This window comes from Streptomyces sp. NPDC059743 (assembly GCF_042732975.1).
Taxonomy (GTDB): Bacteria; Actinomycetota; Actinomycetes; order Streptomycetales; family Streptomycetaceae; genus Streptomyces.
On record NZ_JBHWGS010000012.1, the window covers coordinates 57,672 to 112,019 of the forward strand.

Consider the following 54,348-nt stretch of genomic DNA (forward strand, 5'->3'; position numbering starts at 1 on the left):
CTATGGAGTCCCTTCGTTCCAGATTGAGTAGGTTCACGCGCGTTGTAGGGCTGTTGGGCCGGCCGCTTGCTCCCCCACAGAGCGCGGCCGGGGCGCGGTCAGCGCCGCCTCCTCCACCGTGGCCTGAGACCTGGCGTGCACGGGCACGGCGGTTCTCACGACCGGAAGGAGGCCCCAGTCCTGGGGCGGGTCAGGCTGCGACCGCGTCCTTGTCCGCGTAGGCGGCGTACTCGTCGGCCAAGATCGAGTTGAACGTGCGGTCGGTCCGGTCGACCACTTCGTCCTCGCGGAAGCCGCCGAACTTCTTCCAGTACGTCCGCGTGACGTCGTGTTCCATGAGCCATCGCGCCTGGACCCGCAGCGACTGCTTGTCGAGCAGGCCCGCACGGAACTTCACGGACAGGAAGCTGATCAGCTGGTTTGCATGCAGGAGGTTCGTGTACTCCCCGTCCGGCAGATCGCCGCCGGCCGGCATCCAGATCGCCTGCAACTCGGGGCTGCGGGCCACCTCGGCGATCCACGCCTGGTGCATCACCTCGGCGTGCAGCGCGAGCCGCTGGCGGTTCTGCCGCTCGGACAGCCAGAGCCCTGCGGCCCCGACCACCGACGCGAGGAGTACGGAGTGGGAGGTCTTCATCGAGAACCTTTCGTCGTAGCGTGCTGCTGTTGCAGGCGCGTGGCACGCGCCTGTTCCTCGGTCACCCGCCCGGCTTCGCGGAACAGCCTCGGTACGAGGCGGGCGAGGTTATGGGCTCGGTGCCCGGTTGCGCGTGGCGTGACGGACGGGGGCGGGAGGTAGAGCCGCCGGGCGGCTTCGTTGAGGGTGGCCTGCACGCTGATCCCTGCGTCCGAATCCGCATGCTGAGGACCAGCGTGCGCAGGTCGTCGGCGACGACCCGGCCGTACTCGGTGAACTGCTCGACCACGCCCAGCACGATGTCGACGGGAGTTCGGGGCCCGCCAGATTCCAGGAGAGCGCCGTGTCGACGTTCGCCAGGACCTCGACCTTGTCGGGCACGGCAGGGGTCAGCGGAGCCATCCGGCCACCAGTTCAACGGTGAGGATCTGGAACTGCCACGTGCGTGTGATCAGGTGGTTCCGGTTGCGAGCACCGAGGATCGTGAGGAGTCCGCGGCCGTCCGCGCGTACGCCGGTGATTGGCCGGTTCAGCTCCGTGGCTATCTGGGCGGGCCCCAAGCCCCGCGCGATGAGCGGGACGAGGTCGCGCTGTTCGCGCGGCAGGAACAGCGTCTCGGGGTCGAGCAGCGGCGGGTGGGTAATGGCCCGGGTGGCGTAGCCCACGGCGATGGCGGCGGCGGTTTCGCTCACGCCGTGCAGCTTGGTCTTCGCAATCTTGAGGTAGCCCGCGGCGGTACCTTCGCGGATCTTGAGGTCCAGTGCGACTACGGCAAGCGTGCTGCCGGTGGCCAGGCCCTCAAAAACCTGTCGCTCTCGGGGCGCGAGGACAGCCTTCGCGATGATTGTGCTGGTCATTGCTCAACTCCTCGGCGTGTGTGGGTGATCCGCTGGCAGGTGTGGTGCGTCGGGCCGTCAGGGGAGCGGCCCGACGCCTGAGATGGGAGGCGTCATGTGTCGTCTCCCATCAGGTCGAGGAGCGAGAGGATCGCCAGGCCGTACCGGCGCAGGTACGGCAGCGTCTCGTCGGGGTCCGGTTGTTCGTCGCGCAGGGCAAGCAGGATGCAGTTCCTCGGCGGGGTACATCGCGACGCGGTGCGGGACCACCTGCACGAGTTGGCGGGTGGCCCGGCGGAATCGGTCGGTGATCCGCGCTGCGTCCTCTCCATTCAGCGCCGCGACCTCAGGGGGCCGCTGTCGGCGGGCTGGGAGGCCGAGGTGGATGAACAAGCCATCGAGCTTCCGACTGCGAGCGGCGCAGCCGGGTCGATCAGCGAACACTTCTTCGAGCGTGTCGATCAGGTCTTCGCTGATCCCCTCGTCCGCGAGAGAGCGGGACAGGAAGTAGGCGACCCGGCGCTTCGTTTCGTCATCGGAGGCCACCGGTCGCGTCGGCAGCTCGGCGAAAGCGACCATCACGGCCTCCCCGCAGGGACGCGCAAGATCGCCCAGATGGTGCACCGCCGGGGGACCGACTGGTGCACCGTCGTGCTCGGCCGGCGCTTCCCCGGCATCGCGTACGTGCCGGGCCCCGATGCGTGGATGCTCGTCGTCGCCGACGAGCGCGGCCTTGAGCCACCGCTGCCCCAGCGGATCACCGACTCCCGCCGAGAGTTCGACGAGCGCCGAGCCCAGGACCATCAGCGCCGCGACGGGGCCACGGAACAAGCGTGCCGTTAGTGGGACTTAGCCGTGGCCTCGTGCCCGGTGAAGGTGACCGTGCTCAAGCGCGCCGGTCGCAGTGAACCGCTGCACGCGGTGCCCGCCGAACCGGTGCGCTCCAAGCGCGGCGTGCACCCCGCCGGACGGGCCCTGTGCGAGCGCGAGCGCACCCCGTACACCCTCGGCGGGGCTATTGACGACGGGGTCCGCCTGCAAGAGCTGCGTTCGGTACGTCGCCGAGATCCGGCCCATGGACGCCCCGGCGCCGCTGACGAAGGACGGGCGGGAGCTGTTGCAGCTCGTCGCGGGCGACAAGATCGCCACCCTCCGGCACCTGGCCAGAGGGTCGGACGTGCGGGTGCCCACTGAGCCGTCCAACTCCCGTTGCGGGCACATGGGCCGGAAGGTCACCGCACTCGCCGCGCGGTTGCGGGCGAAGGGCTGGGCGCAGCCTGCGGGGACCGAGTCGTTCGTCGATGGTAGGCACGGTCTGTGATGGCAGCTCACCGACGCTGGCACGGCCGCGCTGGAGTGGTGACGTGACGTTCCGTGTGTCGAACGGGGAGTTCGCAGCACTTCAGGCCCGGCTCGCTGTCGGCCGGGCTGCCGCCCCCAAGCCCCCACGAGCAAGTCGGGCGCAGTCCGTACGAAGGCCCGGCTCGGGCCACCGCCCACCCCCGAGCCTCCCAACCTGAGCGCGTCCATCGCCGTCCTGTCGGGCGCGGGACGGTCGTGGACGCTGCTGATGCCGTACGGCGAGCTATGGACGAGCAACCAGGGGCTTCACCACATGCCGAGTACCGACTCAAGACGCCGATGAGACAGGAAGCGGCGGTCACCGCGCGCGCCCGGCGCCTGCCGCGCCTTGAGCGGGCTGCCGTCTATCACGTATTGCACCCCCGGCCCATCAAACGGAAGCGTGATCCGGGGCACTGGGCGCGGACCGCGAAGGCGTACATGGACGGCTTGGTCGACGCCGGACTTCTCCCGGACGACAACTCGGTCCATCTGGTTGGCCCGCACCCGTAGATGGGGCTGCCCGTGACGATCGGCGGCGCGCGCATGTCCCTCGTCGTCGTGGAACTCGCGCCCCACCCTTCCTGACTTGCGGTAGCACGCCCAACTATATCCAACTGTAACGGACTTCGCGATCCGACGTGGACGGTGACCACCTGTCCATACGCCTCGATGTGCGGTGTGCCGTGGTGCTTTGGCCGGGCGCCGGTGGAGGCGTGGACACGACGGCGGTCGCCAGCCCTCTCGGGCTATTTCCGCAACCGTTCACGGGCCCTCGCCGGAGATCGCAGCGCGTTCCAGGACCAGATACTGAGAGGGACTACCAGCGCGACGAGTGCGACAATTGTCATGATCGGCCCGGGACCGAAGACCCTCGTGATCAAGGCGGCCACGTCGCGTTCCGGAGCAGTTGACACGCACGTGTACTCCGGTATCGAGCAGGTCACCATCACTCTTCGCAGAACATTGACCCACGTCCAGAGGACGATGAACATCCATCCGCCGAATACGCAGGCAGATGGCACGGCCAGTCTGAGGAACTGCGGTATCCGTTCCGCATGCGGATCACCCCGGAACCACAGGGCACCCAGTAGCGTGAGCCATCCGCACAGTAGCAACATGCCGACGATGAGCGCGGCGAGGGCAGACGGTGCCAGAGGGAAACCGGAGATTCCGTACCCGGAGACCTGGGTGTACGGGGCGATCCAGGTGCCGGCGGGTATCCCGGCCGCCGCGAGCACGGCGGTGGACACTATGCGTACGACATTGGTCGTGCCGGCGTACCACTGGTGACGCCATAGCGTGAACGCCAGAAACACAGTCAGGCCCAGCCCGACGAGCAGCCCGCACAGAAACGGGCTGAACAGCTTGTCGCGTGGACCGTAGAACCTCGTCAGCATGTCCTGGAGTGTCGCCAGCAGGACACCGGCCGTGGTCGCGCCAAGAAATACGAGCCCTGGCGAGGAGGCCAGGATGCGTCCCGGCACCTCTAGTACGTCCAGCCGTTCTCTGCCCACCGGGTGGTGGCGCAGCCAAGTTTGCAGTTTCACTGCCGCCCCGCTGTCGTCGGTGTGCAGGGCGGTCATGAGTCCGTCCCGGTCTGCCAGCCCGGCGTGGAGATCCGCATGATGCTCGCGAAAACGCAGGTATGCGCGTGTGATCAGCTCGCCGAGAACGATCAGGAGGAGAATCTGCACCAAGGTGGCGGCCCTGCCCAGTTCTGGGGGATCAAGCGTCACGGCGAAGGCGATGAAGGCCCCGGCGTGGAGATTTGACCAGCGCAGTGCTGTCATGACGGTGTATAATTGCCGGTCGTTGCCCTGTAGGTGTGCGATCTCGTGGCGCACCACTGCCTCGAAGATCCGGCGCGAACTTTCGTCCTTCCCTCGCAGCGCCAACAGCTCCGGTCCGAGCATCAGGAACGGTGGCCCTCCCACCAGGCCGGTGACATAAGCTCCTGCTCTCAGCTTCGGATCCACCATCACCTTCGGCTCGCGCCGCAGTCCCGCTTCCAGAACCAGCCGCTGCACTGCTCTGGTCCCGCCCCGGATGGGTGTCTCAGCTACAGGTGTGGATCGCTGAATCCTTCGAAAGGCGACGATCTGATACGCCGTCGGGCCTGGTAGGAGAAGCACCGTCAAGTGCTTCACCGTGCCGCTGAACACCGCCCCGGCATCTTTGGGACAATTGATGACCTGTCCGACAGTGCAGTCCAAAGGGGCCTGCATTTCGGCCATCCACAGGGAGTAGAACAGATCTCCGGTCAACACGGTGGCCGCCAGCAGACACAGCACCAGTGAGAGATCAGAGGGGAACGCCCGAATGTCGGGAGCCAGGTGCTGACGGGTTGTCACTGCGCCTGCTCCCGAACGCTATCGGTTCTCAACAGCATCAGCTCGCCGACCACGGCATCGGACAGAACCCCCGCCGCGGCCTCCTCCATGCCGAGTTGCTCTGCCTTGGCCCGTACCGATGCGTGCACAGCACGCAACTGCCCATCATTCATTGCCTCAACGGGCACTTCCACACCGTCGCCGTTGCGGCGCCGACGCCACAGCCAGTCCAGTAGCGCCCCAGTCCAGCGCGTACTACGGCTCTTGATCTCCTCCGCCGCACCCCCCGCCAGTGCCGCGACCACCCAGCCAGTGACCACTATCACCACCGGCGTGACAGCCCCGGAGAGCTCGTCCAGCCCACTGCCCAGTGGTCTGTTCCGCACCGCCCGTCGGGCCCCCTGTCCAGATTCCCTGGAATAGAGGTCAGCGAGTAGGGAAAACACTGCCAACTCGTCAGGCGCAACCCGTGCCACCACGCGATGGGCGAGCTCGTCGTGTGAAACGAGGACGGTACGGCCGCCTACGTTCTCGGACTTCACGGCGTCATCCGTTTCCCCTCGTCCTCCATAGGACATCAATGCTCCCACTAGAAAGCCTCCGTCATCACTTTTCGCCATCATCTCATCACCAAAGGTGACCATGCGGTATGAGCGCGCAACTCGGGGTTCTCGCCGATCTCCCGGCTTTCGGACGGGCCCAGCGGGCGAGAATGCCCTCAGGGGCAGGCGGCACGACTGCCTGGATTGTCCGCAAGATGCGAGAAACGGGAGCTATGCCGGTTCCTTCGAAACTGAACAAAAACAGCCCTCTAGCCGTATAAAACCCCAGCTCACGAACTGCGATCCCCGCGCACGCGGGGTTGATCCCGCCATCTGACTCTTGATCCCGAGCGCGGAATAGTGATCCTCGCGTACGCGGGGCTGGCCCCCGGTCGCCACCGCGCCATCCCCGCGCAAAGCGTTGACGACATGGCATGGGCATGCAACTCTCCGGACTGGGAGCGCTCCCATTACGTTCCGCACCGCACCCGCATACGAAAGGTGACCATCCTCATGCCTGTGCTCATGCACCCGTCCCCGTCCGCCTTGCGGCGCGGGCTTGTTGGGGTGTTGTCCGGTGTTCTGGCCGTCGCGGGATTGACGGCCGGAACCGCCGACGCCGTCCCCAAAGCCGCCGCCCCCAAAGCCGCCGCCGCCATCGCCGTGCAGGTCAATCAAGTCGGGTACCTGCCCGACGGGCCCAAGCGTGCCACCGTCGTCACCGCCGCCACCGCGCCCACCGCCTGGGAGTTACGCAGTGCGGCAGGCGCCACCGTCGCCTCCGGGGTCACCACCGCGCGCGGCGGCGACACGGCGTCCGGGGACTCGACGCATCTCGCCGACTTCTCCTCGTACACCGGTACCGGCACCGGATACACCCTCGTCGTCGACGGGCAGCGCAGTCATCCCTTCGACATCCGCGCCGGGCTCTACAACACCCTCCGCTCCGACGCGATGTCGTTCTTCTACCAGCAGCGCAGCGGCATCGCGATCGATCCCGCCCTCGCAGGCGCCGCGTACGCCCGGCCCGCCGGGCATCTCGGGGTCGCGCCGAACAAGGGCGACACCAGCGTTCCCTGCCAGGCCGGGGTCTGTGACTACAGCCGCGACGTGCGCGGTGGGTGGTACGACGCCGGGGATCACGGGAAGTACGTCGTCAACGGCGGGCTCTCCACCTGGCTGCTCGTCAACTCCTTCGAGCGAGCCAAGCGCGCCGGAACGGACGCCGCCCTCGGTGACTCCACGCTCCGCGTCCCCGAGCGCGGCAACGGCGTGCCCGACGTACTGGACGAGGCCCGCTGGGAGCTGGACTTCCTGATGCGGATGCAGGTCCCGGAGGGCAAACCGCTCGCCGGTATGGCCTTCCACAAGATCCATGACGCCAACTGGACCGGTCTGCCCACCCGTCCCGAACTGGACGACCAGCAGCGCGAGTTGCACCGTCCCTCCACCGCCGCCACCCTCAACCTCGCGGCCACCGCCGCCCAGTGCGCCCGCGTCTACGCGCCGTACGACGCCGCCTTCGCCGCCCGCTGCCTCGACTCCGCCCGCCGCGCCTGGACCGCCGCACGGGCCAACCCGAATCTGATCGCGCCGGACTCCGACGGCAACGGCGGCGGAGCGTACGGCGACGCCACGGTCAGCGACGAGTTCTACTGGGCGGGCGCCGAGCTGTACGCGACGACCGGCGAGGCCGCCTATCGCGACGCCGTCACCGCCTCGCCCTGGCACACCTCGTCCGGCGCCTTCACGTCCTTCGGCTTCGGCTGGGCGGACACCGCCGCCCTCGGCCGTATCGTCCTGGCCACCGTCCCCACCGGTCTGCCCGCCGCCGAGACCACGCGCCTGCGCGCCTCGGTGACCGCCGCCGCCGACGCCCATCTGACCACCATGTCCGGCCAGGGATACGCCGTACCGCTCCCTTCGACGGCGTATGTCTGGGGCTCCAACGGCCAGGTGGCCAACAACGGCATCGTCATGGCCGTCGCGTACGGACTGACCGGACAGCAGCGGTACCGCGCCGGCAGCATCGAGGCGCTGGACTATCTGCTCGGCCGCAACACGCTCGGTCAGTCGTACGTCAGCGGCTACGGCGAACAGCCGTCCCGCAACCAGCACCACCGCTTCTGGGCCAACCAGTACGACGCCTCGCTGCCCAACCCGCCCGCCGGATCCATCGCGGGCGGTCCCAACGCCGCGCTCCAGGACCCGGTCGCGCAGGAGAAGCTGTCCGGCTGCAAGCCCGCGGCCTGCTACATCGACGACATCGGCTCGTACTCGACCAACGAGGTGGCGGTCAACTGGAACGCGCCGCTGGCCTGGCTCACCCAGTTCGCCGCCGAATCCGCGAACGGCGGCGGCGACGACGGCGGCGACCCGCCGGCCTCCGGCTGCGCGGTCACCTACGGGATCGACAGCGCCTGGAACAACGGTTTCACCGCCACCGTGACCGTGAAGAACACCTCCACGGCGCCGGTCGACGGCTGGACGCTGAACTGGACGTACGCGGGCGGCCAGCGCGTGACCAACGCCTGGAACGCCACGGTCTCCCAGAGCGGCTCCACCGTCACCGCCAAGGACGTCGGCTGGAACAAGGCGATCGCCGCCGGCGGCTCGGTGAGCTTCGGCTTCCAGGCCACGTTCACCGGAAGCAATCCGCAGCCGACCGCCTTCACCCTCAACTCGGCGGCGTGCGGCTGACGTCCACCGTCCACCGTCCATATGTACATACGCGTTACGCGGGCACGCAGCCGGGGTTTTCTCCCCGGCTGCGTGCCCGTGCAGCACCGCTGCCCCGTACAACCATCCCGCCGCACCGGGAGTCTCCACCCATACGCGCCCGTACGCCATGCCATGCCATGCCATGTAGGAGACAGAGACCCGCATGCCCCGCACCAGAACGCTCCGCACCACCCTGGCCACAGCCACCGCGACCGCACTGGCCGCCGGAGCCCTCACCGGAGCCCTGATCGCCGGAACGGGCAGCGCCTCCGCCGCGCCCTCCGGGCTCCAGGGCGACTTCAACGGCGACGGCTACCGCGACCTCGCGATCGCCGCGGCCATGGGCAAGGTCGGCACCAAGGCGGGCGCCGGGTATGTCGCCGTGGTGTACGGCACCGCGAAGGGACTCGATCCCACCCGCCGTACGATCATCAGCCAGGACAGCGCGGGCGTTCCCGACAGCGCCGAGAAGGACGACGGGTTCGGCCACGCCCTCGCCGCCGCCGACCTCAACCGTGACGGATACAGCGATCTGGCCGTCTCCGCCTCCGAGGAGGACACCTCCGGCGGGCAGGCGGCCGGTACGGTCGTCATCGTCTGGGGCGGCGCGAAGGGCCTCAGCGGTGCCACGACCGTACCGAATCCGCAGCCGCTGTACGGCAGTTACTTCGGCGCGAGCATCGCGGCCGGCGACTTCACCGGCGACGGCAAGCCCGATCTCGCGATCGTCGCGCAGGGAGACACCGATCCGTCCTGGAAGATCCGTCTCGTACGAGGACCGTTCGCCAAGTCCGGCGCCCACGGCAAGCTGACCACCTACAACTCGCCGGTCGACCGGCCCTCCCTCACGGCGGGCCGCGTCACCAAGGACTCCGCCGCCGATCTCGTCGTCCAGGGCCGGAAGTTCAACAAGGACATCCTGGGCCCGTCCGTCTTCTACAAGGGCGCGAGCACCGGACTGGTCAAGGGAGGCACCTTGCCGGCCGGCACCAATGCAGCGATCGGCGATCTGGACAAGGACGGTTACGGAGACATCGCCATCGGCAACCCGGACGAGCCCGCCGACGAGCCCAGCGGCTCCAAGGGCGGCGAGGTGTCGGTGGTCTACGGCACCGCCTCCGGCCCCAGCGCCACCCGCCGTACGGCCCTCACCGAGAACAGCGCGACCGTGCCGGGCGTGAGCGAGTACGGAGACAGCTTCGGCTCCTCGGTGGCCATCGGCGACTTCGACAAGGACGGCTACGGCGACCTCGTGGCGGGCGCTCCCGGCCAGTCCTTCGGCGCCGATCCCGACTGGATGATGTCCGCCGGCGAGGTGATCCTGCTGCGCGGCTCGGCGAAGGGCGTCACCGGCACGGGCGCCCGCGCCCTCACCCAGAACACCCCGGGCGTCCCCGGCACCACCGAGGACATCGACAACTTCGGTGCCGTGCTCCTCGCCTCGGACATCAACCGGGACGGTTACGCGGACCTCTCCGTCTCCGCACTCCAGGAGGACAACGACGCGGGCGCCGTCACCTACCTCCGAGGCGCGCCGGCCGCGTCCTTCCCGGCCACCGGCTCCACCGTCTTCGGTCCCGCCGCCCTCGCCCGCCCGACCGCCTACAGCGACTTCGGCGGGCACCTGGCCGGCTGAGCCTTCATGCCGACTGAGCTTTCATGCCGGCCGGCTGAGCCTCCAGCCTTCGTGTCTGCTGAGCCTTCATTCGCTCGGCGACTTGTTCGTCTTGTTCATCGCGCGGAGCATCTCCGGGCCGCCGGTGCGGAGGAAGCGGTGGATCAGGGCGGCGGCAAGGAGAAGGAAGGCGATGTTGAGGGCGGTGGTGTAGTTCCAGGAGACGCCCTCGTCCGGGAGCCGGGCGTGGGAGTGGTCCGGGACGAGGTTCAGGGCGCCGAAGAGGAACTCGACCGTGTAGCCCGCCGCCGCCATCGCCGTGAAGAAGACCGCGAGGATCAGGGCCGTCATGCGCGGGCCGTAGTACTTCCGGTAGATGTTCAGGATCGGCAGGATCAGCAGGTCGGCGTAGAGGAAGGCGATCACACCGCCGAAGCTGATGCCGCCCTTCCACAGCACCACGGCCAGCGGCACATTGCCGATGGAGCAGACGAACGAGGCGATCGCCACGAGCGGGCCGATCAGCGGGCCCGTCAGTTTGGCGGCCAGCGGATGGTCGTCAAGGAAGAAGGCGCTCCAGAAGGAGTCCGGGACCCAGGCGGCGATCGCGCCCGCGATGAGCAGGCCCAGCACCAGATCGCGCAGGATCGCGGCCCACTCCATGACGAAGACATGCGCCACCGCCGTATGGCCCTCGGCGGAGAAGAGCCGCCGGGCGAAGGATCCTTCGCGCTGTACGGAGGAGTCCATCTCCGCATGGCCCTCCATGGAGCCGCTGAGACCTCGGGCGGCCTGCGCCCGTGCCCGCGCGAGCAGCCGCTCCCGCAGGAAGATCCGGAACAGCACCGCCATGATCACGATCATCACCGGCCCGCCGACGAACTCCGCGAGAGTGAACTGCCAGCCCATCAACAGGGCCAGGATCACGCCCAGTTCGACCACCAGATTGGTGGAGGCGATCTCGAAGGCCATGGCCGCGGTGAAGTTCGCGCCTTTACGGAAGAGGGAACGCGCCAGCGCGACCGCCGCGTACGAGCACGACGACGAGGCCACGCCCAGGCCCGCGGCCACGGTGAGCGTACGAGGACGGTCGTCGCCCAGCAGCCGTACGACGGTCGAGCGGCGCACCACCGCCTGTACGACCGCCGAGAGCGCGAAGCCGAGGATCAGCGCCCAGGTGATCTCCCAGGCCATCGATCCCGCGATGGACAGCGCACGTCCGATCTCCGACATGGCCGCTCACCTCCCGAAGTGTCCCGCCATCCTGTCTCGCGGCGGGTGTCCGGCACGTCAGCGGCACCGGCGCGCCATGGGTGTCACGGGTGCCATGGGTTAGAAAGGCGTGGGCCGCGGACGCGAACGGGAGCAGACGGGTGGGGACGGTGGAACGGTGCGGACTGCGCAGACGGGAGTGGACGTGACGGGGCAGACGAGCCAGGCGGGGCAGACAGGCCAGGCGGGGCAGACAGGGCAGACAGGCCAGACGGGCCCGACGGCGATACCCGACGCGTATCTGACCGGGTACGCGAAGATCCTCGCGGCCGTCGCCTCGACCGGCCGCCGGCTCACCCGGGACGAACTGCTGGCCCGCCGCGAGCTGGGACGGCAGGCCGCCGAGGCCGGATTCGGACTGCGCGCCCTCGTCGTCGCCCATCTCGCCGAGGCCCGCGCCCACTGGCCCGCCACCGCCGCCACCGCCGCCACCTCGGGCGCCACCTCGGGCCCGGCCTCCGGCTACGGCTCCCTTCCGGCCTCCGGCTACGGCATCGCCTCCGGCCGCGGCACCGTCGACAGTGTCCTCGCCGCCGTCGAGCAGGCCGTCGACGCGTTCGCCGAAGGCTACGAACGCGCCCAGCGGCTCGCCGTACGCCAGGAGGCCGCCGCGCGCCGGGAGTTCATCGACGACCTGCTGTACGGGCGCAGCGATCTCGGGCGGCTGGCGGAGCGCGCCGAGCGGTTCGGGCTGCGGCTCTCGTACGCGCACGCCGTCGCGGTCGCCGAGGGCGCCGTCCCGTACGACGAGGAGGAGCCCGTACCGCGCGCCGTGGAACAGGCCCTGATCGGCCGGTTCGGCGACCGCAGCGTGCTGCTCACCACCAAGGCCGGCCGGCTGGTGTGCATCGCGCCCGGCGACCAGGGCGAGGTCCTGACCTACTTCGCCAAGCAGGCGTTCGCGGCCACGGACGGCGGCCGGGTCGCCATCGGCCGTTCGCAGCCCGGCGTGGGCGGAGTGGTCCAGTCCTACGAGGAGGCCCTGAACGTCCTCGATCTCGCCGCCCGGCTCGCCATGGACGCGCCCGTGCTGTACGCCGCCGATCTGCTCGTCTATCCGGTGCTCACCCGCGACCGGCACGCCATGACCGAACTCGTCCTCGGCACACTCGGTCCGCTGGAGTCCGCCCGGGGCGGCGCCCAGCCGCTCATGGAGACGCTCTCCACGTACTTCGACGCGGGCTGTGTGGCGGCGGAGGCGGCGCGCCGACTGTCGCTGAGCGTACGGGCCCTGACGTACCGGCTGGAGCGGATCCACAAGCTCACCGGCGCCGATCCCGCCGACCCCATGCATCGCTACACCTTGCAGACGGCCGTCATCGGGGCCAGGCTGCTGGACTGGCCGGCGAAACCATTCTGAGCCCGTAGGCGTGGGTGTAGGTGTAGCCGGTGGCCAGAAGTGGCAGCCGTCGGCAGTCGGCATCAAGAACGCGTTAAGACTGCCGGAAACCGGCAATGCGCACGGCCGTCCACGAATGGGAACATGGCGCCCTGCCCGAGGGAGACCGCGGGGGATCCGGGGCAGTGGGGAGGTGGGTCCGATGACCTTGTTTCTGGGTCTCGGCATCGCGGGGATCGTGCTGCTCGTCCTCTCGTTGATCTTCGACGGGATTCTGGAAGGGCTCTTCGGCGGCGTCGGGATGCTCAACGGCCTCTTCGACGGGCTGCTGTCGCTGCCGGTGATCGCCGGATTCGTCTCGATGCTCGGTTTCGGCGGCGCGATCGTCCAGGGCACCACGGATCTCGGTACGGGACCGGCCGCCGTCGCGGGGGCGGCGGCCGGTGTGGTGGCCGGATGGCTGACCTGGAAGTTCAGCAGGGCGCTGATGCGCGACCAGACCGCGGCGACTCCGCGAGGTGACGATCTCGTGGGCACCGCGGGCACGGTCGTCACCGCGATTCCGGCCACCGGCTACGGCGAGGTGCTGCTGCGGCTCGGCGGCCAGACGGTGAAGTACTCCGCCAAGAGCGAGCAACCGGTGGAGTACGGCGCCGAGATCTGGGTGGAGGCGACGCTCTCGTCGAGTTCCGTCTCCGTACGCCCGGTCCAGCGCTGACCGATACCGGCGCCGACCCGTACCGGTCGGCCGTCCGCGCGGCAGCCAAAACAGCCGTGCCGGCAAACACCCCCGTGAACCAGCGCAGCGCGTGGAACGTTCTTCCGCGCGCACCGATCCGAACTGCCGTCCCTCGGGGGGCAAGGGAGAGGCCACAATGAGTCCAGTCGTCATCGCCGTGCTGGGGGTCGTCGTACTCGTCGCCCTGCTGGCACTGGCCGTCATCACGCGATACAAGGTCGCCGGGCCCAGCCAGGCGTTCATCGTCACCGGCCGCCGCGGCAAGTCGTCCACCGATCCGGCCACCGGCCGGGTGTCCATGGACACCAGCGGCCAGAAGGTCGTGGTCGGCGGCGGAGTGTTCGTCGTGCCGTTCGTCCAGCAGAAGTTCACGCTCGACCTGTCCAGCCGGCACATCCCGGTCGCCGTGCGCGGCGCCGTCACGCTGCGCGGAGTGAAGGCCAACCTCGACGGTGTGGCCATCGTCAAGGTCGGCGGCACCGAGGACTCCATCAGGGCCGCGGCGCAGCGGTTCCTCCAGCAGCAGGGCGGCATCGTCGGCTTCACACAGGAGGTGCTCTCCGGCGCGCTGCGCTCCATCGTCGGCCGGATGTCGGTGGAGGACATCATCCGGGACCGCGCGGCCTTCGCCGGACAGGTCGCGGAAGAGGCCGAGGCGAGCCTGTCCGGGCAGGGCCTGGTGCTCGACGCGTTCCAGATCCAGGACATCACCACCGAGGGCTCGTATCTGGAGGACCTCGGCCGTCCCGAGGCCGCCCGCGCCAAGCAGGAGGCCGATATCGCGGAGGCGGTGGCACGCCGGGCCGCCGAGCAGGCGCGGCTGAAGGCCGAGGAAGAGATCGCGATCGCGCAGCGGACGTTCTATCTGAAGCAGGCCGAGATCAAGGCCGAGACGGACGAGGCAGCGGCGCGCGCGGCGGCGGCGGGCCCGCTGGCCCAGGCGGCGCGCGAGCAGGACGTACTCGCCGAGCAGGAGAAGGTGGCCCAGCGCCAGGCCGCGCTGACCGACCGCGAACTCGACACCAAGGTACGTAAGCCCGCCGACGCGGCCCGCTACCAGGCCGAGCAGGAGGCCGAGGCCCGTCGTATCGCCCTGGTCAAGCAGGCCGAGGCCGACGCCGAACGCTCCCGTCTCACCGGTGAGGGCGAGAAGGCGCACCGCGCCGCGCTCGCCGCTGCCGTACGGATAGAGGGCGAGGCGGAGGCCGCCGCGATCGGCGCGAAGGGCGCGGCGGAGGCGGAGGCCATGCACAAGAAGGCCGACGCGTTCGCGCGGTACGGCGACGCGGCCGTCCTCCAGATGCTGGTCGAGGTGCTGCCCTCGGTGGTCGCGAAGGCGTCCGAGCCGCTGAGCGCGGTGGACAAGATGACGGTGATCTCGACGGACGGCGCGGGCCAGCTCGCTCGTACGGTCGCCGACAACGTGGCCCAGGGCGTCGAACTCCTCAGCTCCACCACGGGAGTCGACCTCGCGGAGCTGCTGAAGGGCCTGGCGGCGGGCAGGACGCTCGGGAAGGGTACGGGCGGGTCGGCCACGGTCCCGGCGCAGGTCCCGGCGCAGGTCCCGGCACAGGTCCCGGCCAAGACCACCGAGGCCAACGGGCGCATCGAGGTCACGGACTGACACCGTGGCGTTGATGTAGGGGGAACTGGGGACAGGGGGGACGGGGGACACGGGGGAACGGGGGGCACGGGGGAACGGGGGAAGCGCCGTACGGCGCGTGGAAGGGCCCGGCCGGCGGGGGAAACCGGCCGGGCTCTTTCGTACCCCGACACCGGACACGGCTTAAAGTGCCGGAATGCCCTCGTACAGCATTGGCCAGGCAGCGGGACTGCTCGGCGTGAGTTCGGAGACCGTCCGCCGCTGGGCCGACGGCGGTCAACTGGCCATGCGACGGGACGGTTCCGGCAACCGGCTGATCGACGGCGTGGGCCTGGCCGCGTTCGCCAAGGAACGGGCGGTGGGACTGCATCCGGTGCCCGGCGAGCCGCTGACCTCGGTCCGTAACGCGTTCGCCGGAATCGTGACGGCGGTGGTGCTCGACGATGTGGTCGCGCAGGTGGAGATCCAGTCCGGGCCGCACCGGCTGGTCTCGCTGGTGACCCGGGAGGCCGTCGAGGAGCTGGACATCCAGGTCGGCGCGACGGTCACGGCCCGGGTGAAGTCAACGCACGTCCATGTCGACAGACCGCCCCAACGACATACGTGACACACGTGACACACGTGATTGCCACCCCATCCGGCCCTCACGGCTCACATCAGCGAGGCGGAGAAGCACGATTGGCTCGTATCCGAGATTCCCTCTCCCGACGGCTGGGCATCACCAACTGTGGCAGCCGCCTCCCGAGGGGGAATCCGATGAGCCGATCCGGCATCAGTACCGGCACCAGCGCACCACCGTCCCGCGACCTCTCCCTGCTGCTCCAGGGGGAGGTCGAGCGTCCCGTCTCACTGACCGTCGCGGACCTGCGTGAGCGGTGGCAGCAGCACCGCGCCGACGTGGTCTTCCACTGCGCGACCGACGGACCACGGCACCACACATTCGAGGGCCCGCTGCTCCGCGAGGTGGTCGGCTCGGCGAAGCCGGCCTTCGACGCCCGGCGGCGCAAGGACCGTTCGCGCTTCCTGCTCGCCGTCACCGGCGGCGACGGGCACCATACGGTGCTCTCCTGGGCGGAGTTGGACGCCGACTTCGGCAACGTACCGGTCCTGCTGGCCACCGCCATGGACGGACGGAGCCTGGAGTCGACGGGCAGTCAGCTCGTCGTGCCCTCGGACCACTGCGGCGCGCGCTACATCAGCGCGATCACCAGCGTGTGGGTAGGCGGCATCACCACATAGGCCGCAGACAGGCAGCCGACGGACCTCATACGCCTCGGCCGGGCCTCAGACGCGCGCCACCCCCACATAGAACGAGCTGTGCTCGTCCTCGGGCGCCGCCGTGTCCTTGTACCACCGCGGCGCCGTCACCAGCCCGGGATCCACCATGTCGAGCCCGTCGAAGAACCGCTCGACCTCGGCGCGGGTGCGCAGCCGCAGCGAGATACCGCCCTTCCCGTACGTGTCGTTGACATGGCCCACCACATTGTCCGGCTGGAAGTCGGCCGTACCGTGCGAGAACAGGAACAGACTGCCCGCCGGCAGCGCGTCCACCAGGACGCGCGTGATGCCGTACGGATCGTCCTCGTCCGGGATGAAGTGCATCAGGGCGATCAGCGACAGGGCGACGGGCCGGCCGAAGTCCAGCACACCGCGGGCGTGGTCGAGGATCTCCTGCGGCCTGCGCACATCGGCCTGGATGTAGTCGGTGACTCCCTGAGGCGTGCTGATCAGCAGGGCTTCCGCGTGCCGCAGGACGATCGGGTCGTTGTCGGTGTAGACGATCCGGGACGCCGGGGCTATCCCCTGGACGATCTGGTGGAGATTGGGCTCGGTCGGGATGCCCGTACCGATGTCGAGGAACTGGTCGATACCGCTGTGGGCGACCCAGGCGGCGGCGCGGTGCATGAAGGCCCGGTTCAGCCGCGCGTCCTGCTTCGAGGCGTCGGGGAGCTTCTTCCCTATCTCCTGGTCGACCGTGTAGTTGTCCTTGCCGCCCAGCAGATAGTCGTACACACGCGCCGGGTGGGGCCTGCTGGTGTCGACCTGGGGCTTGGGGGTGCCTGCCGTCATCGGGAACTCCGTAAATCCATTGACTTCGTGATGGTGATCTGCGCGTGTGCCGAGGTACGGCGCGTGTGTCGCGTGTGCCGCGAGCGGGAAACTGGGAGACCGGGAACTGGGGAACTCGGGAACTGGGGCCGCGTCACAGTTCCTTGCGGAAGTCGGTGAGTATCTCCTTGGTCCGGCGGGCGGACTCCGCATGGGCGACCATACGGTCCATCGCCTCCCTGTGCTCGGAGAGCTCACGGGCGTTGTCGAGATAGAGCGCGCCGGTCAGATACTCGATATAGACGATGTCCGGCAGCTCGGGTATCGAGAAGCGGAAGAGGACGAACGGGCTGTACGTGCCCGGGTGGTGGCCGGATGCGAACTCGGCTATCTGGAGCGTCACATTGGGCAGTTCGGCCAAGGCCAGGAGCTTGTCGATCTGGTCCCGCATGACCTCGGCGGAGCCGACGGGTCTGCGGAGGACCGTCTCGTCCATGACGGCCCAGAAGACCGGCGCCGCCTCGGCGCGCGTGAGCAGCTTCTGCCGCTCCATCCGCAGTGCGACACGGCGCTCGACACGCTCCGGATCGGCCTTGCCGATCTCGCCGAAGGTCAGGACGGAACGCGCGTAGTCCTCGGTCTGGAGCAGGCCGGGCACGAAGTGCGGCTCGTAGCAGCGGATGGTCTTGGCCGCGCCCTCAAGGCTGACGTAGCCGCCGAACCAGTCGGGCAGCACATCGTGGAACCGCTGCCACCAGCCGGGCTTCGCGGCCTCCTCGGTGAGCTGGAGGAAGACGGCGCGCTCGTCGTCGGAGAGACCGTACGCGGGCAGCAGTAACTCGACGTACGGGATCTTGAGCGCGACCTCGGCCATCTCCATACGCCGTATGGTCGCGGCGGTGACACGCAGCAGCTTGCCGGCGTCGTCACGGCTGAGTCCCGCCTTCTCGCGGAGGGACTGGAGCTGCTTGCTGAGGACGAGCTGCCCGATGGTAGGCGCAGAGCGCGGCTCACTCACTCCCCACCACCGCCCGCCGCCATGCGGGCAGTCTCCCACAGCGGCCTGATCAAGAACATGGCGCTCCGCCGGATGTGACGAGGGCCCTATGGGCGTACGGCATACGGGAGTTACAAGCCGGGCCGGGCCCGGTGCCCGGTGGGGAACGGGCGACGGGAAGGGCTACGGGAAGGGCGACAGCAACCGGCAGCCACCGACGACAACAGGCAGCCACAGAGAGCGACGGTAACGAGCGGCCACAGAGAGTAAAGATGAACTAATGGCATCCGGGGGGATACCTTTCAGTAGCCGCAGTATGGCTGCCGGCGGTTAGCATCGAGTTCCGCCGTTACCGAGAGCTGGGGTGATCTGGACGTGTCCCGACCGCGTGTGGGTGTGGCCGTGCTGACCATGGGAACCCGGCCCGTCGAGCTGCGTGCCCTGCTGGACTCCGTGGCCAAGCAGCGCGAGTCCGCCGCCCGGATCGTCGTCGTCGGCAACGGCGCGCCGCTGCCGGAGTTGCCCGACGGGGTCATCGGAGTGGAACTGGAGCAAAATCTCGGCGTCTCCGGTGGCCGTAATGTCGCTCTGCGTAAGCTCCGCGAGGCCGGCGACATCGACGTACTGGTGGATCTGGACGACGACGGCCTGCTGATCGAGGCCGATGTGATCTCCCGTGTCGCCGATCTGTACGAGGCGGATCCACGGCTCGGCATCATCAGCTTCCGTATCGCGGACGAGACAGGCTTCACCGCGCGCCGGCATGTGCCCAGGCTGCGGGTGGACGATCCGATGCGCGGCGGCGAGGTGACCACGTTCCTGGGCGGCGGTCACGCGCTGTCGATGCCGATGCTGGACGAGATCGGCGGCTGGCCCGACGAGTTCTTCTTCACGCACGAGGAGACCGACCTCGCGTGGCGTGCGCTGGACGCGAGCTGGACGATCCGTTACGAGCCGGAGCTGGTGCTCCAGCATCCGCGCACCTCGCCCGCCCGGCACGCGGAGTTCTACCGGATGACCGCCCGTAACCGCGTCTGGCTGGCCCGCCGCCATCTGCCGGCGCTGCTCGTCCCGCTCTACCTCGGCACCTGGATCCTGCTGACCCTGGCCCGCACACGCTCGGCGAGCGGCCTGCGCGCCTGGTTCGGCGGCTTCTTCGAGGGCGTACGCACAGCCTGCGGCACCCGCCACCCGATCAGCTGGCGCACAGTGGGCCGCATGACAGCCCTGGGCCGCCCCCCGGTGATCTGACCATCTGACCGGGCCCAGCACCGGCCAACTGTCCCGTTCGGCCGTCGTCCTATTGTTGGCTGATGCGTGCACACCAAATTGATCGCCCGGCCGATCTCGACGTGGTCCGTGAGTCCTACGACCGGGTGGCTGACAACTACGCCCACATGGTGGCGACGACGGGAATGGGCGACATCCGTCGCCATCCATGGCTCAAGGCGTCCATCGACGCTTTCGCCGACACCGTGAGCGAGCTCGGGCCTGTCCTCGACGTCGGCTGCGGGCCCGGAACGGTGACCGCCTACCTCGCCGAACGCGGACTCGACGTGTCCGGAGTCGATCTCTCTCCACGCATGATCGAGAACGCGCGCCGTCTCCATCCGGAATGCCGCTTCAGCGTCTCCTCCGCCACCGACCTCGACCTCGGCGAAGCGTCCCTCGGGGGCGTGCTCGGGTGGTGGTCACTGTTCAACCTCCCCCGCGACGTCCTTCCTCAGGTCCTCGCCCTGTTCGCGCGCGCCCTGAAGCCGGGCGGACACTTCATCACCGGAACACACGTCGGCGACGAGGACGCGCTGCGCACCGAGGCCTACGGAGGCGTACCGGTTCGCTGGACGACACACAAATGGCGGCCGGAACAGTTCGTAAACCTGATCGAGCAGGCCGGCCTGCGCCCGGTCGCCGAACTCCGGCTCCCCCCGGATGAGCACAGCGGCCCGAGTGTGGTCGTCATGGCCGAACGCCCGGCCTGAGGACCAGGCACCGGAGGCGGCACAGGGGCCCGTACCGGGCCCCATCACCTGTCGCAATCGCGAGTAATCGCTCGCCGGGCGCGCCGGTGGTGTCCCTGACGTTCCGTTCGTGGTGATTTGTAATCATCCGCACGGACGACGGGAGCGCGGGTGTGGCTGGGAGTGTGGGTGGGGAAGGGCGGGTGACCGTGGCGCGGTTGTTGCAGCGGTGGCCCGGGCGGTATGGCCTTGTCGCCTATACGACCAGTGGCGCGTACGGCGAGACCGCTCTCGTCGGGTATGTGCCCGTGCCCGGTATGGCCGATCTGAGTCTGATGGATGTGGCCGCCCGGCATGAGCCGGCGCTGATGTACGGGTCGGCCGGTACCGAAGGCTTCGCCGAGGCGTGCTGGCTGATCTCGGTCGGGTGGAGCGCCCGTACCGTTCCCAAGCCCGGCACGCTCGAACTCCCGCACGCCGCCTGGACCATGGACGTGGACCGCACCATTGACCTCGGCGTAGTCATGTACGGCCACACCCGCCTCCACGTCGGCCGCTTCACGCTCACCGATCCGGACCAGATGGCCCGCGCCCGCGCCCTCCTGAAGGCGGACCCCGGGAAGGCGGGCCCGTCCGGTCCGCCCGGGACTCAGTAGCGGACGGCGCTCTCCAGCAGCGGCGGATACACGCCGGACGCCTCACCGTCGACCGTCGTCCCCGCGAACTGAAGCATCGACCGCAGCGCCCCGTGCAGCGGCGCCGGATAGTTCAGGACCGGCGCCGAGACCTTGTCCAGCGTCTGAAGGTGCTCGGAAGTGAGCGTCACCTTCAGGGCGGCGAGGTTGCTCTCAAGGTGCTCCACGCGCCTCGCGCCGAGGATCGGTACGACGGTGCCCTCGCGGGCCCGCAGCCATGCCAGCGAGACCGCCGCCGACGTGGTCCCGAGCTCGTCCGCGATCGCGGCGACGGCGTCGATGACCATGAACTCGTCCTCGCCGGGACCGCCGACGAAGGCGGCACGGGCGGAGTCGGTGACCTGGCCGCCGCGCCGGTATTTGCCCGACAGGAAACCGTTCTTCAGCGGGCTCCACGGGACCAGCGCCATCCCTTGGTCGCGCGCGAGCGGCGCGAGTTCGCCCTCGACCGTGCGCGCGAGCAGCGAGTACTCGACCTGCAACGCGATCAGCGGAGTCCAGCCCTTCAGCAGCGCCATCGTCTGAGCCTGGGCCGTCACCCAGCCAGGAGTGTTCGAGAACCCGATGTAACGGATCTTGCCGGCGCGCACGAGATCGTCCAGCGTGCGCAGCGTTTCCTCGATCGGCGTCTGCCGGTCCCAGTTGTGCAGCCAGTACAGGTCCAGATGGTCGGTCCGTGCGCCGAAACCGTCATGACCATCGAAGCGCGGGCCGCAGGGCGCGCGGCAGACCGATCCGCCCAAGCTCTTGCACAATCCTCTTCGCTTCGCACGGATCGGGCGGGAACCGGCTTGCCCTGCGGGCGGTACGGATGCTTCTGTGAGGTGTGCACACCACCACCCATGAACTCCTGGACGAGATCCGCGGCATCATCACGGCCCGTGCCCGGCCGGATATGCGAACGTCGATCGACGGGCTGCTGCTGTCCAAGGTGGAGACGGCGGAGCAGGACTATTCGCTGACCGAACCGCTGCTGGTCGTCATGGCGCAGGGAGCCAAGCGGCTGCTGCTCGGCGACCAGGTGTACGAGTACCGGGCGGGAGAGTGCCTCGTCGTCACCGCCGAACTGCCCGTCACCGGCCACTTCCTCGGTGCCGGCCCGCAGGTCCCGGCGCTCGGCATCGGGCTGGTGCTGCGGCCGACCGCCATCGCACCGCTCCTGCTGGAGGTCCCACCGGAGGTCCCGGCCGTACGGCGGTCACGCACCACGGCCGGTCCGCCCGCGATCGCGACCGGCGAGGCCAGTACGGAGCTGCTCGACGCCATGGCCCGGATGCTGCGGCTGCTCGACCGCCCGGCGGACGCGCACGTGCTCGCGCCGCTGATCGAACGGGAGATTCTCTGGCGCCTGCTCACCGGCCCGCACGGCGGTATGGTCCGCCAGATCGGCACGGCCGACAGCGGGCTGTCCCATGTCAGCCGGGCGATCCGGTGGATCCGTGACAACTACGCCGAACCGATGCGGATCGAGGACCTCGCGCGGCTGGCCGGGATGAGCGCGTCGGCGTTCCACCGGCACTTCCGCGCCGTCACGGCCATGAGCCCGCTGCAATTCCAGAAACGGATCCGTCTCCAGGAAGCCCGCTCACTGCTGATCGCCCGCGCGGGCGATGTCGCGGGCGTCGGCCATCGCGTCGGCTACGACAGCCCGTCGCAGTTCAACCGCGAATACCGCCGCCTGTTCGGCGCGCCACCCGGCCACGACACGCGCCCGCGTACGGCGGCTGCTCCGCAGGACATCCGGCACGAGATACGGCACGGGACACGGCACCTGACCTGACTGGGCCGCAGTCATTCACCGAGTCCTGGGCCTGGGGCCTGGACCCGGGCCCGGTGAACCCGAGGCGGTCCCGAATGTCACAGAGCGACGACAGCGTTGTCCTCACTCCAGGACGGCTCTTCTTCTCCGGCGGCGCACCGGCCACAGTGGTGATCACCACCGGCCACCACCCACCAGCCACACGGAGCGTTGACATCATGGCTCGCAACCACCGCCGCAAGACCGTCCTCGCCACTCTCGCCCTCATCGCGGCCACCGCGCTGCTGACGGCCTGCCAGGGCACCTCCGAGACGACCGGGACCGGGAGCAGCACGGGGACGAGCGCGGGTGCGGGTACGGATACGTCGGCCAAGCCGGCCGACGCCACCTCGCCGCCGGAAGCCGCCACGGACGCTCCGGCCGAGGACACCGCCGCCCCGGCCGACAACGCGAAGGCCACAGACGGCGGCACCGACACCAGCGTGCCCAGCAACGGCAAGGGCGAGGGCGTCACCGGTACCTGGTTCGGCAATGTGAGCTACCTCGCGCCCGGCAAGTACACCGTCAGCGACATGAAGGGCGTCGAGCAGGCCTTCTGGCTCGCCGAGGACACCGACATCGAAGGCACAGGCGACATCTGCGGCACCGACGACCCGAACAACCAGGCCGCCACGCCCTGCACGGAGGCCGAGTTGGAGGCGGCGGCGAAGTCGGGCGTCTCCGCGGAGGTCACGCTGAAGGACGGCATCGCCGTCCGCATCGTTGACGACCACTGACGGTCCGTCGGCTGTACGGATCAGGTCAGCGACTCAGGTCAGCGACGCGAGGCGCGGGTCGATGTCGAGGAGTTCGGCGTTGGTGCTGTAACGGGCGGGAGCGCAGCCAAGTACGGCATCACGCAGGAGGACCGGATCGGCGTCGAACTCCTTCAGGGTGCCGAGCGTGTGGTAACCCAGCCTGTCGAGCTGCCCTTCCCCCAGCGAGGGCAGCAGGAGTGGAGCGACGCCCGGCCGCAGCCGCACCAGCAGGATGTTCTCGTACGTCGTCGTGGTGTCCCCATCCTCCAGTTTGGCTCTGTGGAGGAGTCCGACGAACATGACGTCCTCCCAAGGAATGTCGGTGTGGTAACCCAGGACCAGATCGCGGGAGTACGACAGGCCAGTGGCGCTCACCGTCAGACGAGGGCGGCTGGTCTGGATGAAGGCGACCCAGGCGCCTATTGGGAGCAGCGGGGCCAAAGTAAAGATCACGGTGCCCGGCCCGCCCTCCAGCGGCACCCAGAGGTAGTACGTGGTCACCAGAGCGGCCAGCGTCATCGTCCAGCCGAACAGCCTGGCGAACCCACGGAGCCAGGGCCTGAACGGTGGCCGCCCGAAGACGGCCTCCTCCGGGACAGATACGGAGACGGCGGAGCCGGACGCCTCCGAGGCCGTCGGCACAGGCGCGCGGACCAGCGTGAGCGTGCTGGCCGCGTTCACCGCCCGGCGCTGCGGACGAGGCAGGCCGCGGCCGGCCAGTTCGGCGTCCACGAACGCGTGGATCTCATCGAGCGTCAGCGGCTCCGGGCCGGCCAGTGCGTGCAGCAGCGCGCCCGTGAACGCCGTGTGCGGCTCGCCGGGCGGAGCGAACGAGGGCGCGGTCTGTGTCGTGGAGGTCAGCGTGTACGTTCCCGACGGCTCCAGTTGGTCGGCGACGACGCTGCGCGGCGACGCCATCGCCGCCACCGCGCGCCCGGAGAAGCAGCAGTCCAGGATCAGCACCCGGGCCTTCGCGCGGGCGCGCCCGACGAGGCGCAGGATCAGATCCACGGGTATGGCGCTGAAGCCGACGGTGTCGGGATCGGTGCCGGTCAGCGACAGATGCAGCCGTCCTTCCTCGTCAAGGAGACCGTGTCCCGCGTATTGAAGTGCTCTCCCGGCTGAAGCCGGGAGATTCCTGCTTACCTTGCGGCAGCGGGCTTGACGCGCTTCGCGCGCCTGACGACTGCCCTCCCGGCAGCCGGGATGAGTGCGAGGCCCATCCGGTACAGGTGCAAGACGTTTCGGGCTGCGTTGTGGTCGGCGTTGCCCGACCAGCCGCAGTCCGGGTTCTTGCATACGAACACGGCCTGGCTCTCCCGGCTCCCGGGCGTGATGAAACCGCATGCGGAGCATCGCCGGGATGTGTTGGGGGCCGGGACCTGGTGGAGGGTGCCGCCATGCTGGGCGGTCTTGTAGGTCAGCATCGTGACCGTACGGCCCCACGCTTCGCCGCTGATGGAGCGGTTCAGCCCAGACTTCTGGGCAACGTTCTTCCCCGGTTCCTCGACGGTGCCCTTGGCAGACTTGACCATGTTCGTGATGGTGAGTGCTTCGACCACGACAGTGCCGTACCGCTTGGCGATGACGGTGGTCGTACGGTGCTGCCAGTCGAGTGCCCGGCGCTTGGCTTTCGCGCGCAGTCCTGCGATCTGGTCATAGGTGCGGTGCAGCCGACGACTGTTGCGCTCACCGGGCTTGCGGTGCTGCTTACGCTGCGCGGCGCGCTGCTCCAGGTGCAGGAGCCTGGCCTTCTCCTTGGCGGTCAGCCACTCGCCGTGCTCGTAGGTTTCGCCGTCGGAGAGGGCGATGGGCACGTTGATCCCGACGTCGATGCCGACTTCGGGGCCGGTGTGGGGTTCGGGCTTGATCTCAAGGGTCTGGACGCGGAAGGCGATGTGCCATCCGAGCGCGTCTTTGACCAGTCGGGCCCCGGTGATCCGGTTCTCCGCGCCTGCGTGCTTGCCCACCGGCAGGTCTTTGGTCCAGCGGAAGCGGACCCGGCCCACCTTGGGAATGTTGGCCATGCCCCAGCGGCGGTGCACGCGGGTGATGTTGAGGTCACGGCCCTGCGGAACGTCCACCGACATCACCGACCGGAGGCGGCCCTTGAAGTTCGGGGCGTCTGCCCGCCCGTCCCAGCAGTTCTTCCAGGCCTGGAAGTACGTCTTGAGGACCGCTTGCGCGGCCTGGGCGGGCAGGACTGCCAGGAAATCGATGTCCTGACGGGCTTGCCGGATCGCGGCGTCCGCGTTCGCGAGCGTCCGCTTCTCCTTCGGCATCATCTGCCACCACGCGTGCAGACAGTTCCACATCGTGCGGGCCGCGTGCGCCTGGTCGTCCGTCTTCAGCACCTCGGCAGGCGACAGCGCAAGCCGGGCACGGTGCCCGAACTGCCGCTTGACCAGGGTGTCGTGATTCATAACCCGGAGTTTAGCATTGGTTTATGTCACCGCGCTGGAATCCTAATCCCGATGTACGCACCGGCCGTCACGTTGTCTACAACCTGCACGTCCACTTGGTTTTTGTCACGAAGTACCGGCGGAAGGCGTTCACCGACGCCATGCTGACCCGCACCGAAGAAATCATGCGGGAGGTCTGCGACGACTTCGAGGCCGAGCTGAAACAGTTCAACGGCGAACAGGACCACGTCCACCTGCTCGTGCACTACCCGCCCAAAGTCCAGCTCTCCAAGCTGGTCAACTCCCTCAAGGGCGTCAGCTCGCGCAGACTCCGCCAGGAGTACGACGCGCATGTCCGCCGGTACCTGTGGGGCGGACACTTCTGGTCCGGCTCCTACTTCGCGGGATCATGCGGCGGCCCACCGCTCACCGTCGTCCGCCAGTACATCGAGAACCAGCAACGACCCACCTGACCGTCACCACGGAGGCGCAGAGAACTCCGGTGCTTCGCGCCTCCGTACCAAGGATGCGCCTCACCTCCGCCCTAAAGGACGGAGCACTGCGCAAGATCAGAGGTAGACCAGCAGCAGGTCGGTAGCCTCCTGCGCGGCTGCGGCCAGGGCGGCGCCGACGGCGGGCGTGTCGGCCGCGCCGGACTCCGGCCCGGCCTACCATCTACCGCTCCGGCCCGGCCGCCGCCACCCGTCTCACGTACTCCGCGTGCTCCGCCGCCAGGTCCACCATCGTGAACTCCGTCAGCTTCATGAGCAGTTGCGTCGCCAGCACCCAGTGAATGCGCCAACTATCGAACGGCACTCCGTCGGCCGCGTACACCACGGGCAGATGACCGTGCAGCCGGTACAACGCGCCCTGAACACCGCCCAGTTCGAACGTCCGCACCCGTAACGCCACATACTGCTTCCGCAGATGCGGACAGGCCCGTACGGAAGTCACCGCGCACGGCACGCACAGCGGCGGATGCCCGGTCACGAGATCGGTCGCCCATGCGTCCCGGTCGTCCGCGTCCTCGCCCACCAGCCACAAGGTCCCGTCGGCGGTACGGTCCGCCGGACCGCCGCAGATCTGGCACAGCAGCTTCCGCATGGCCCGGCGCTGCCGGAAGAAGTGGACGTTCCCGAACTCCGGCCTGCCCTTCCCCGGACTCAGCCCGATCCGCTTCCACAGAATCCCGCGCAAGTCACGGTCGTGCGGCAGTTCGTCCACGTACCGGATGCCACGGTGATCGGCCACGACCAGGGAGCGCGGGTACTGCTCCGACGACCACCGCGCGATGTACGGCACCATGCCCGGCTGAGCGAACGCGCCCAACGGAGGCCGCTCCTTCTTCGCCTCCGTACCGTCCCTGACGACCTGTTCAGCCACGTTCACGACCGCCCTCGCCCTCGCCCGCGTTCGGGAGCGACAGGGCCGCCCACACCGTCTTTCCCTGGCCGCCGCCGTGTTCGATCACGCCCCACTCGTCCGCCAGCGCCTCCACCAGCACCAGCCCGCGCCCACCGGACGCCTCCGGCTCGGCCGTACGCCTGCACGGCAGCTCCGGCGACGCGTCGTACACCTCGATCCGCAGCCCGGCCGGCCTGCGGAAGTAGTACGTCTCGATGGTCTGCTCCGGTACGACCTGAGCGTGGCGCCCGGCGTTGGTGAGGAGCTCGGACAGCACAAGGAGGGCCGAGTCCTCCAACTCGGCCAGCCCCCAACCGGCCAGCGCTTTACGCAACTCCAGCCGCGCCAGCGCGACGCACCTCGGATGACTGCTCCACCGCAGCACAACGCTGCCGTCCGTTTGGCTCCCATGCCGATTCAGGCTCATGTCACCGTTCCCTCCACCTGCTCGTTTCGCTTTCTGTGACGAATTACTCACAGAGTGGTACGTGGGCCGCTACGCTGGCCAGTAGTTGGGGGTTGACAACAACCGCTTCAGATGAAGGAGTTGATGGCATGGCGAAAGCCAGCAAACCGCGCACGCTTCGGCAGATGTACGGCGAGGAGCTCAGGCTCCGTCGCATAGCCGCAGGCATGACTCAGGAGATGTTGAGCGACATCGTGGTCTGCTCACCCACGCTGATCAGCCACTTCGAGGCGGGCCGCCGCCTCCCGAACCCGGACGACGCGAAACGCATCGACGCCGCGCTGGGCACGGATGGCTTCTTCTTCAGGTGGCTGAAGGACCTCGAATCCAGGTACGCGGACTTCTTCGCCGCCGTAGCGGAGTTGGAACTGCAGGCGACGGAGATCCGGCAGTACGGCTCCCTGCTCGTCCCTGGCCTGCTCCAGACAGACGGCTACTCGCGGGCGGTGTTCCGTGCGTTCAGTCCGAACCATACGGCCGACGAGCTTGACGAGAAGGTGGTCGTCCGCAGGGCCCGCGCCCAAATCTTCGACGGCCCGTTGGCGCCCGTAGGGTGGACCTTGCTGGACGAGGCGTGCCTCCGGCGGAAGGTCGGCGGCCCGCGCGTCATGGCCGAACAGCTCCACAAGATCGCGCGCATGGCGGAAGCCGGACGACTGCGGTTGCATGTACTGCCGTTCGGGGCGGGAGCACACTCTCTACTGGCTGGCATGCTCTACCTGATGGACTTCGAGGACGCGCCACCGGTGGCCTATGTCGAGGGACACAAGGTGGGGTACCTGATGGACGATCCGGCCATGGTGAGGCAGTGCCAGATGAGTTACAGCCTGGCCCTGAGCGATGCACTGCCGCAAAAGGAATCACTGGCCCTGGTCAGGGCCACAGCGAAGGAGTACGAAGGTGAGCAGGAGTGAGCACGCCATCCGATGGCGTAAGTCAAGCTATAGCTCGGGCGAGCAGGGCGAGTGCCTGGAAGTAGCGGACGGGTACGCCGACATCCCGGTCCGCGACTCCAAAAACCCCACCGGGCCCACACTGCTCTTCCAGCCCACCCACTGGGCGTCGTTCATCTGCGCCGTCAAGTCCGGGAGCCTGCCCGGCTGACCGCCCACGGGTCCGGCCTTCCCTCTCGGCTCCGGCTTGGTCGGAGTCCAAGGCTTGGATGGCCGGACCGCTGGCGAGGGCGCCGGGCGTTCACGTCACGTGGCTGAGTACTTCCGTGAGCTGGGCTCGTGGTCGACCGGTAAGACTCCCTCGCAGCGTCTCGGCACGGATGCGGACGAGCCCGGTACGGAAGCCTTCGGGGAGTTGCTGCCATACCTCGCTCGCCACGTCGGCGGCGCCCTGGGGATCGTGGTCGGCCCGCAGACACTGTGCGGTGTCCAGCGCCAGAAGGGCCCGTGTCATGACCGACGGCGAGTCCGTGAGCGCGAGCGCGGCCTCCTGTTCGGTGAATGCGTGCCCGCTCTCGCCGAGCAGGGTGAACGCCTGGGAGAGGTGCACACTGTGCTTCTGCGGCGGGTAGCCGAACCATGTGTCGGCCAGGCCGACACGGTCGAGGCGTTCGATCGCGGCTCGGGCTTGTGCGATGGCCCGGAGTGCTCCTCGGTGGTCTCCTGTCGCGGCGAGGGCTCGTGAGCTGACGGCCGCCGCCAGTGCGGCAGCCGCGCTGGTGGTATGTCCGGCCACGCGTCGGGCGCGGGCGGCGAGTTCGGCGGCGGCGCGTGGCGCACCGTAGTTCAACGGGACCATGGCGTGGCGGGCGAGCACCCAGGCCAGCATCTGGCGGTCGCCGGACTCGGCGGCGGCGCGCGCCGCCGTGGTGAACCAGTGCCGTGCGTCTTGCTGCTGTCCCCGATCGTGCTGGATGATCGCGACCAGCCCGGTGAGGCCGGCGGCGGTGCGCACGACGGTGGAGCGGTCCCGTGCGGTGTGGGGTCGTTCCAGTACGTCGCGCAACAGCATGAGGTCCTGCTGCATTTCGGCGAGGACAACTTGAGGGTCGCGGCCGTGGTAGCCGCCGGTATTCCGCTCGAACACCGACTCCAGGTAGGCGATGTCGGCGGCGTCGGAGCCTTGAAGGGCCGCATCGATGCCCTCGTGTGCCGCAGCGAACTCGGGTAAGGCCCCTGCGCCGGCCACCGCCAGCGTCCCAGTGATGAATGAGCGTCGTTTCACGGCCGTCGCCTCCTCTCCGTCCATCCTCGCCGTCTTGTGCTGTAACCGGAACGCCTGCGAGACAGCCCGCGCCCGCACGATTTCCTGGAGTGGGATGCCAAGTGCTGACTCAATACTGCGATGCCATCGGGGGGTGGGGAGGCGAGTCTCGCGCTCCCAGCGTTTGAAGTTCTCCGCGTCGAAGGGCTCTCCGAGCGCCTGCGCCATGAGGACCGCAGCATCCTCACGGGTGAGTCCGGCCTGCTCGCGGCGGGTGCGCAGCAAAACCCCTATGCCGTTCGGTGCCATCATCCGCCTGCTCCCGACGTGGTCGGCGAAGGTGCGCAGTCCGGCCCTCCAAATGGCCCTGAAAGACCACGAATTGAACCCCTGCGTGGCACTGGGGGCATACCGCGATTCCGCGTTGACTATGCGTCATGCGGGGATTTTCGCAACACGCTTCAGCCCCGCCGTGGTGATGTTCCGGGCCGTGGCCGAAGGGCCGGCTCCTGGAGGGGAAGAGGTCTCCTCGTGTTGCAGAACACCGAAGCTCAGCCCGAGCGGAACCCTGCGAGCGTGACGTGGGACAGGACCGGGACGGTCCTCATCAAGGGCGTGCTCGCCGCGGAACGTTTCGAGGCCCTGAAGGCGGAGGCCGAGAGCCGCCTGGGCCTGGCGACGCCGCACATCCATGATCACACCAGCGCGCACCGCGACGGCTCGTTCGCCTCGCCGGTGCACTGCGCGTTCGTTCCGCCCGGGCCGGTCCTCGACCAGCTGGCCTTCGACCGCGAGCTCCTGGCCGCGGTCCGCGAGAAGACGGGCATTGCGCGGCTGATCCCGCGCGGTGGCGCCGTCGTCCTCTACCAGCAGGGCGACTTTCAGGGATTGCACACCGACAGCGTGAAGTCGACGGTGACGGTCGCGATCGCGTTGAGCGAGGATCTGCCGCCGATGGGCTGGGCGCCGCACCTGTACAACGCGCATCCCGACACGCTGGGCAAGGTGGTCGCCGAGAACGGGATATTCCCCGAGGGCGGTGAGTTCACCACGCTGCGACACCCGTACGGCGACGGGAGCGTGCGTGCATTCGCGGGCTACAGCGTTCCGCACTGGCGCCCGCGACTGGCGAGCAAGGTGGGGACGCTGGTCACGATGTCGTTCATGGACCTGTGAGAGGGGGCGGCATGTTGCGGCAGATGTGGCTGGCCGAGGGGCGGGTGGAGGTGCCGCCGGAAGTGATCGAGCCCGGTCTGTGGGAGGAGGTCGCCGAGGAGGCCGAGCGGTGCGAACCGCTGGCGGTGGTGCGCCACAACCAGCGGCCAGGCCTGCTGGCGATGCGGGACGGCTCGATCACCTCGCCCCAGCGCTGTCGGGTCCACCCCGGCGGCAAGGCGGTCAACGCTCTCGCCCGGGCGAAGGGGCTCGTCGATGTGGCGGGAGAGGCCACCGGCCGCAGCCGAATGACGGCGATCCGCATGGGACTGAAGTACTACGCGCCCGGTGACTACATGCATGTCCACCGCGACGACGGCAAATGCGAGATCACCTTCTCCTGCGGGCTGACACCGAATCTGGGGCCGATGGGCTGGCTGCCGAACCTGCGCTGGCTCACCGTCGACCAGGTCATCGACCGGCTCGCGGGCACTCCTTACCCCGACGGAGGCGAGGAGTTCCCGATCCGCTACCGCGCCCTGACCGGGTTCGACGGAAGTCGCACCCCCCATTGGCGTACCCCGCTCGACACCACGTCGCGCGAGGTGCTGCTCACCATCTGCTTCACCGACCTCACGGTGTAGCGGTCCCATCCATCCGAGAGGAACGCTCATGGCAGCTCCTGTCACCGAGTCGGCGACCACGTCGGCGGTGGACCCGGCAGACTTCGTCACCGACCTCCACGCGGAAGGCGCCCTGCCGCAGAACGCGGGCGGCGACCCGGCCGTGCCCGACAGCGCCTTCCCCGACACCCATACCTACGAGGTGCCGACCGTCTGACCGGCGGCCCGCCCTGTGACGCCGGGCCGCCCTCCCTTCGTTCCCCCCACGGGGTGGGGGGACGGCCCGGCCTCTTGCCCGCTCCTGAATCGGAGGGTATTCATGCGCATGTACGCCTTCGACGGCACCCGCCGCACCCGCCCGCCCGCCAAGACCTGGCACGCCATCAGGCCGTTGCTGCCGGCCTACGGCATCACCCGGATCGCGGACGTCACCGGTCTCGACGACCTTGGCATCCCGGTCACCATGGCCGTACGCCCGACGGCCTGGACGCTGTCGGTGGCCCAGGGCAAGGGGGCCACCTTGGATGCGGCCCGGGTCTCCGGCGCCATGGAGGCCATCGAGGTGTGGCATGCCGAGCGCGCTCCCCTGCCCGTCTCCGCCGGACAAATACCCGCCTGCGACCTTCGGCTTCCCTATGCGATCGCCGCATTGGAGCAGCATCCAGGGAGCCTGCTGACCGAGCGCGTGCGCATGGACTGGATCACCGCCCGCTCGGCGGTCGATGACGCCGAGACCCTGCTGCCCGAGGCCGCGGTACGGGTGAAGCGCACCGTCCACGACGACTGGCGCCTGCACCTGCCCAGCGCCTCCACCAATGGCCTCGCGTCCGGCAACACCCGCGCCGAGGCGCTCGTGCACGGCCTGTGCGCGGTCATCGAGCGGGACGTTCTCTCCGACGTGGCCCAGGACAACGGGCAGCGCAGCGAGATCGTGGACCCTGCCACGGTGGCCGACCCGCACTGCGCGGCATTGATCGAGAAGCTGCGTCGTGGGCAGTGCCGGCTGGAACTGCGGCACGCCTCCAACCGGTTCGGGGTGGCGGTGATGAGCTGCCACTTGTGGCGCGAGGACCAGTCCTCCGTCCTGGTCGCCGGCGCCGGCGCCCACCCGGACCCGCAGGTCGCGCTGTCGAGAGCGATCACCGAGGCCGCCCAGTCGCGGCTGACCCTGATCGCCGGAAGCCGCGAGGACAACCAGCCGCTCGCCTACCGGCCCGGCCCCCACACCGCCCCTGTGCCGTCCACCGCGCCCATGACGCCTTGGGCGACGGTCATCAGCCGCTACCAGGCACCCGCCGACACCGACACCGCGCAGGCCAGTGTGCTGGCCGCTGCCGTCGCCACCGCCACCGGCCACGCCCCGCTGGTGGTGGATCTGACCTGGGGCCCGTACGCACAGGACGAGTTCACCGTGGTCAAGGTGTGCGCTCCCGGGCTGCGCCACACCGCCAGGCACACCGTCCCGCGCCCCCAGGAGACGACACGATGAGCACTCATGTCTTCGCCGGACCCACCATCGCCCCGGCCCGTATCCGGGCCTTGCTGCCCTCCGCCGTCCTGCACCCGCCCGTCCAGCACGGCGATGTGCTGCGCCTGGGCCTCACCACCGATGACCGAGTGCTGATCATCGACGGGCTGTGGCACCAGAGCCTCCCGGTGCGGCACAAAGAGATCCTGATGCTCCTGGCCGAAGGCGTCGAGGTGTCCGGCGCCGCGAGCATGGGCGCCCTGCGCGCCGCCGAACTCGCCTCCTACGGCATGGTCGGCATCGGCCATATATTCCGCGGCTTCCGCGACGGGCGCTTGGACGCCGACGACGAAGTCGCCGTCCTCCAGGGCCCCGACGGCAGGGCGCTGACCCAGGCCCTGGTGAATCTGCGCTGCGCCTTCCAGCGGGCCGCCGCAGCGGGAGGCATCACCGACGCACAGGCCATCGCACTCACCGAAGCAGCCCGCGCCATCCCGTATCCGCGGCGCACCTGGACCGCTCTGGGGCGGGCCGTACGGGAGACAGGGCTTCGCGACGCGTATGAGAAGGCCGACATCTGGCGGTGCGAAAACGCCTACGACCAAAAACGTGAGGACGCCGAAGCCGCCTTGCGGCTGCTCGCACTCGGCACCGCGACGGCCGCCACGATGACGCCACAGTGGAGTGAGGAACCGTGGGAAACCAGTTTCGTGCGCTACTGGAGCGCCGCCTACCACCCCGCGACCGACACCGGGCTGCCGCTCCTCGCCCTGCTCCAGCACCAGCAGCTCTACGACCCCGATTTCCCACAGCGCTGGCGCACCCGTGTCCTGTCCCGGCTTGCCTCCCACATCGCCGACCCATCGGCTTCGACGGAGGCGGCAATCAGCCATCTCGCCGAGCGCCTGGGGCTCGACCTTGCCGACCTGTCCGCCGAACAGCTCGCGTACTGGCTCACCCCAGACGAGCTCAACTACGCGGACCGGTGCGAACAACTGGTACGCCTCGTAGTGCGTACCGCCCGCCTGGACGACGCCTGGCCCATCTGGCCGTGTTCCCGCGCAGAAGCCGGCGCACTCTTCAACCTCGCAGCAGGCACTGAGGAGAAGGTGACCGCTGCGTTGCGTACGAACGCCTCTGCGGAGGCGGCCGATCCCCGGCACAGCATCGCCCACCTCGCCCCCGCCCGGATCGCCGCCCATCTCTTCCACCAGTGGGAGCTGCCCCCCGACGCCGACCAGTCCTGTCGGGATGCCGCCGCCCGGGACCGCGCCTTTCGCAGCTTCGCCTCCGCCGTCGAGACCGGCCGCACCTTCTACCTCGGCGCGGTCACCAGGGCCTCATCCGCGACAGGCACGGCCGGAGCGAGCGACAACGTCCTGATCTGATGCACGGCCAGCGGCACGATCACGGCCACCGCGATCACAGCAGCTCCGGCCGCAAGCGTGGCCCGCACCCCGAACACGGTGCTGAGCGGGCCCGCGGCCACGTAGCCCAGTGGCACGGGCAGCACCTGCCCGAGCGTGGAGTACGACATGACGCGGCTCAGCCGATCCGCCGGAATGCGCTCCTGGACCAGGCTCGACCACATGGTCATGCTCAGGGCCAGCCCCGTGCCCGCCGTGCACATGGCGAACGCCAGGACGAACAACGGCGCGTTCAGGGCCATCCCGGCCAAGGGAAGCGCCATCGCCCCCGTCCCCAGGCAGACCACGATGCCCACCCGCCGTGCCCGCCACATCAGCGCGACAGCCGAGCCCAGGACGAGACCGCCGGTGAACGCGGACACCACCGCGCCCCACGGCCCGGCGCCGCCGAGGTAGCGGCTGCCGTACACAGGTCCGAGCATCTGATACCCGACCAACCACGCCGGCACCACTACCGCACCCTGCAACACCATCAGCCACAGCCAGCGCCGTGCCCAGAAGTCCCGCCAGCCGTCCTTGAGATCGCGCACGAACCCGGTGCGGACCTTCGCCCGGGCCGGGGCGAGGCCGATGCGCGCACAGAGCACCGCCGCCGCGCCGAACGTGACAGCATCCCAGCCGATCGCCCACGCCGGCCCGGCCAGGGCAGCCACAGCACCGCCTACAGCCGGTCCGCCGATCTTCACCGAGTTCTGCCCGACCTTGAGCAAGGCGTTCGCCTGGTGTCGCATCTCAGGGGGCACCACCTCGGCAACCACCCCGCCGGCCGCCGGGGTGAAGAACGCCGACGCCACGCCGCACAGCGCGGACATCATCACCAGATGCCACACCCTTGCCGAACCAGTCCACAGCAGGGCCGCCGCAGCCGCCTCGACCACGGCAGAGAGGACGTTCGTCCACACCATCACCATGGCCCGAAACCACCGATCCGCGACCACGCCCCCGATCAGCAACAACAGAATCTGCGGCACCACACCGGCCGCGAGCACCAGCCCGAGACCGGTCGCTCCGCCGCCGAGACTCAGCACAGCGAACGCGAGACCGATGGGGGCCACCGCCGAGCCGGTCCACGACAGCAACCGTGCCGTCAAGTGCAGTTGGAAGGGCCGGATCGACAACGGGGCGCACGCTTCCCTGACCCGGGTGCGCACGCCTATGCGCGGTACCGCCACTGATGAGGAGTTCCGACGCGGGAACCGTGGACTGCGCATGGTCCAACTCCACCCGGCAAAGTACGAAGCCCGGCAGCAAGACCGCTGTCGGGACAGGCGCCAACCCTAGGGCAGCATGAAGATCGTGTGTCGCGGACGCACCGCCAGAAGCCGTGGCCCAGGGGAACTTGAGCAGTCTCACTCATACATGGGGCAGGCGTAGCCGCCACTTGATCGTGCTCGGGCTGCGTTCGTCACCGACACACCGCGACCTGTGCCCGCCGCGCGAGCGATGGCGGCGAAGGTTGTGAGATGCCTTGCTCAGGCCACCGGCTGGGCGTCGTTCATCTGTGCCGTCAAGTCCGGGAGCCTGCCCGGCTGACCTGTTTCTCCGGGCTGCGGTGAAGGCCAAGGCTTTGGCTCGGGCGTGGCAGGTCGGGGCGCGGGCAGGGAATCCGTAGGGGATACCGACGGGGGCGCAGGGCTGGCCGGGCCCTCCTGGGGGCGCTCCCTCGGCATGACGAGCAGTACGCAAGCGACGGCCGCCGCCAGCGCGAGCAGCGCGAACGCGGCGGTCCGGAGCGGTGGTCGGCGGGCCGTGGCGGCCGACGGCGGGGCCGCGCGGCGCAGGTCCGGGAGGCCGACCGTACGGGCTCCGGCGTCCAGGGCGTCCCGTAGCCGGCGTTCCAGCAGAGCGTGGTCGCTCCTCGCTGACTTCATCTCGACTCCAGCTCTCTGCCGAGGGCGTTCAGCGCCCGGCTCGCGGTGGACTTGACCGTGCCACGGGAGACTCCGAGTGTGTCCGCGATCTGGGCCTCGGTGAGGTTGGACCAGTAGCGCAGGACGAGCACCTCGCGCTGGCGCCTGGTGAGGCGGCGCAGGGCCACGAGTACTTCGCGGTGTTCCTCGCGGAGCAGTACGTACTCCTCGGCCGGAGGCGCGTGACTCTCCCGTTCCGGTATGTACGCGCGTACGGTCCGACGGCGGCGCAGGACGGAGCGCGCGGCGTTGACCACGCAGGTGCGGACGTAGGCTTCCGGGTCGTCCAGGCCGGTGAGCCGTTCGCCGTGCCGTCGGAAGAGCGCGGCGAACGCGTCCTGGACCACGTCCTCCGCGGTGGGCAGGTCGTCCACGAGGAGCAGTGCCAGGCGGACGAGCTGGAGCCGGCGGTGGTGGTAGAGATCGTCGATCGCGGCCGTGGTCCAGGGCGGACCGGTGAGGGCGGTCGGCAGGTCGCGTCTCGCGTCGGATCCCGCGTCGGATCTCGCGTCGCGTCTCTTGGAGAGGCTGCGCAGCAGCAGGCGCCAACGGTTGGGGAAGGTCGCTGCGACTGCCGCTGCCGCTGTGCTCATGGTTCTCCTGGACGGGTGGCGGGGTCGGGGGCCACCGGGTCGTCACCGGGCGGCCCCCTGGGAGGAGTTGCTACTTACCGGGCACGGGCGCGGGGACGGGCTTGCCCGGTACGGGATTCGCGGGCGTGCTCGGAACCGGGGTCGGCTGGGCGGGAGCCGGAGCGGGCTTGCCCGGGACGGGCTTCGCCGGGACCGGAGCGGGCGCGGGCTTGCCCGGGACGGGCTTGGCCGGAACCGGAGCGGGCTTGGCCGGGACGGGCTTGGGCGCGGGCTTCGCGGGGGCCGGAACCGGCTTCGCGGGCGCGGGCTTGCCCGGTACGGGCTTGGCCGGGGCCGGAACCGGCTTCGGCGCGTCGGCCTGGGCGGCGGTCACCGCTCCACCGACAGCCAGCGCGGCGATGGCCGCCGACGTACCCAGGACCAGCCGCAGCCGGCCACGGAGAGCGTGGCGTACAGCGGTGTGACGTGCGGACATACCGTTCCTCGAATCATCTCGGCAATGGACGGACAGACGGATGGAGGCGCCTCCACTCCGACAGACGTCCGTCCCGCGCCGAGGTTGCAGGTGAAGCGGAAGACTTTTCACTCCGTGCACAGAAACGCACAGAAAAGCACTTAAAAGCGGCTGTTAGGCTCGAAAAAGGACCTTCGAAGGAGTGGTTCGATGTCCGAAACCTTTGTGCTGGTCCATGGCGCATGGCACGGCGGCTGGGCCTGGCAACCGGTGGCCGCGCGGCTGCGGGCGGCAGGTCACCGCGTACTGGCACCGACGAGTCCCGGCCTCGCCGTCGACGACGATCCACGTGACGTGACACTCGCCGATTGTGTTGACGCTCTCGTCGCCTATGCCGAACGGCTGGACCTGTCCGACGTGACGGTCGTGGCGCACAGCTGGGGCGGTTATGTCATCGGCGGCGCGGAGAGGCGGCTCGCCAAGAGACTGAAACAGGTTGTCTTCTACAGCGCGTTCGTGCCTCAGGCGGGCGAGTCGCTGACCGACACCGTTGAGCCCGAGCTCAGGGCCGCCTTCGATGAACTGAGCCGGGCATCGGACAACAATACGGTCAGCCTGCCCTTTGAGCTCTTCGCGTCCGACTTCATGCAGGACGCCAATGAATCAGCGGCACGAATGGCACACGGGCTGCTCCGCCCACAGCCCTACCGCACCTTCATGGACGCGCCGACCGCCGACATGACTCCCACCGGCGTCGACGTCCCGAGCGCCTATGTGCTGGCCGCGGAAGATCGCTCACTCGCACCCGGCGAGTACGGCTGGGTTCCTCGCTTCCCCGAGCGCCTGGGCGTACCTGTCATCCGCACTCCGGGAAGCCACGAATCACTCTTCACCCGCCCGGAAGAGCTGTCTCGTACGCTGCTGGACCTCGTCAACTCCGGCTGACCGGGCGGCAACTCCGTCCGACCGGGCCGTCCGTGCGGACCGTGCAGACCGTGACTTGTGGTCCGAGGGCCGCTAAGGTTAGGTTCCCCTTACTTCTGCCCGAGAGGCCTTCTCATCGTGTCCACCTTGTCCACCGTGTCCAGAACGGCCCTCACCCGCCGCCGTATCGCGGTGGCCGCTGCCGCCACCGTATTCGCCGTAACGCTCAGCGCGTGCGGCGGCAGCGACGAGTCCGGCACGGACAAGGCGGCCGACGCCGGAGGCGACACGCGTGTCGTCAAGACGGTGATGGGCGATGTGGAGGTCGACGGCGTGCCGAAGCGGGTCGTCGTGCTGGACACCGACGCGCTCGACTCGGCGGTCACGCTGGGCGTCACACCGGTCGGCGCCACCGCCGTCGCCGACCAGGCGCCCTTCTCTACGTACCTGCCCGCCGACAAGCTCAAGGGCATCAAGCCCGTCGGGCTGATCGCCGAGCCGAACCTTGAGGCGATCGCCGCGCTGGAGCCGGATCTGATCCTGAGCAGCAAGGTCCGTGACGAGAAGAACTACGCCGCGCTCTCGAAGATCGCGCCGACCGTCTTCTCCGACACCACCGGGCCGACCTGGCGGGAGAACTTCCAGCTCCACGCGGACGCGCTCGGCAGGAAGAACGAGGCGGTCACGGTCGTCGCGGACTACGAGGCGCATGTCAAGCGGCTGACCGAGGCGCTGGGCGGCGTGGCGAAGGCGAAGGAGACGAAGGTCGGCTTCGTACGGTTCGTGGAGGGCGCGGACACCCGGCTCTACCTCAACGACACGTTCGTCGGCTCCCTCTTCAAGGACCTCCAGGTCGGCCGCCCGACCGACCAGGACACCACCGGCTTCTCACTCGACGTCAGCCCCGAGCAGATCGACAAGGCCGACGCGGACGTCATCTTCCACTCCACGTACGGCGATCCGAAGAAGGCCAAGGAGACCGACACCGTCGGCGGCCCGCTGTGGAAGAACCTCACCGCGGTGAAGAAGAACATGGTCTTCAAGGTCGACGACAACCTGTGGATGCTGGGCATCGGTTACACCGGCGCGAGCCAGATCCTGGACGCGATGGAAAAGAGCTTCGCCTCGGCCGCGCGCTGACCGCTCGGCCGCGCGCTGACCACCCCGGTGGAGAACGACCACCCCGGTCGCGGACGACCACCCCCAGTCGCGGACTTGGTGTGCACCTGACGCTAAGGTGTCACGTTCGTTCGAATGTCCACGGGGTGACGGGGGAAAGCGGTTGTGAGCACGCAGCTGAGAGACACAGCGGCGGAACTGGCGCAGGTGCTGTGGCGGGAACACACCCTCTACCGGGAACGGTCCGGAGGCGTGGTCATCCGCGGTGAGCACGTGCGGCGCTGGATCAGTCTCGCGCCCGCGGGCGGCCGTGACGAGATCCTCGTCCGCGCGGGCCGCATCCTCGACGGCGGCACCACCGCTCCGGCGCGTTCGGAGGCGATCGTGTCGCTCTCCGCCGGAACGGGCGTGCTCGCGGCGGCCTGTCGCCGTCTGCTGGCCGAGGCGGCGGCCGATGTCACACCGACCGCGCCACGAGCGGGAGCGTCCAATGGCGGCGGGAGGTCCGGGCGACCCGGGAGGTCTGAGCGGTCAGGGAGACCCGCGAAGCCCGCACGGCCCACGCGCTCCGGCCGAGGCAGCCGAGCCGGCCGAGGCCGAGCGCGCATGCCCTTCAGCTCCTGGGTCATCGTCGTCTGCGTGACCGGCATTTTCGCCCTCTACGCGTACAACACCATGTCCGGCAGATAGCCGCCGCCGTTACGCGCCTGGCGCGCGTGGTGCGCCGAACGTCGTCCAGGCGGCCCGCTCCGGCACCCGTACCACCACCCGTCCCGCCGCCGCGTTCAGGATCGTCGCCGCTCGCCAGGCGCCGAGTGTGAGGTCCGGGGCGCCGACGCCGTGGGTGTGGAGTTCGGCGTTCTGGACGTACAGAGTGCCGGTCACGCGTGGGTCGAGCGTGACGCGGTACTGGCCGTCGATCCGGTAGCGACCCTTCTCGTCCCAGACCACCAGCTTCGCGAGCGTGTCGAGGAAGTCCGGGCGGGCCGCCGCGTAGCCGGTGGCCGAGACGATCGCGGACGTACGTATCTCGAACACCCGGTCCTGCTCGGTGTGGCGGCAGGTCAGCACGTACCCCGCACCGCCGTCGCTCTCGGGTCGCGCCGCGACCACCGCCACGCCCGGGTGGAGCGCGGCGCGCGGTTCCGTACCGCCGATCGTCCGCTCGTACAGCTCGTCGTGTATCTCGCCGAGCGTCTCCTCGCTGACGCCCTTGTAGAGCTGCCACTGTTCGCGTACGAGCTGGTCGCGCCGCGCGTCCGGCAGGGCGCGGAAGTAGCGGATGTAGTCGGGTGTGAAGTGCTCCAGGCCGATCTTGGAGTACTCCATCGGCGCGAAGGCGGGTGTACGGGCGAGCCAGCGGACGTACGGGCCGCCCGCGCCGTTGCCGTCCTGCTGACGCAGGAGATCGAGCGTGACCTCGGCGCCGGACTGGCCGGCTCCGATGACGGTGACGTCGTCAAGTCGGGCCAGGCGTGTCCGGTGGGTGCGGTAGTCGGCGCTGTGGAGTACGAGGCCGCTGTGCGCGTGTGCCTCGGACGGCGCGGCGGAGGGGCCGGCGAGCAGCGGACGGAGCGGTTCCGGAACGACCGGCGATGTGCCGACGCCGAGGACCACTTGACGTGCCCGTACGCGCGAGAGCGAACCGTCCGCCGAGCGGTACGTGACGGCGAACGCGCCCTCGCCCGCGCCTTGGCCCTCGCCTCCGTCCTCGCCCGCGCCTCCGCCTCCGTCCTCGCTCTCCTCCCACTCCAGCTCCGTGACGCGCGCGTCGAAGCGGCAGGACGGCAGGCGCTCGGCGACCCAGCGGCAGTAGTGGTCGTACTCGCGGCGCGGTATGTGGAACCGCTCGGAGAAGAAGAACGGGAACATCCGGTCGTGCTCGCGCAGATAGTTCAGATACGACCACGGGCTGGTCGGGTCCGCCATCGTCACCAGGTCGGCGAGGAACGGGACTTGGAGGACCGTGCCCTCCAAGAGCAGTCCCGGATGCCAGGAGAAGGCGGGCTTGGCGTCGAGGAAGAGCGTACGCAGGCCGGGCGCGGAGCGGTCGCTGAGTGCGGCGAGGGAGAGGTTGAACGGGCCGATGCCGATGCCGAGGAGGTCGTACGGGGTGGAGGTGCGCGTGGGTTCGATCGTCATGACTGGGCCGGGCCTCCGGGATCGTTGAAAAAGGGCAGGCTCGCTGCGGGCAGGTTCACCGCGCCTCCTCCGCGAGGCCGGCGGCCACGACGGTGTGGAGGAGCCGGTCCACCTGGGCGGGAGTGGTGTGCGGGTTGAGGAGGGTGAGCTTGAGGCGTACGCGGCCGGGACCGTGGCCGGGAAGTTCCGTACGGCCGACGACGGCGCGGCCTTCGCGGAGGAGACGGCGGCGGAGCGAGGCGTTGATCGCGTCGGTGTCCGTCGGATCGGCGTTGGTCGCGTCGGCCGGCAGATAGCGGAAGAGGAAGGCGGTCAGGACGGGTTCGGCGTGGAGTTCGAGCCGGGGATGGTTCCGTACGGTCCTGGCGCCCGCGACCGCCAGGTCGTGGCAGGCGTCGACGAGCCGGCCGAGGCCCGCCCTGCCGAGCGTACGGAGCGTCACGGCGATCTTGAACGCGTCGGCGCGACGGGTCGTACGGAGGGAGAGCCCGAGCAGACTCGGGTAGCCGGCCTCTTCGTCGTCGGCCGGGTTGAGATAGACGGCGCGGCGCGCGAGCGAGGCGTACGTCTCGGACCTCCGGACGAGAAAGACGCCGGCGGCGGCCGGCTGCCAGCCGAGTTTGTGCCAGTCGAGCGAGACGGAGTCGGCGAGGGCGAGACCGTCCAGCAGCGGCGCGAGCCGGTCGGACAGCAGCGCGCCGCCGCCGTACGCGGCGTCCACATGCAGCCACGCGCCATGCTCGGCGGCGAGCGCGGCGCAGATACGGAGCGGGTCGACGGCGCCGGTGTCGGTGGTCCCGGCGGTGGCGACGACGGCGATCGGCAGCTCGCCGCGATCGGCGCAGCCGGTGAGGGCGGCGGCCAACGCGTCTGCATTCATACGGAGTTGACGGTCGACGGGGACGGGCAGCACGGCGTCCTCACCGAGCCCGAGGAGGGCGGCGGCGCGCTGGACGGAGAAGTGGGCGGAGGCGGAGGCGAGGATACGAGGCCGGGGGAAGGCGCCGGTGCCGGGGCCGGGCAGCCCTTCCAGTTCGACCGGCCGCCCGGTGACAGCCCCAAGCACCCGATCCCGGGCGAGCATCAGCCCCATGAGATTGGACTCCGTACCACCGGAGGTCAGCACACCGGCGGCCAACTCCGCGTCATACCCGACAAGCCGCGCCAACTCCTTGAGCAGCAAGGTCTCCAGCGCGGTCGCGGCGGGCGCCTGATCCCACGAGTCCTGAGAGGGATTGAGCGCGGAAACGGCAAGATCGGCGGCAACGGCGACGGCGAGCGGCGGACAGTGCAAGTGCGCGGCACAAGCCACGTCAGCGGGATCGGCACTCCCTTCAGCAAGAAGGGCAGTAACCCGCCGAAGCACGGCGTGCGCCCCTGCCGCCGGGACGGAGGCAGGGGGCGCGGAGCCGTCCGGGGCCGCAGGTCCCGAGGGCGACGCGTCAGCCACCTGCGGCGCAGGAACGCGGGCACCGCCCGGGACGAGGCCGGTGGGCGCAGAACGCCCTGCGCCCGGCAACGCCGACGCCGCTCCAGCGGAACCGTCCGGAGGCGCCGCAGGAACGCAGCCACCGCCCGGCACAAGACCGGATCCTTCGGGCTCCGCCCAGGCCGGTGCCAGGACGGCGGAGCCAGGCTGCTCCGCACCGGCGCCGCCCGGCACAGCGCCGGGGCCTTCGGGGCCCAGAGGCTCCGTACCAGGTCCCTGCGGCACAGGGACGCGGGCACCGCCCGGGACAAGGCCGGAGCGTTCAGCCCACGACGCCACCGAGGCCGAGGCACCGGAGCCCCGGGCCCCGGGCAGGGCGGGTCCCTGCAACGGGGCAGCGCCGACGCCGCCCGGCGCGGCCCCGGGGCCCGCTGAGACCGGGACAGCGGACCCCGAAGACTCCGGAACGGCGCCACCTGGCGCCGTTCCGGGGACAGCGGGGCCGTCCGGCACAGGAACCCGGGCACCGCCCGGAACGATGCCGGGTCCTTCGGCCCCCGACCCCGCCGGGACCGGGTCAGCCGGGACCGGGTCAGCAGAGCCAGGGGGCTCCGCACCGGCACCGCCCGGCGCCGTTCCGGGGCGCCCGGCCCATGGCTCCGGCGAAGCCGGAGTAGTTCCCGGTGGTGCGGGGGCAAGGGTCCCGCCCTGGAGAACGGCCCCTTCGGGCCCGGGCCCGGTTCCCGGCGACGCCGGGGCGTCGGCACTGCCTGGAGAGGCCAACTCTCCGTCTCCCGTGGGCACCGGGGCGGCGGCACGGTCCGGCACGAGGCCCGGGCCCTCAGGCCCCTGGGGTTCCGTGTCGGCTCCCTCCGGTGTCGGCGGTGCCGTTCCGGCCTGTGGGAGCGGGGTCCAGGGGCGGAGCCCCTGGTTACGGGAAGGGGCGGGGTGGGGGAAAGACCAGCCGAACGCTTCCGCCACCGCCTCCGCCAGCTCCCCCGGCCGGCCCGGCGCGATCGGTCCGCCTCTTCGGCGCGCGCCCTCGGTCAGGGCGTTCAGGACCGTGTCCAGGAGCGGGCCCAGTGCCTCGGCGCCGTCGACTCCGCCCGACAGGGCCGTATCACCGACGCCGACGGCACCGCCCGGAACGTCCGCACCGTCCGCACCGTCCGGACCGCCCGCACCGCCCGGACCCGACACGTCCGTCGTCACGAGCGCCTGCCTCGCTGCACCGGCGCCGGCACCGGCGCAGACCCGGTCCCCGGCACAGTCCCCGACGCCGCCTCCATCGCGTCCGCCAGGCGCTCAAGCACCGCCTCCGTCTGTTCGTCCGTGATCACGAGCGGCGGCAACAGCCGTACCGTGGAGCCGAACCGTCCGCCCAGTTCGACGATCAGGCCGCGGTCGAGGCACGCCGCGCGAACCCGTTCCGCCAGTTCCGGCGCGACCGGACGGGCGCCGCAGGAGTCCAACGGTCCCTCCGGGTCGACCAGTTCGATGCCGATCATCAGACCACGTCCCCGTACGTCACCGATCACCGGCAGCTCCGAGCGCAGCCCTTCCAGCCGCGCCATCATCCGCGCGCCCACCGTCGCCGCCCGCTCCACCAGGCCCTCCCGTGCCACGTACCGCAGCGTCGCCGCGCCCGTGGCCATCGCCAGCGTGTTCCCGCGGAACGTCCCGGTGTGGGCGCCCGGCAGCCAGCCGTCGTACTTCTCGTCGTACACGATCACCGCCAGCGGCAGACTCCCGCCGATCGCCTTCGACAGCACCATCGCGTCCGGCACGATCCCGCTGTGTTCGACCGCCCAGAACGCGCCGGTGCGGCCGACGCCCGTCTGTACCTCGTCCACGATCAGCGGAATCTCCCGCTCCGCCGTGATCCGCCGCATCTCGCGCAGCCAGCCGTCCGGCGCCGACACCGCGCCGCCCTCGCCCTGGACCGCTTCGAGGATCATCGCGGCGGGCGGTACGACACCGCCCGCCGGATCGTCGAGCAGCCGTTCCGTATACGTCGCCGACAGCTCGGCCCCGCGCTCGCCGCCGATCCCGAACGGGCAGCGGTACGCGTACGGATACGGCAGCCGCGTCACCTCCGCGCCGCCGCCCGCCACCCGCTCCTTGACCGCGACACTGCCGGTCGCCGCGAGCGCTCCCGCCGTCATCCCGTGGTACGCGCCGGTGAACGCGAGCAGCCCGCTCCGCCCGGTCGCCGTCTGCGTCAGCTTCAGCGCCGCCTCCACCGCGTCCGTACCGGCCGGTCCGCAGAAGTGGATCCGCGCGCGGTCGGCGAAGGCGCTCGGCAGGGTGGCGAAGAGCGCGTCGGTGAAGTCGTCCTTCTCCGGCGTCGCGAGGTCGAGGACATGGAGCGGCGCGCCGCTGTCGACCGTACGGCGGATGGCCTCCAGTACGACCGGGTGGTTGTGGCCGAGCGCGAGCGTTCCGGCGCCGGAGAGGCAGTCGAGATAGCGGCGGCCGTCGGTCCCTTCGATCGTCAGGCCCTTGGCGCGGACGGGAACGATCGGGAAGGAACGGGCGTACGTACGGGCGGAGGATTCCCGGGCGCGCTGCCGCCGCAGGATGGCGCTCGCGTCGACGGCGGAGGCGGGGCGCCCGTTGGCGGCGGGCCGGGTGGTGGGGGGCACGGTCATGACACGGCTCCGGAGTCTCGGGAGGAACGACGAGGAGGAGAAAGGCGAGGAGGGCGGTTGGGAGGGACGGGCGCGCCGAACTGCCGGGACGGGCACGCGCCGAACCGCTCGGTCAGCTCACAGCCGACGGACGAACGCGCGGCGCATCGCGAACTCCCGGCCGTAGCAGCCCATATGGGCCGTACGAAGAAACCGGCCCGGACAGAGCCGGCCCGGTTCGGGCGCGGCCTTCACCCAGGCAAGTGGTATGCGCTGTACGGCCAGTTCACCGGACCGGGTGACACGGCAAGACCTCTCCTCCTCTGACACGCCCTCCGACGCGGGCGGTAAGTCGGCCGGATCGGCGGACCGGGACACGGCGGAGGGCGGGAACGGGACGGACACGGCTTGCTCTACCTCGGGGTGGGGGGTGCGACGGTCGGAACGGAACGGAACGAACAGACTGAATGGTCCGGATGGAGTGGGCACTTGCCAAACGCCTGCGGGACGGGTCGCACCACCGGCCAACTTGTTGGAACGCGGCGGCGCGCGGGGCGGGCGCGGGGCGACGGGCTGCGGCGGCGCTACGGCGTGGCGGTCAGCCCTCTCCGAGCGGGTTCGGGGCAGTGGCCGGCAGCGGCAGCACGCGCGAGGCCGGGTGCGTCATCGCGCCGTTCGATGTCGGCAGGGCCGATGTCGGCATGGTCCCCCCACAGGGTCGGAACGGCCGAGTACCCCCGATTCGGCCCGATACTTAGGCGAGCCTAACCTAATCGTCGTATGCGACGGTACCGAGCCTCCCTGAACAGCCGCACCACTTTCGCGGGAGTACGTTGGACGGGAGGAGGCGAGCGCGTCATGAGCAACTGGATCAGCGTGGTGGTGATCCTGGGCCTGATCGCGGTGGGATTCACGGTGATCCGTCTGCTCCAGAGCCGCGCGGCGGCACTGGCCGCCCGCGCACACGCCGCCGGCCGCGACGAAGAGCCCGAAGAGCCCCCGGCGCGGCACCACGACAGGACCGACAGAAGCGGCCTTCACTTGCCGAGCATGCTGAACGGGTTCGGCGACGTCATTTCTGGGCGTGCTCACCGACGTAGAAAAGCAGCCAGATGAACCCGGCGAACAGGTGCGTCCCGAAGATGTAGAAGAAGACGCGGAGGGCCACTCCGCGCTCCTTCCAGCTCTCGTCGTCGCTGTCGCTCATCCACAGACCTCCCGCCGGGCGCACGCGGACACACGGCACAAACACGGCCGCCGCCGACACCAGCGTACGGGCATGCCCGCCGCGCCGCCGGGGGCGGCCGTTTCCGGCCCACGACCGACCCAAGACCGCACCACGACCGGCCCATGAAGTGACCGCGTCGGCCCGCCCGCGTACATCCTCGCCCTCACCCTCGGCCCCTCCCCGCTTGCGCAACCCAGTCCCCTCCCGTCCCCCGCTTGTCACGCCCCGACCAGGGCGGAATAGAGGGTGGTGGATCGTCGTTGACGGTGGCAGTTTAAGATTCAACCAACACCACCTTCGAGAGACGACGCGAAAGCGAGAGGCGTGAGCGCGATGCAGTTCGGGATCTTCACCGTCGGAGATGTCACGGCCGACCCGACCACGGGACGTACGCCGACCGAGCACGAGCGGATCAAGGCGATGGTCACCATCGCGCGGAAGGCCGAGGAGGTCGGGCTCGACGTCTTCGCCACGGGCGAGCACCACAACCCGCCCTTCGTCCCGTCCTCGCCCACCACGATGCTCGGCCATATCGCCGCCACCACCGAGCGGCTGATCCTCTCCACCTCCACCACGCTGATCACCACCAACGACCCGGTGAAGATCGCCGAGGACTTCGCGATGCTCCAGCACCTGGCCGACGGGCGCGTCGATCTGATGATGGGGCGCGGCAACACCGGTCCGGTCTATCCGTGGTTCGGTGAGGACATCCGCCAGGGCATCCCGCTCGCGATCGAGAAGTACGCGCTGCTGCACAAGCTGTGGCGCGAGGACGTCGTGGACTGGGAGGGCAAGTTCCGTACGCCTCTCCAGGGCTTCACCTCGACGCCTCGCCCGCTGGACGGCACTCCGCCGTTCGTCTGGCACGGCTCGATCCGCTCGCCCGAGATCGCCGAACAGGCCGCCTACTACGGAGACGGCTTCTTCGCCAACAACATCTTCTGGCCCAAGGAGCACTTCCAGAAGCTGATCCGGCTGTACCGCAAGCGCTACGCCCACTACGGGCACGGCACTCCGGAGCAGGCGATCGTCGGCCTCGGCGGCCAGGCGTTCATGCGGAAGAACTCGCAGGACGCGGTACGGGAGTTCCGGCCGTACTTCGACAACGCGCCGGTGTACGGGCACGGCCCGTCGCTGGAGGAGTTCACCGAGCAGACTCCGCTGGTCGTCGGCAGCCCGCAGGAGGTCATCGAGAAGACGCTGTCCTTCCGTGACTCCTTCGGCGACTATCAGCGCCAGCTCTTCCTGATGGACCACGCGGGCCTGCCGCTGAAGACCGTGCTGGAGCAGCTCGACCTGCTGGGCGAGGAGGTCGTACCCGTACTGCGCAAGGAGTTCGCGAGCCTGCGGGCGGCCGGAGTCCCGGACGGCCCGGTGCACCCGACGGTCGCGGCCCACGCCGTCACCGTCGCCGGAGCCGACCGCACCGACCGCACCGACGACACCGCCAACACCGCCAAGGAGGTCTGACCATGGAGGCGCTGAGGCTCGTCGCCGTCTCTGCCGGGCTGAGCAAGCCGTCGTCCAGCCGGCTGCTGGCCGACCGGCTGGCGGAGGCGACCGCGCGCGAACTGGCCGCCGCCGACCGCAAGGTGGAGGTCGAGGTCGTGGAACTGCGCGAGCTGGCCGTCGACATCGCGAACAACCTGGTCACCGGCTTTCCGTCGACCGCGCTGGGCGCGGCGCTGGACCGGGTGACCGGCGCGGACGGGCTGATCGCGGTGACGCCGGTCTTCGCCGCCTCGTACAGCGGACTGTTCAAGTCGTTCTTCGACCTGGTCGAACCGGACGCGCTCACCGGAACGCCCGTACTGCTCGCCGCGACCGGCGGCACCGCGCGCCACTCCCTGGTACTGGAACACGCCCTGCGCCCACTCTTCACCTACCTGCACGCGCTGACCTCGCCCACGGCGGTCTTCGCGGCCACGGACGACTGGGGCACAGCCGCCGACACCCACGCAGGCGGCCTCCCGACCCGCATAACCCACGCAAGCACCGCCTTCGCCCACCTCCTGGCAACGGTCACACCGACACAGGAAGAAGCCACGGAACCGCCCGAGACATACGCCGCGCACTCCGCGGCCGAGGACCTGGACAACCTGAAGGACCTGGACGACGACTTGGACGACATAGTCCCCTTCGAGCAACTCCTCAAAAACCTCGGCTGACACCCCGTCCACAGAGTCAACCGCCATCCACGCACACCGCTTCGAGGTCGATGACCGTGAATTCAAGCAACCGCATGATGAGTTGCCCGGCACGAACCCAGTGAATCCGCGGATCCCCGAACGCCACGCCCGCCGCGTCCACCAGAACCGGAGCCGGATACCCGGGCCCGTAGAGCGCCCCCTGCACCCCCGCCAAGCCGAAATCCGTGACCCGCAGCGCCACACACCGCTTGCGCAGATGAGGGCAGACCCGGACGGACGTCGAGGCGCACGGCAGGCAGAGCGGGGGGTGGGTCGTGGTGAGATCACCGGGCCAGGACCGCCTGTCGTCGGGATCCTCACCGAGGAGCCACAGCACGCCGTCCGCGTTGCGGTCGGCGGGCCCGGCACAGATCTGACAGAGCAGTTCCCCCATGGCCCGCCGCTGCCGCAGGACATGGACCCTGCCGAACTGAGGCCGGCCCTTGCCCGGCAGCGACGGAGCACGGGTCCACAGCACGCCGTCCGTGTCCCTGTCGTACGGCCGCTCATCCGCGTAACCGATGCCTCTGCCTTTCGCGACAACGCGCACGGCCGGCGCCCGCTCCGCGCTCCATGCGGTGATGTAAGGCACCGGCAGCAAGCGGTGCGGCCCGGTGGTCGCGGAAGTGGATGACATGGGGCGACTCCCTTGGTCGTGAGCTTGGTCGTGAGACAGAAAACCTCTCTAGACATCTCCAGTGAAGCCGAACTTCTCTAGAGATGTCAATCGCCATGTCTAGAGAGGTTTGCGATCTCCGGACGTACGCCCGAGATGCGACCCCTCCTTGGTCACCTAGGGTGTCTAGAGAAGCGGGAGGAGGGCTTACGTATGGCCACCAAGGGCGGCGGCGACAGTCGGCCGAAGTATCAGCGCATCGCCGACACGCTCCGGGAGGCGATCGGGGCGGGTGAGTACGGGCCGGGGGCTCGGTTGCCCGGGGAGAACGAGCTCATGGCCATCCACGGCGTGGCGCGGATGACCGCGCGCCAGGCGCTGGGGGTTCTGCAGAGCGAGGGGATCGCCGAGTCCCGCAAGGGGGCCGGTGTGTTCGTACGGTCGTTCCGGCCGTTGAGGCGGCGCGGGATCGAGCGGCTGTCGCACGAGCGGTGGGGCGCCGGGCGTTCGGTCTGGTCCACGGACGTGGAGGACCGGACTCTGGTCGTCGACCAGGTCGATGTGGCCGAGGAGCCCGCGCCGGAGCGGGTCGCGCGTCTGCTGGGCATCGCTCCGGGCGATGCGGTGTGCGTACGGAACCGACGGTTCGTCCTGGAAGGCAAGCCGGTCCTGCTGGCCACGAGCTTCCTGCCCGCAGACCTCGTCGCCGGTTCGGCCATCACGCGTGAGGACACCGGTCCGGGCGGAATCTATGCCCGCCTCGCGGAACTCGGCCACCGGCCGGTGCACTTCAGGGAGGAAGTCCGTTCCCGCATGCCGTCCCAGGACGAGGCGAACCGACTGAGCCTGTCGCCGGGCACACCCGTCATGCTGATCTGCCGGACGGCATTCGCCGACGAGGAACGCCCCGTGGAGGTCAACGAGATGACGCTCGACTCCGCGTCGTACGTACTCGAGTACGACTTCGACGCCTGAGGCCCACGGCGCGGACAGAGAAGAGCCGTTCAGGGCTCGTGCATGTTCAGGGCTCCCGCATAGCTCAGGGCTCAGGGCTCGTGCATATAAAACGCGTAGAACGTGATGATGACCGTGCCCACGGCGAGCGCGAGGCCGATGCCCGAGGACAGGAGGACGCTGTGGCCGGTGAGGCTGTACAGGAAGCCCATGGCGCAGCCGACCAGGGTGCCCCAGGCCGCGGCGCGTAGTTCGCGCATCAGGGAGTGCTGGAAGCGGAGGAGGCCGATGATCAGCAGGGCGAGGAGCGCGCCGGATATCAGGGCCAGGGCGAGCTGTCCGTAGGTGGCCGGGCCGCCGCCGCGGGCGATGTACGCGGCGTAGGCGCCGTAGATGGTGCCCAGCAGAAGCGGTATTCCCAGGCTGGGCGGAGAGAGATGGAACCGTTCCAGCCGTTCCAGTGGGGAGACATGGCGGCGCGTCGGCCGCGTGGGTACCTGAGTGGCCATGGCAGGGCGCTCCTTCCGTCCCCCCGCCTCTCCAGCGCACACCTGCCCGCCGTACCCGTCAACCGCGGCGCTCACCAGGTCGGCGGCGCATGGCTCGCGCCCGGCGCCCGCGCCGCGTTCCCTTGAGGAGTGCGGAGCTATCTCTCCACGGCGCTGATCGTCCTGCTCGCGGTCCTGACCCCGTTGAGCGCGATCGCGGCCTGGGCCGATCTGGAGATCGGCGACACGGGCCGCTTCGTCTCGACGATGACGCCGCTCGCCTCCGACCCGGCCGTGCAGGGCGCCGTCGCCGACCGGGTGACCGACCAGGTCATGACACAGATCGACGTGGGCCCGCTCCAGTCGGGCGTACGCGAGCTGCTGCACGAGGCCGTGCTGTCCTTCTCCACCTCCGCGGCCTTCAAGAACGCGTGGACGACGGCGGCCCGTGCCGCGCACACCACCGCGCAACAGGTCCTCGCCAGCGGGCGCGGCGATGCCGTCACCATCGATCTGGCGCCCGTCACCGAACAGGTGAAACGGCAGTTGATGGCCGACCGGGTGCCGTACGCCGACCGGATCCCGGTACGGCACAGCGAGATCACCGTGCTGAAGGCCAACGGTCTCGGCGTCTGGCGCGATGTGGCCCGCGGGCTCAAGGCGGCCGGTGTCCGGCCGGCCGCGGCGACGCTCGTGCTCGCCGCGGCGGCCCTGCTGCTCGCCGTACGCCGTCGCAGGGCGCTGATCGGCACCGGTCTCGCGTTCGCGGCGGGCGCGGTGGTGCTGGCCGTGGTCGTGGCGGTGGCCCGCGCGACCAGTCTGGGAAATCTGCCGGACAACGGTGACCGCTCGGCCGCCGCGGCCATCTACGACGCGCTCACCGCCTCCCTCCGTACGACGGCCTGGTGGGTCCTCGCGACCGGACTCGCCCTGGCCGCACTCGCCTGGCTCATGGGCCGCCGACGACGAGCACCGCCGGTTCCGCCAGGGCGTACGCCAGTACCGGTGGGCGCGGGGACTCCTGACCGGCCGTGACCCACCATGACCGCGTTCGGCGAGCTACGTGTCCGGCGCGGTGTGGCCGCCGCTCGCTGCCGCCGCCTCCCTGCCATCGCCTCACTGCCATCGCCTCACTGCCGCCGCTCGCTGGGACTTTCCGGGCTTTACTGAATCTTTATACCGATCACCCTCACCCAAATGTCTCTTTTGCTCCATTTGGGGCAGCATGGGGTTATGAGCCAGAACACGACACAGAGGCCCCCCACCACGGGCATGGGCACAGGCACAGGCACTGGAATGGGCACGGGCGCGGGGACCGGCACCGGATACGGCGCGGGAACCGGCGCTCATACGGAAAGAAGGGCCGCCTACGCCGTCGGCGGTAGTTTCTTCGCCGGTGTGTTGATGGTGGTCATGGGAGCGACAGCCATTCTTCAAGGCGCGGCCGCGGTCAGAAGGGACCGGATCCTCCACAGCGTGTCCGGCTACGCCTACGGGTTCAACCTCAGTTCATGGGGCTGGCTGCACATAGCCCTCGGAATCCTGGTCGCCCTCGTGGGACTGGCGATTCTGATGCGTATCCGGCCGGCGCGGTACGCCGGTATAGCGGTCGCCGCGCTGATCCTCGTCTCGCAGTTCATGTATCTGCCGTACCAGCCCGTCTGGGCGGTCGTGGGCATGGCCCTGGCCGCGTGGGTGATCTGGGCGCTGGCCACGGACCGCGGACCGTTCGGCGCGCCGCCGTCATCGGGAGCGGGCGCGGGCGGAACCGGTACCGGTGCCCACACCGGGACAGGAGCCGGTACAGGAGCCGGGACCGGAACCGGAACCGGCAACCGGTTCTAGACTCGGCAACTCGGCAGCCGGATCCGGACAGGGCGTCAACAACCCACTCTCGAACCCCTCGAACCTCGAACCCCGCGAACTCAGCGTGCGTACGTGTCCGTACGTACGCTGAGGCGTGATGTCGTGCGTGCGAGAGCGAGCGAGAGGCCGGACCCTTGGACACCGCGAGCAGCAGAACCGCCGTACGCGACCCGCTCCACGACCAGCCTCCGCCCACCGCACGTCCCGCCCATGAACGGCTGCTGATCTGGGCAACGGGCCTGTCCCTCGCCGCCGCCACCGCACTCGTCGGCTGCCGCGTGATCGGCGTCGACGGTGTCACTCCCGTCCCGCAGCTTCTCGCGTTTCTGCCCTGGTCGCTCGTGCCCATCGGGGTGGCCGCGGTGTTCGCCGTTCTGCTCCGCTGGCGCGGCGGGCTGGTCTGGGCACTGGTGGTGCTGGCCGTGGCGGGACGGTACGGACTGCCGTACGGGCCACAGGCCGCCACTGCCACCACCGCCACCGCCACCGCCACGGAGACGGGAACGGGAACGGAACGCCCGGTCGTCGCGCATCTTGAAGTGCTCACCTCCAACGTCGAGTTCGGGCAGGCGACGCTCGGGCTGATCGAGACGGTCCGCCGCGAGCAGCCGGACGTGGTCTTCGTCCAGGAGTGCGAGTACATCTGCGCCCAGCTCCTCAACGCCCGTATTCCGCGTGCGGACTATCCGTACCGCCATGTCGTCAAGGCCGGTCAGGCCGAGGGCTCGGCGATCCTGTCCGTCCTCCCGCTCACCGATACGGACGGCATCGAGGGCACGCTCTCCATGCCCGGTTCGGAGGCCGTCGTCGGAGGCCGTACGGTCCGGCTCCAGCTCGTCCATCCGCTGCCGCCCGTCCCGGGCGGCGTCGACGCGTGGCGCCGGGAGCTGGACCGTATCCGTACGTACGCCACCGCGCACCGGGACGCTCCGCTCATCCTGGCGGGCGACTTCAACGCCACCCGGGACCACGCCGCCTTCCGGGCCGTCCTCGACGGCGGCGAGCTGCGGGACAGCGCCGCTCTGGCGGGCGCGGGCCGTACGCCGTCCTGGCCCGCCGCCGTTCCCAGGCCGCTGGGCGCGCAGATCGACCATGTACTGATCAGCAAGGACTTCTCCGTACGGCGGGCCCGCTTCCTCGATCTGGCGGACACGGACCACCGGGCGCTGCTCGTCGGACTCGATCTGCACGCGCCCGCGCGACGGTGACCGCGAAGGTGACCGCGAAGGTGCGAGAGGCCGGATACGGCGGGAGGATCGGAATATGAACGCCGGCGGCAGAAACGGCAAGAAGGACAAGAACGACAAGATCCTCGACACCATCGGCTCCCTCGTCGCCGAGGAGCGCTCCCTGCGCGACCGCTCGGCGCGGGACCTCGGGCTCGGCGGCGAGGAACAGGAGCGGCTGCGCGCCGTCGAGGTACAGCTCGACCAGTGCTGGGATCTGCTGCGCCAGCGCCGCGCGAAAT

The 54,348-nt window shown here is 69.6% G+C and carries 58 protein-coding genes (2 of these 58 running past the window's edge); 34 read left to right on the top strand and 24 right to left on the bottom strand.

What is annotated here, in order from left to right; all coding sequences use genetic code 11:
• Positions 1-27: the end of a hypothetical protein gene (locus tag ACFV6H_RS21850; RefSeq protein WP_385544597.1), read on the top strand. The gene continues 186 nt to the left of window position 1, outside the view; 27 of the gene's 213 nt are visible here — the last part of the coding sequence; its start codon lies beyond the left edge, outside the window; it ends in the stop codon at positions 25-27.
• A gap of 163 nt (positions 28-190) precedes the next feature.
• Here ACFV6H_RS21850 and ACFV6H_RS21855 read toward each other — a convergent pair whose 3' ends face one another.
• Positions 191-637 (bottom strand): DUF6082 family protein, encoded by a 447-nt coding sequence (locus ACFV6H_RS21855; protein WP_385544599.1) that lies wholly within the window; start codon positions 635-637, stop codon positions 191-193.
• Positions 638-1,026: 389 nt separating this feature from the next.
• Positions 1,027-1,494, bottom strand: coding sequence for a hypothetical protein (locus tag ACFV6H_RS21860; RefSeq protein ID WP_385544602.1), 468 nt, complete (start codon positions 1,492-1,494; stop codon positions 1,027-1,029).
• 204 nt (positions 1,495-1,698) lie between these two features.
• Here ACFV6H_RS21860 and ACFV6H_RS21865 point away from each other — a divergent pair, with 204 nt between their 5' ends.
• A complete protein-coding gene (locus ACFV6H_RS21865) occupies positions 1,699-2,316 on the top strand; it encodes a hypothetical protein (RefSeq protein WP_385544605.1) in 618 nt (205 codons plus the stop codon).
• Positions 2,317-2,548: 232 nt separating this feature from the next.
• Positions 2,549-2,794, top strand: a complete 246-nt coding sequence (locus tag ACFV6H_RS21870) for a hypothetical protein (protein WP_385544608.1) — start codon at positions 2,549-2,551, stop codon at positions 2,792-2,794.
• Between the two features lie 769 nt (positions 2,795-3,563).
• Here ACFV6H_RS21870 and ACFV6H_RS21875 read toward each other — a convergent pair.
• Both ACFV6H_RS21875 and ACFV6H_RS21880 read right to left on the bottom strand, forming a co-directional pair.
• Entirely contained in the window at positions 3,564-5,168 is a 1,605-nt protein-coding gene (locus ACFV6H_RS21875) for a M48 family metalloprotease (protein ID WP_385544611.1), read from the bottom strand.
• Positions 5,165-5,689, bottom strand: a complete 525-nt coding sequence (locus ACFV6H_RS21880; protein WP_385544614.1) for a hypothetical protein — start codon at positions 5,687-5,689, stop codon at positions 5,165-5,167. The genes ACFV6H_RS21875 and ACFV6H_RS21880 overlap by 4 nt, the downstream gene beginning before the upstream one ends.
• A gap of 513 nt (positions 5,690-6,202) precedes the next feature.
• On the opposite strand from ACFV6H_RS21880, the gene ACFV6H_RS21885 reads away from it, so the two are divergent.
• Both ACFV6H_RS21885 and ACFV6H_RS21890 read left to right on the top strand, forming a co-directional pair.
• Positions 6,203-8,389 carry a glycoside hydrolase family 9 protein gene (locus tag ACFV6H_RS21885; protein WP_385544617.1) on the top strand — a complete coding sequence of 729 codons (2,187 nt, stop codon included), beginning with the start codon at positions 6,203-6,205 and terminating at the stop codon, positions 8,387-8,389.
• Between the two features lie 184 nt (positions 8,390-8,573).
• Entirely contained in the window at positions 8,574-10,046 is a 1,473-nt protein-coding gene (locus tag ACFV6H_RS21890; RefSeq protein ID WP_385544619.1) for an FG-GAP and VCBS repeat-containing protein, read from the top strand.
• Between the two features lie 66 nt (positions 10,047-10,112).
• Here the strand turns inward: ACFV6H_RS21890 and ACFV6H_RS21895 are convergent, their stop codons facing one another.
• Positions 10,113-11,258, bottom strand: a complete 1,146-nt coding sequence (locus ACFV6H_RS21895) for a permease (RefSeq protein ID WP_385544622.1) — start codon at positions 11,256-11,258, stop codon at positions 10,113-10,115.
• Between the two features lie 265 nt (positions 11,259-11,523).
• On the opposite strand from ACFV6H_RS21895, the gene ACFV6H_RS21900 reads away from it, so the two are divergent.
• From ACFV6H_RS21900 to ACFV6H_RS21920, 5 genes are all read left to right on the top strand, one after another.
• Positions 11,524-12,657, top strand: coding sequence for a PucR family transcriptional regulator (locus ACFV6H_RS21900; RefSeq protein WP_385545057.1), 1,134 nt, complete (start codon positions 11,524-11,526; stop codon positions 12,655-12,657).
• Between the two features lie 181 nt (positions 12,658-12,838).
• Positions 12,839-13,354, top strand: coding sequence for a hypothetical protein (locus ACFV6H_RS21905; RefSeq protein ID WP_384979106.1), 516 nt, complete (start codon positions 12,839-12,841; stop codon positions 13,352-13,354).
• Between the two features lie 157 nt (positions 13,355-13,511).
• Positions 13,512-14,999: a flotillin family protein gene (locus ACFV6H_RS21910; protein ID WP_385544626.1), complete on the top strand. Its 1,488-nt coding sequence runs from the start codon at positions 13,512-13,514 to the stop codon at positions 14,997-14,999.
• 175 nt (positions 15,000-15,174) lie between these two features.
• Positions 15,175-15,585, top strand: a complete 411-nt coding sequence (locus tag ACFV6H_RS21915; protein ID WP_093595958.1) for a molybdopterin-binding protein — start codon at positions 15,175-15,177, stop codon at positions 15,583-15,585.
• A 149-nt stretch (positions 15,586-15,734) separates the two neighbouring features.
• Positions 15,735-16,217 carry a molybdopterin-dependent oxidoreductase gene (locus ACFV6H_RS21920; RefSeq protein WP_385544629.1) on the top strand — a complete coding sequence of 161 codons (483 nt, stop codon included), beginning with the start codon at positions 15,735-15,737 and terminating at the stop codon, positions 16,215-16,217.
• A 45-nt stretch (positions 16,218-16,262) separates the two neighbouring features.
• On the opposite strand, the gene ACFV6H_RS21925 is transcribed toward ACFV6H_RS21920, so the two are convergent.
• Positions 16,263-17,048, bottom strand: a complete 786-nt coding sequence (locus ACFV6H_RS21925; protein WP_385544632.1) for an SAM-dependent methyltransferase — start codon at positions 17,046-17,048, stop codon at positions 16,263-16,265.
• Positions 17,049-17,181: 133 nt separating this feature from the next.
• On the bottom strand, positions 17,182-18,045 hold the full coding sequence (locus ACFV6H_RS21930) for a helix-turn-helix domain-containing protein (RefSeq protein ID WP_385544635.1): 864 nt from the start codon (positions 18,043-18,045) through the stop codon (positions 17,182-17,184).
• A 354-nt stretch (positions 18,046-18,399) separates the two neighbouring features.
• Here ACFV6H_RS21930 and ACFV6H_RS21935 point away from each other — a divergent pair, with 354 nt between their 5' ends.
• From ACFV6H_RS21935 to ACFV6H_RS21945, 3 genes are all read left to right on the top strand, one after another.
• Complete coding sequence (locus ACFV6H_RS21935) at positions 18,400-19,275, top strand: glycosyltransferase family 2 protein (protein ID WP_384782940.1); 876 nt, start codon at positions 18,400-18,402, stop codon at positions 19,273-19,275.
• Between the two features lie 62 nt (positions 19,276-19,337).
• The gene (locus ACFV6H_RS21940) at positions 19,338-20,006 is read left to right on the top strand and encodes a methyltransferase domain-containing protein (RefSeq protein ID WP_385544639.1); all 669 of its coding nucleotides are present in this window, start codon (positions 19,338-19,340) and stop codon (positions 20,004-20,006) included.
• 152 nt (positions 20,007-20,158) lie between these two features.
• Positions 20,159-20,641 carry a hypothetical protein gene (locus ACFV6H_RS21945; protein ID WP_385544642.1) on the top strand — a complete coding sequence of 161 codons (483 nt, stop codon included), beginning with the start codon at positions 20,159-20,161 and terminating at the stop codon, positions 20,639-20,641.
• On the opposite strand, the gene ACFV6H_RS21950 is transcribed toward ACFV6H_RS21945, so the two are convergent.
• On the bottom strand, positions 20,635-21,423 hold the full coding sequence (locus ACFV6H_RS21950) for an aldo/keto reductase (protein WP_385544645.1): 789 nt from the start codon (positions 21,421-21,423) through the stop codon (positions 20,635-20,637). The genes ACFV6H_RS21945 and ACFV6H_RS21950 overlap by 7 nt on opposite strands.
• Before the next feature lie 152 nt (positions 21,424-21,575).
• Here ACFV6H_RS21950 and ACFV6H_RS21955 point away from each other — a divergent pair, with 152 nt between their 5' ends.
• Both ACFV6H_RS21955 and ACFV6H_RS21960 read left to right on the top strand, forming a co-directional pair.
• Positions 21,576-22,460 carry an AraC family transcriptional regulator N-terminal domain-containing protein gene (locus ACFV6H_RS21955; RefSeq protein ID WP_385545060.1) on the top strand — a complete coding sequence of 295 codons (885 nt, stop codon included), beginning with the start codon at positions 21,576-21,578 and terminating at the stop codon, positions 22,458-22,460.
• A gap of 74 nt (positions 22,461-22,534) precedes the next feature.
• Complete coding sequence (locus ACFV6H_RS21960; RefSeq protein ID WP_385544648.1) at positions 22,535-23,215, top strand: hypothetical protein; 681 nt, start codon at positions 22,535-22,537, stop codon at positions 23,213-23,215.
• A gap of 33 nt (positions 23,216-23,248) precedes the next feature.
• Here ACFV6H_RS21960 and ACFV6H_RS21965 read toward each other — a convergent pair whose 3' ends face one another.
• Complete coding sequence (locus ACFV6H_RS21965; protein ID WP_385544651.1) at positions 23,249-24,247, bottom strand: hypothetical protein; 999 nt, start codon at positions 24,245-24,247, stop codon at positions 23,249-23,251.
• Between the two features lie 131 nt (positions 24,248-24,378).
• Positions 24,379-25,659 carry an RNA-guided endonuclease InsQ/TnpB family protein gene (locus ACFV6H_RS21970; RefSeq protein WP_384979135.1) on the bottom strand — a complete coding sequence of 427 codons (1,281 nt, stop codon included), beginning with the start codon at positions 25,657-25,659 and terminating at the stop codon, positions 24,379-24,381.
• Between the two features lie 23 nt (positions 25,660-25,682).
• Here ACFV6H_RS21970 and tnpA point away from each other — a divergent pair, with 23 nt between their 5' ends.
• Positions 25,683-26,111 carry an IS200/IS605 family transposase gene (gene tnpA / locus ACFV6H_RS21975; RefSeq protein ID WP_384979138.1) on the top strand — a complete coding sequence of 143 codons (429 nt, stop codon included), beginning with the start codon at positions 25,683-25,685 and terminating at the stop codon, positions 26,109-26,111.
• 202 nt (positions 26,112-26,313) lie between these two features.
• Here tnpA and ACFV6H_RS21980 read toward each other — a convergent pair whose 3' ends face one another.
• Together ACFV6H_RS21980 and ACFV6H_RS21985 are read right to left on the bottom strand one after the other, a co-directional pair.
• Positions 26,314-27,027 (bottom strand): hypothetical protein, encoded by a 714-nt coding sequence (locus ACFV6H_RS21980; RefSeq protein ID WP_385544655.1) that lies wholly within the window; start codon positions 27,025-27,027, stop codon positions 26,314-26,316.
• Positions 27,014-27,469, bottom strand: a complete 456-nt coding sequence (locus tag ACFV6H_RS21985; RefSeq protein ID WP_384782916.1) for an ATP-binding protein — start codon at positions 27,467-27,469, stop codon at positions 27,014-27,016. The genes ACFV6H_RS21980 and ACFV6H_RS21985 overlap by 14 nt, the downstream gene beginning before the upstream one ends.
• 128 nt (positions 27,470-27,597) lie before the next feature.
• On the opposite strand from ACFV6H_RS21985, the gene ACFV6H_RS21990 reads away from it, so the two are divergent.
• Complete coding sequence (locus tag ACFV6H_RS21990; RefSeq protein ID WP_385545063.1) at positions 27,598-28,422, top strand: Scr1 family TA system antitoxin-like transcriptional regulator; 825 nt, start codon at positions 27,598-27,600, stop codon at positions 28,420-28,422.
• On the top strand, positions 28,409-28,612 hold the full coding sequence (locus ACFV6H_RS21995) for a DUF397 domain-containing protein (RefSeq protein ID WP_385544659.1): 204 nt from the start codon (positions 28,409-28,411) through the stop codon (positions 28,610-28,612). The genes ACFV6H_RS21990 and ACFV6H_RS21995 overlap by 14 nt, the downstream gene beginning before the upstream one ends.
• A 90-nt stretch (positions 28,613-28,702) precedes the next feature.
• On the opposite strand, the gene ACFV6H_RS22000 is transcribed toward ACFV6H_RS21995, so the two are convergent.
• Positions 28,703-29,977 carry a multiprotein-bridging factor 1 family protein gene (locus ACFV6H_RS22000; RefSeq protein ID WP_385544662.1) on the bottom strand — a complete coding sequence of 425 codons (1,275 nt, stop codon included), beginning with the start codon at positions 29,975-29,977 and terminating at the stop codon, positions 28,703-28,705.
• Between the two features lie 264 nt (positions 29,978-30,241).
• Here ACFV6H_RS22000 and ACFV6H_RS22005 point away from each other — a divergent pair, with 264 nt between their 5' ends.
• The 5 genes from ACFV6H_RS22005 to ACFV6H_RS22025 all read left to right on the top strand — a co-directional run bounded on the left by ACFV6H_RS22005 (position 30,242) and on the right by ACFV6H_RS22025 (position 34,299).
• Positions 30,242-30,841: a hypothetical protein gene (locus ACFV6H_RS22005; protein WP_385544665.1), complete on the top strand. Its 600-nt coding sequence runs from the start codon at positions 30,242-30,244 to the stop codon at positions 30,839-30,841.
• Between the two features lie 11 nt (positions 30,842-30,852).
• Complete coding sequence (locus ACFV6H_RS22010) at positions 30,853-31,464, top strand: hypothetical protein (protein WP_385544668.1); 612 nt, start codon at positions 30,853-30,855, stop codon at positions 31,462-31,464.
• 28 nt (positions 31,465-31,492) lie between these two features.
• Positions 31,493-31,660: a hypothetical protein gene (locus tag ACFV6H_RS22015; RefSeq protein WP_385544670.1), complete on the top strand. Its 168-nt coding sequence runs from the start codon at positions 31,493-31,495 to the stop codon at positions 31,658-31,660.
• Positions 31,661-31,762: 102 nt separating this feature from the next.
• Complete coding sequence (locus ACFV6H_RS22020) at positions 31,763-32,932, top strand: YcaO-like family protein (protein WP_385544673.1); 1,170 nt, start codon at positions 31,763-31,765, stop codon at positions 32,930-32,932.
• Positions 32,929-34,299, top strand: coding sequence for a TfuA-like protein (locus ACFV6H_RS22025; protein WP_385544676.1), 1,371 nt, complete (start codon positions 32,929-32,931; stop codon positions 34,297-34,299). Before ACFV6H_RS22020 ends, ACFV6H_RS22025 begins: the two co-directional genes overlap by 4 nt.
• Here the strand turns inward: ACFV6H_RS22025 and ACFV6H_RS22030 are convergent.
• From ACFV6H_RS22030 to ACFV6H_RS22045, 4 genes are all read right to left on the bottom strand, one after another.
• The gene (locus ACFV6H_RS22030; protein ID WP_385544679.1) at positions 34,227-35,456 is read right to left on the bottom strand and encodes an MFS transporter; all 1,230 of its coding nucleotides are present in this window, start codon (positions 35,454-35,456) and stop codon (positions 34,227-34,229) included. The two genes, ACFV6H_RS22025 and ACFV6H_RS22030, sit on opposite strands and share 73 nt — an antisense overlap.
• Before the next feature lie 354 nt (positions 35,457-35,810).
• Positions 35,811-36,209, bottom strand: a complete 399-nt coding sequence (locus tag ACFV6H_RS22035; RefSeq protein ID WP_385544682.1) for a hypothetical protein — start codon at positions 36,207-36,209, stop codon at positions 35,811-35,813.
• The gene (locus tag ACFV6H_RS22040) at positions 36,206-36,841 is read right to left on the bottom strand and encodes a SigE family RNA polymerase sigma factor (protein WP_385544685.1); all 636 of its coding nucleotides are present in this window, start codon (positions 36,839-36,841) and stop codon (positions 36,206-36,208) included. Before ACFV6H_RS22040 ends, ACFV6H_RS22035 begins: the two co-directional genes overlap by 4 nt.
• 70 nt (positions 36,842-36,911) lie before the next feature.
• Positions 36,912-37,316 (bottom strand): hypothetical protein, encoded by a 405-nt coding sequence (locus ACFV6H_RS22045; RefSeq protein WP_385544688.1) that lies wholly within the window; start codon positions 37,314-37,316, stop codon positions 36,912-36,914.
• 189 nt (positions 37,317-37,505) lie between these two features.
• On the opposite strand from ACFV6H_RS22045, the gene ACFV6H_RS22050 reads away from it, so the two are divergent.
• The 3 genes from ACFV6H_RS22050 to ACFV6H_RS22060 all read left to right on the top strand — a co-directional run bounded on the left by ACFV6H_RS22050 (position 37,506) and on the right by ACFV6H_RS22060 (position 40,028).
• Positions 37,506-38,240, top strand: a complete 735-nt coding sequence (locus tag ACFV6H_RS22050) for an alpha/beta fold hydrolase (protein WP_385544691.1) — start codon at positions 37,506-37,508, stop codon at positions 38,238-38,240.
• A gap of 135 nt (positions 38,241-38,375) precedes the next feature.
• Entirely contained in the window at positions 38,376-39,359 is a 984-nt protein-coding gene (locus tag ACFV6H_RS22055) for an ABC transporter substrate-binding protein (RefSeq protein WP_385544694.1), read from the top strand.
• Positions 39,360-39,503: 144 nt separating this feature from the next.
• A complete protein-coding gene (locus tag ACFV6H_RS22060; RefSeq protein ID WP_385544698.1) occupies positions 39,504-40,028 on the top strand; it encodes a hypothetical protein in 525 nt (174 codons plus the stop codon).
• Between the two features lie 9 nt (positions 40,029-40,037).
• Here ACFV6H_RS22060 and ACFV6H_RS22065 read toward each other — a convergent pair whose 3' ends face one another.
• The 4 genes from ACFV6H_RS22065 to ACFV6H_RS22080 all read right to left on the bottom strand — a co-directional run bounded on the left by ACFV6H_RS22065 (position 40,038) and on the right by ACFV6H_RS22080 (position 45,944).
• Positions 40,038-41,480, bottom strand: coding sequence for a lysine N(6)-hydroxylase/L-ornithine N(5)-oxygenase family protein (locus ACFV6H_RS22065; RefSeq protein ID WP_385544701.1), 1,443 nt, complete (start codon positions 41,478-41,480; stop codon positions 40,038-40,040).
• A gap of 55 nt (positions 41,481-41,535) precedes the next feature.
• Positions 41,536-42,792, bottom strand: coding sequence for a pyridoxal phosphate-dependent decarboxylase family protein (locus tag ACFV6H_RS22070; RefSeq protein WP_385544704.1), 1,257 nt, complete (start codon positions 42,790-42,792; stop codon positions 41,536-41,538).
• Positions 42,793-44,117: 1,325 nt separating this feature from the next.
• Positions 44,118-45,560 carry a diaminobutyrate--2-oxoglutarate transaminase gene (locus tag ACFV6H_RS22075; protein ID WP_385544707.1) on the bottom strand — a complete coding sequence of 481 codons (1,443 nt, stop codon included), beginning with the start codon at positions 45,558-45,560 and terminating at the stop codon, positions 44,118-44,120.
• A gap of 117 nt (positions 45,561-45,677) precedes the next feature.
• Complete coding sequence (locus tag ACFV6H_RS22080; protein WP_385544710.1) at positions 45,678-45,944, bottom strand: hypothetical protein; 267 nt, start codon at positions 45,942-45,944, stop codon at positions 45,678-45,680.
• A gap of 453 nt (positions 45,945-46,397) precedes the next feature.
• On the opposite strand from ACFV6H_RS22080, the gene ACFV6H_RS22085 reads away from it, so the two are divergent.
• On the top strand, positions 46,398-46,655 hold the full coding sequence (locus tag ACFV6H_RS22085; protein ID WP_384979173.1) for a hypothetical protein: 258 nt from the start codon (positions 46,398-46,400) through the stop codon (positions 46,653-46,655).
• On the opposite strand, the gene ACFV6H_RS22090 is transcribed toward ACFV6H_RS22085, so the two are convergent.
• A complete protein-coding gene (locus ACFV6H_RS22090; protein WP_384784310.1) occupies positions 46,612-46,746 on the bottom strand; it encodes a DUF6126 family protein in 135 nt (44 codons plus the stop codon). The genes ACFV6H_RS22085 and ACFV6H_RS22090 overlap by 44 nt on opposite strands.
• Before the next feature lie 354 nt (positions 46,747-47,100).
• Here ACFV6H_RS22090 and ACFV6H_RS22095 point away from each other — a divergent pair, with 354 nt between their 5' ends.
• Entirely contained in the window at positions 47,101-48,237 is a 1,137-nt protein-coding gene (locus ACFV6H_RS22095) for an LLM class flavin-dependent oxidoreductase (RefSeq protein ID WP_385545066.1), read from the top strand.
• 2 nt (positions 48,238-48,239) lie between these two features.
• A complete protein-coding gene (locus ACFV6H_RS22100) occupies positions 48,240-48,935 on the top strand; it encodes a CE1759 family FMN reductase (protein ID WP_385544714.1) in 696 nt (231 codons plus the stop codon).
• Positions 48,936-48,951: 16 nt separating this feature from the next.
• Here ACFV6H_RS22100 and ACFV6H_RS22105 read toward each other — a convergent pair whose 3' ends face one another.
• Positions 48,952-49,593 carry a hypothetical protein gene (locus ACFV6H_RS22105; RefSeq protein WP_385544717.1) on the bottom strand — a complete coding sequence of 214 codons (642 nt, stop codon included), beginning with the start codon at positions 49,591-49,593 and terminating at the stop codon, positions 48,952-48,954.
• Between the two features lie 192 nt (positions 49,594-49,785).
• Here ACFV6H_RS22105 and ACFV6H_RS22110 point away from each other — a divergent pair, with 192 nt between their 5' ends.
• On the top strand, positions 49,786-50,547 hold the full coding sequence (locus tag ACFV6H_RS22110; protein ID WP_384979185.1) for a GntR family transcriptional regulator: 762 nt from the start codon (positions 49,786-49,788) through the stop codon (positions 50,545-50,547).
• Positions 50,548-50,618: 71 nt separating this feature from the next.
• On the opposite strand, the gene ACFV6H_RS22115 is transcribed toward ACFV6H_RS22110, so the two are convergent.
• Positions 50,619-51,035 (bottom strand): hypothetical protein, encoded by a 417-nt coding sequence (locus ACFV6H_RS22115; protein ID WP_385544720.1) that lies wholly within the window; start codon positions 51,033-51,035, stop codon positions 50,619-50,621.
• Positions 51,036-51,164: 129 nt separating this feature from the next.
• On the opposite strand from ACFV6H_RS22115, the gene ACFV6H_RS22120 reads away from it, so the two are divergent.
• The 4 genes from ACFV6H_RS22120 to ACFV6H_RS22135 all read left to right on the top strand — a co-directional run.
• Positions 51,165-52,049 carry a hypothetical protein gene (locus tag ACFV6H_RS22120; RefSeq protein ID WP_385544723.1) on the top strand — a complete coding sequence of 295 codons (885 nt, stop codon included), beginning with the start codon at positions 51,165-51,167 and terminating at the stop codon, positions 52,047-52,049.
• Between the two features lie 198 nt (positions 52,050-52,247).
• Entirely contained in the window at positions 52,248-52,859 is a 612-nt protein-coding gene (locus ACFV6H_RS22125) for a hypothetical protein (protein WP_385544726.1), read from the top strand.
• 155 nt (positions 52,860-53,014) lie between these two features.
• Entirely contained in the window at positions 53,015-54,088 is a 1,074-nt protein-coding gene (locus ACFV6H_RS22130; protein ID WP_385544729.1) for an endonuclease/exonuclease/phosphatase family protein, read from the top strand.
• Positions 54,089-54,143: 55 nt separating this feature from the next.
• A protein-coding gene (locus ACFV6H_RS22135) for a DUF2630 family protein (protein ID WP_093603098.1) crosses the window boundary here: on the top strand, positions 54,144-54,348 show its 5' portion. It continues 71 nt past the right edge of the window; only the first 205 of its 276 coding nucleotides appear in the window; the start codon lies at positions 54,144-54,146; its stop codon lies off the right edge, out of view.

Excerpts from the sequence above, each read along its gene's own strand:
- ACFV6H_RS21855 (WP_385544599.1), bottom strand. The coding sequence starts at position 637 with ATGAAGACCTCCCACTCCGTACTCCTCGCGTCGGTGGTCGGGGCCGCA.
- ACFV6H_RS21860 (WP_385544602.1), bottom strand. The coding sequence starts at position 1,494 with ATGACCAGCACAATCATCGCGAAGGCTGTCCTCGCGCCCCGAGAGCGA.
- ACFV6H_RS21865 (WP_385544605.1), top strand. The coding sequence starts at position 1,699 with ATGCAGTTCCTCGGCGGGGTACATCGCGACGCGGTGCGGGACCACCTG.
- ACFV6H_RS21870 (WP_385544608.1), top strand. The coding sequence starts at position 2,549 with ATGGACGCCCCGGCGCCGCTGACGAAGGACGGGCGGGAGCTGTTGCAG.
- ACFV6H_RS21885 (WP_385544617.1), top strand. The coding sequence starts at position 6,203 with ATGCCTGTGCTCATGCACCCGTCCCCGTCCGCCTTGCGGCGCGGGCTT.
- ACFV6H_RS21890 (WP_385544619.1), top strand. The coding sequence starts at position 8,574 with ATGCCCCGCACCAGAACGCTCCGCACCACCCTGGCCACAGCCACCGCG.
- ACFV6H_RS21895 (WP_385544622.1), bottom strand. The coding sequence starts at position 11,258 with ATGTCGGAGATCGGACGTGCGCTGTCCATCGCGGGATCGATGGCCTGG.
- ACFV6H_RS21905 (WP_384979106.1), top strand. The coding sequence starts at position 12,839 with ATGACCTTGTTTCTGGGTCTCGGCATCGCGGGGATCGTGCTGCTCGTC.
- ACFV6H_RS21910 (WP_385544626.1), top strand. The coding sequence starts at position 13,512 with ATGAGTCCAGTCGTCATCGCCGTGCTGGGGGTCGTCGTACTCGTCGCC.
- ACFV6H_RS21915 (WP_093595958.1), top strand. The coding sequence starts at position 15,175 with ATGCCCTCGTACAGCATTGGCCAGGCAGCGGGACTGCTCGGCGTGAGT.
- ACFV6H_RS21920 (WP_385544629.1), top strand. The coding sequence starts at position 15,735 with ATGAGCCGATCCGGCATCAGTACCGGCACCAGCGCACCACCGTCCCGC.
- ACFV6H_RS21925 (WP_385544632.1), bottom strand. The coding sequence starts at position 17,048 with ATGACGGCAGGCACCCCCAAGCCCCAGGTCGACACCAGCAGGCCCCAC.
- ACFV6H_RS21940 (WP_385544639.1), top strand. The coding sequence starts at position 19,338 with ATGCGTGCACACCAAATTGATCGCCCGGCCGATCTCGACGTGGTCCGT.
- ACFV6H_RS21955 (WP_385545060.1), top strand. The coding sequence starts at position 21,576 with ATGCGAACGTCGATCGACGGGCTGCTGCTGTCCAAGGTGGAGACGGCG.
- ACFV6H_RS21960 (WP_385544648.1), top strand. The coding sequence starts at position 22,535 with ATGTCACAGAGCGACGACAGCGTTGTCCTCACTCCAGGACGGCTCTTC.
- ACFV6H_RS21970 (WP_384979135.1), bottom strand. The coding sequence starts at position 25,659 with ATGAATCACGACACCCTGGTCAAGCGGCAGTTCGGGCACCGTGCCCGG.
- tnpA (WP_384979138.1), top strand. The coding sequence starts at position 25,683 with ATGTCACCGCGCTGGAATCCTAATCCCGATGTACGCACCGGCCGTCAC.
- ACFV6H_RS21985 (WP_384782916.1), bottom strand. The coding sequence starts at position 27,469 with ATGAGCCTGAATCGGCATGGGAGCCAAACGGACGGCAGCGTTGTGCTG.
- ACFV6H_RS21990 (WP_385545063.1), top strand. The coding sequence starts at position 27,598 with ATGGCGAAAGCCAGCAAACCGCGCACGCTTCGGCAGATGTACGGCGAG.
- ACFV6H_RS22000 (WP_385544662.1), bottom strand. The coding sequence starts at position 29,977 with ATGATGGCACCGAACGGCATAGGGGTTTTGCTGCGCACCCGCCGCGAG.
- ACFV6H_RS22010 (WP_385544668.1), top strand. The coding sequence starts at position 30,853 with ATGTTGCGGCAGATGTGGCTGGCCGAGGGGCGGGTGGAGGTGCCGCCG.
- ACFV6H_RS22015 (WP_385544670.1), top strand. The coding sequence starts at position 31,493 with ATGGCAGCTCCTGTCACCGAGTCGGCGACCACGTCGGCGGTGGACCCG.
- ACFV6H_RS22020 (WP_385544673.1), top strand. The coding sequence starts at position 31,763 with ATGCGCATGTACGCCTTCGACGGCACCCGCCGCACCCGCCCGCCCGCC.
- ACFV6H_RS22025 (WP_385544676.1), top strand. The coding sequence starts at position 32,929 with ATGAGCACTCATGTCTTCGCCGGACCCACCATCGCCCCGGCCCGTATC.
- ACFV6H_RS22035 (WP_385544682.1), bottom strand. The coding sequence starts at position 36,209 with ATGAAGTCAGCGAGGAGCGACCACGCTCTGCTGGAACGCCGGCTACGG.
- ACFV6H_RS22040 (WP_385544685.1), bottom strand. The coding sequence starts at position 36,841 with ATGAGCACAGCGGCAGCGGCAGTCGCAGCGACCTTCCCCAACCGTTGG.
- ACFV6H_RS22045 (WP_385544688.1), bottom strand. The coding sequence starts at position 37,316 with ATGTCCGCACGTCACACCGCTGTACGCCACGCTCTCCGTGGCCGGCTG.
- ACFV6H_RS22050 (WP_385544691.1), top strand. The coding sequence starts at position 37,506 with ATGTCCGAAACCTTTGTGCTGGTCCATGGCGCATGGCACGGCGGCTGG.
- ACFV6H_RS22065 (WP_385544701.1), bottom strand. The coding sequence starts at position 41,480 with ATGACGATCGAACCCACGCGCACCTCCACCCCGTACGACCTCCTCGGC.
- ACFV6H_RS22075 (WP_385544707.1), bottom strand. The coding sequence starts at position 45,560 with ATGACCGTGCCCCCCACCACCCGGCCCGCCGCCAACGGGCGCCCCGCC.
- ACFV6H_RS22085 (WP_384979173.1), top strand. The coding sequence starts at position 46,398 with ATGAGCAACTGGATCAGCGTGGTGGTGATCCTGGGCCTGATCGCGGTG.
- ACFV6H_RS22090 (WP_384784310.1), bottom strand. The coding sequence starts at position 46,746 with ATGAGCGACAGCGACGACGAGAGCTGGAAGGAGCGCGGAGTGGCCCTC.
- ACFV6H_RS22095 (WP_385545066.1), top strand. The coding sequence starts at position 47,101 with ATGCAGTTCGGGATCTTCACCGTCGGAGATGTCACGGCCGACCCGACC.
- ACFV6H_RS22100 (WP_385544714.1), top strand. The coding sequence starts at position 48,240 with ATGGAGGCGCTGAGGCTCGTCGCCGTCTCTGCCGGGCTGAGCAAGCCG.
- ACFV6H_RS22105 (WP_385544717.1), bottom strand. The coding sequence starts at position 49,593 with ATGTCATCCACTTCCGCGACCACCGGGCCGCACCGCTTGCTGCCGGTG.
- ACFV6H_RS22110 (WP_384979185.1), top strand. The coding sequence starts at position 49,786 with ATGGCCACCAAGGGCGGCGGCGACAGTCGGCCGAAGTATCAGCGCATC.
- ACFV6H_RS22115 (WP_385544720.1), bottom strand. The coding sequence starts at position 51,035 with ATGGCCACTCAGGTACCCACGCGGCCGACGCGCCGCCATGTCTCCCCA.
- ACFV6H_RS22125 (WP_385544726.1), top strand. The coding sequence starts at position 52,248 with ATGAGCCAGAACACGACACAGAGGCCCCCCACCACGGGCATGGGCACA.